This window comes from Novosphingobium sp. FG90 (assembly GCF_057808725.1).
The window spans coordinates 1-42,608 of record NZ_JBMDIO010000039.1 but is presented as its reverse complement, the minus strand read 5'-3'; the positions used below and the strand labels follow the sequence as shown (position 1 = coordinate 42,608).

General features: G+C 61.5%; 36 protein-coding genes and 3 pseudogenes. 22 read left to right on the top strand and 17 right to left on the bottom strand.

All coding sequences use genetic code 11. The features are described from left to right. The first annotated feature begins 113 nt into the window (after positions 1-113). From ACODRZ_RS22965 to ACODRZ_RS22955, 3 genes are all read left to right on the top strand, one after another. Positions 114-2,501 (top strand): pyruvate formate lyase family protein, encoded by a 2,388-nt coding sequence (locus ACODRZ_RS22965; RefSeq protein ID WP_488972794.1) that lies wholly within the window; start codon positions 114-116, stop codon positions 2,499-2,501. Further along, the gene (locus tag ACODRZ_RS22960) at positions 2,491-3,465 is read left to right on the top strand and encodes a glycyl-radical enzyme activating protein (RefSeq protein ID WP_156859321.1); all 975 of its coding nucleotides are present in this window, start codon (positions 2,491-2,493) and stop codon (positions 3,463-3,465) included. The genes ACODRZ_RS22965 and ACODRZ_RS22960 overlap by 11 nt, the downstream gene beginning before the upstream one ends. Before the next feature lie 154 nt (positions 3,466-3,619). Further along, a protein-coding gene (locus ACODRZ_RS22955) for an IS3 family transposase (RefSeq protein ID WP_488963133.1) occupies positions 3,620-4,983 on the top strand; the annotation gives its coding sequence in 2 pieces (ribosomal slippage) (positions 3,620-3,968 and positions 3,968-4,983; 1,365 coding nt in all). 344 nt (positions 4,984-5,327) lie between these two features. Here the strand turns inward: ACODRZ_RS22955 and ACODRZ_RS22950 are convergent. The 3 genes from ACODRZ_RS22950 to ACODRZ_RS22940 form a co-directional block, all read right to left on the bottom strand. Next, entirely contained in the window at positions 5,328-5,654 is a 327-nt protein-coding gene (locus tag ACODRZ_RS22950; RefSeq protein ID WP_223178489.1) for a Rap1a/Tai family immunity protein, read from the bottom strand. A gap of 75 nt (positions 5,655-5,729) precedes the next feature. Continuing rightward, positions 5,730-6,134, bottom strand: coding sequence for a PepSY domain-containing protein (locus tag ACODRZ_RS22945; RefSeq protein WP_235682153.1), 405 nt, complete (start codon positions 6,132-6,134; stop codon positions 5,730-5,732). Then, a complete protein-coding gene (locus ACODRZ_RS22940) occupies positions 6,131-7,021 on the bottom strand; it encodes a DUF1259 domain-containing protein (protein ID WP_008603797.1) in 891 nt (296 codons plus the stop codon). The genes ACODRZ_RS22945 and ACODRZ_RS22940 overlap by 4 nt, the downstream gene beginning before the upstream one ends. A gap of 168 nt (positions 7,022-7,189) precedes the next feature. Between ACODRZ_RS22940 and ACODRZ_RS22935 the strand changes: the two genes are divergently transcribed. The 4 genes from ACODRZ_RS22935 (at position 7,190) to ACODRZ_RS22920 (ending at position 10,995) form a co-directional block, all read left to right on the top strand. Then, positions 7,190-8,140, top strand: a complete 951-nt coding sequence (locus ACODRZ_RS22935) for a chromate resistance protein ChrB domain-containing protein (RefSeq protein WP_025160483.1) — start codon at positions 7,190-7,192, stop codon at positions 8,138-8,140. Between the two features lie 2 nt (positions 8,141-8,142). Further along, positions 8,143-9,540, top strand: coding sequence for a chromate efflux transporter (chrA, locus tag ACODRZ_RS22930; protein ID WP_008603799.1), 1,398 nt, complete (start codon positions 8,143-8,145; stop codon positions 9,538-9,540). Positions 9,541-9,614: 74 nt separating this feature from the next. Beyond that, complete coding sequence (locus tag ACODRZ_RS22925) at positions 9,615-10,283, top strand: superoxide dismutase (RefSeq protein WP_017184236.1); 669 nt, start codon at positions 9,615-9,617, stop codon at positions 10,281-10,283. An 88-nt stretch (positions 10,284-10,371) separates the two neighbouring features. Next, a complete protein-coding gene (locus ACODRZ_RS22920; RefSeq protein WP_160165733.1) occupies positions 10,372-10,995 on the top strand; it encodes a Cj0069 family protein in 624 nt (207 codons plus the stop codon). Here ACODRZ_RS22920 and ACODRZ_RS22915 read toward each other — a convergent pair. Then, a pseudogene (locus ACODRZ_RS22915) lies at positions 10,942-11,723 on the bottom strand (IS5 family transposase). The gene ACODRZ_RS22920 and the pseudogene ACODRZ_RS22915 sit on opposite strands and share 54 nt — an antisense overlap. 93 nt (positions 11,724-11,816) lie before the next feature. On the opposite strand from ACODRZ_RS22915, the gene ACODRZ_RS22910 reads away from it, so the two are divergent. Next, on the top strand, positions 11,817-12,302 hold the full coding sequence (locus ACODRZ_RS22910) for a Cj0069 family protein (protein WP_145206876.1): 486 nt from the start codon (positions 11,817-11,819) through the stop codon (positions 12,300-12,302). Positions 12,303-12,386: 84 nt separating this feature from the next. Here ACODRZ_RS22910 and ACODRZ_RS22905 read toward each other — a convergent pair whose 3' ends face one another. After that, positions 12,387-12,947 (bottom strand): recombinase family protein, encoded by a 561-nt coding sequence (locus ACODRZ_RS22905; protein ID WP_017184234.1) that lies wholly within the window; start codon positions 12,945-12,947, stop codon positions 12,387-12,389. A 173-nt stretch (positions 12,948-13,120) separates the two neighbouring features. Here ACODRZ_RS22905 and ACODRZ_RS22900 point away from each other — a divergent pair. The 5 genes and pseudogenes from ACODRZ_RS22900 to ACODRZ_RS22880 form a co-directional block, all read left to right on the top strand. Beyond that, positions 13,121-15,638 (top strand): annotated as a pseudogene (locus ACODRZ_RS22900) (Tn3 family transposase); the annotation flags it as partial. Between the two features lie 115 nt (positions 15,639-15,753). Beyond that, positions 15,754-16,035, top strand: coding sequence for a DUF4158 domain-containing protein (locus tag ACODRZ_RS22895; RefSeq protein WP_488972793.1), 282 nt, complete (start codon positions 15,754-15,756; stop codon positions 16,033-16,035). A gap of 76 nt (positions 16,036-16,111) precedes the next feature. Next, positions 16,112-17,467: an IS1380-like element ISKpn23 family transposase gene (locus ACODRZ_RS22890; RefSeq protein WP_003168745.1), complete on the top strand. Its 1,356-nt coding sequence runs from the start codon at positions 16,112-16,114 to the stop codon at positions 17,465-17,467. A 462-nt stretch (positions 17,468-17,929) separates the two neighbouring features. Then, complete coding sequence (locus ACODRZ_RS22885) at positions 17,930-18,139, top strand: hypothetical protein (protein WP_058539811.1); 210 nt, start codon at positions 17,930-17,932, stop codon at positions 18,137-18,139. 30 nt (positions 18,140-18,169) lie between these two features. Then, positions 18,170-18,829: a hypothetical protein gene (locus tag ACODRZ_RS22880; protein ID WP_058539810.1), complete on the top strand. Its 660-nt coding sequence runs from the start codon at positions 18,170-18,172 to the stop codon at positions 18,827-18,829. A gap of 10 nt (positions 18,830-18,839) precedes the next feature. Here ACODRZ_RS22880 and ACODRZ_RS22875 read toward each other — a convergent pair whose 3' ends face one another. Continuing rightward, positions 18,840-19,001: a hypothetical protein gene (locus tag ACODRZ_RS22875; protein ID WP_488972792.1), complete on the bottom strand. Its 162-nt coding sequence runs from the start codon at positions 18,999-19,001 to the stop codon at positions 18,840-18,842. 137 nt (positions 19,002-19,138) lie between these two features. Here ACODRZ_RS22875 and ACODRZ_RS22870 point away from each other — a divergent pair, with 137 nt between their 5' ends. The 3 genes and pseudogenes from ACODRZ_RS22870 to ACODRZ_RS22860 form a co-directional block, all read left to right on the top strand. Beyond that, a complete protein-coding gene (locus ACODRZ_RS22870; RefSeq protein ID WP_488972791.1) occupies positions 19,139-21,751 on the top strand; it encodes a Tn3 family transposase in 2,613 nt (870 codons plus the stop codon). Positions 21,752-21,893: 142 nt separating this feature from the next. Beyond that, complete coding sequence (locus ACODRZ_RS22865) at positions 21,894-22,760, top strand: recombinase family protein (protein ID WP_006953933.1); 867 nt, start codon at positions 21,894-21,896, stop codon at positions 22,758-22,760. 1 nt (position 22,761) lies between these two features. Further along, positions 22,762-23,292: pseudogene (locus ACODRZ_RS22860) on the top strand (Tn3 family transposase); the annotation flags it as partial. On the opposite strand, the gene ACODRZ_RS22855 reads toward ACODRZ_RS22860, so the two are convergent. From ACODRZ_RS22855 to ACODRZ_RS22825, 7 genes are all read right to left on the bottom strand, one after another. Continuing rightward, a complete protein-coding gene (locus ACODRZ_RS22855) occupies positions 23,276-24,916 on the bottom strand; it encodes a DUF4158 domain-containing protein (protein WP_488972790.1) in 1,641 nt (546 codons plus the stop codon). The pseudogene ACODRZ_RS22860 and the gene ACODRZ_RS22855 overlap by 17 nt on opposite strands. 121 nt (positions 24,917-25,037) lie before the next feature. Continuing rightward, positions 25,038-25,274: a hypothetical protein gene (locus ACODRZ_RS22850; protein WP_488972789.1), complete on the bottom strand. Its 237-nt coding sequence runs from the start codon at positions 25,272-25,274 to the stop codon at positions 25,038-25,040. A gap of 882 nt (positions 25,275-26,156) precedes the next feature. Then, on the bottom strand, positions 26,157-27,068 hold the full coding sequence (locus ACODRZ_RS22845; RefSeq protein WP_015063480.1) for a replication initiation protein: 912 nt from the start codon (positions 27,066-27,068) through the stop codon (positions 26,157-26,159). 920 nt (positions 27,069-27,988) lie between these two features. Next, a complete protein-coding gene (locus ACODRZ_RS22840) occupies positions 27,989-29,656 on the bottom strand; it encodes a type IV secretory system conjugative DNA transfer family protein (RefSeq protein ID WP_020817742.1) in 1,668 nt (555 codons plus the stop codon). A 1-nt stretch (position 29,657) separates the two neighbouring features. Beyond that, complete coding sequence (locus ACODRZ_RS22835; RefSeq protein WP_139139475.1) at positions 29,658-30,572, bottom strand: HEPN domain-containing protein; 915 nt, start codon at positions 30,570-30,572, stop codon at positions 29,658-29,660. Next, on the bottom strand, positions 30,572-30,799 hold the full coding sequence (locus ACODRZ_RS22830; protein WP_020817744.1) for a conjugal transfer protein TraD: 228 nt from the start codon (positions 30,797-30,799) through the stop codon (positions 30,572-30,574). The genes ACODRZ_RS22835 and ACODRZ_RS22830 overlap by 1 nt, the downstream gene beginning before the upstream one ends. A gap of 37 nt (positions 30,800-30,836) precedes the next feature. After that, positions 30,837-31,142 carry a conjugal transfer protein TraD gene (locus tag ACODRZ_RS22825; protein ID WP_020817745.1) on the bottom strand — a complete coding sequence of 102 codons (306 nt, stop codon included), beginning with the start codon at positions 31,140-31,142 and terminating at the stop codon, positions 30,837-30,839. A 173-nt stretch (positions 31,143-31,315) separates the two neighbouring features. On the opposite strand from ACODRZ_RS22825, the gene traA reads away from it, so the two are divergent. Beyond that, positions 31,316-34,369, top strand: a complete 3,054-nt coding sequence (gene traA, locus ACODRZ_RS22820; protein ID WP_020817746.1) for a Ti-type conjugative transfer relaxase TraA — start codon at positions 31,316-31,318, stop codon at positions 34,367-34,369. A gap of 13 nt (positions 34,370-34,382) precedes the next feature. After that, a complete protein-coding gene (locus ACODRZ_RS22815) occupies positions 34,383-35,084 on the top strand; it encodes a DUF6118 family protein (RefSeq protein ID WP_020817747.1) in 702 nt (233 codons plus the stop codon). A gap of 72 nt (positions 35,085-35,156) precedes the next feature. Here the strand turns inward: ACODRZ_RS22815 and ACODRZ_RS22810 are convergent, their stop codons facing one another. Genes ACODRZ_RS22810 through ACODRZ_RS22795 form a run of 4 tightly spaced genes read right to left on the bottom strand, consistent with a single transcriptional unit; the run spans position 35,157 to position 39,874 of the window. Then, positions 35,157-35,816, bottom strand: a complete 660-nt coding sequence (locus tag ACODRZ_RS22810; protein ID WP_020817748.1) for a TetR/AcrR family transcriptional regulator — start codon at positions 35,814-35,816, stop codon at positions 35,157-35,159. A 9-nt stretch (positions 35,817-35,825) separates the two neighbouring features. Next, the gene (locus ACODRZ_RS22805) at positions 35,826-37,295 is read right to left on the bottom strand and encodes a DHA2 family efflux MFS transporter permease subunit (RefSeq protein ID WP_488963142.1); all 1,470 of its coding nucleotides are present in this window, start codon (positions 37,293-37,295) and stop codon (positions 35,826-35,828) included. Positions 37,296-37,350: 55 nt separating this feature from the next. Further along, positions 37,351-38,460 (bottom strand): HlyD family secretion protein, encoded by a 1,110-nt coding sequence (locus ACODRZ_RS22800; RefSeq protein ID WP_021224645.1) that lies wholly within the window; start codon positions 38,458-38,460, stop codon positions 37,351-37,353. A 13-nt stretch (positions 38,461-38,473) separates the two neighbouring features. Further along, positions 38,474-39,874, bottom strand: a complete 1,401-nt coding sequence (locus ACODRZ_RS22795; RefSeq protein WP_020817751.1) for an efflux transporter outer membrane subunit — start codon at positions 39,872-39,874, stop codon at positions 38,474-38,476. 107 nt (positions 39,875-39,981) lie between these two features. Here ACODRZ_RS22795 and ACODRZ_RS22790 point away from each other — a divergent pair, with 107 nt between their 5' ends. The 4 genes from ACODRZ_RS22790 (at position 39,982) to ACODRZ_RS22775 (ending at position 42,550) form a co-directional block, all read left to right on the top strand. Continuing rightward, positions 39,982-40,647, top strand: a complete 666-nt coding sequence (locus tag ACODRZ_RS22790; protein WP_488963141.1) for a TetR/AcrR family transcriptional regulator — start codon at positions 39,982-39,984, stop codon at positions 40,645-40,647. Continuing rightward, complete coding sequence (gene sdhC / locus ACODRZ_RS22785) at positions 40,640-41,029, top strand: succinate dehydrogenase, cytochrome b556 subunit (protein WP_029986468.1); 390 nt, start codon at positions 40,640-40,642, stop codon at positions 41,027-41,029. Before ACODRZ_RS22790 ends, sdhC begins: the two co-directional genes overlap by 8 nt. Positions 41,030-41,242: 213 nt before the next feature. Continuing rightward, positions 41,243-42,274 carry a TetR/AcrR family transcriptional regulator C-terminal domain-containing protein gene (locus ACODRZ_RS22780; RefSeq protein ID WP_020817754.1) on the top strand — a complete coding sequence of 344 codons (1,032 nt, stop codon included), beginning with the start codon at positions 41,243-41,245 and terminating at the stop codon, positions 42,272-42,274. Positions 42,275-42,331: 57 nt separating this feature from the next. Beyond that, the gene (locus ACODRZ_RS22775) at positions 42,332-42,550 is read left to right on the top strand and encodes a hypothetical protein (protein ID WP_020817755.1); all 219 of its coding nucleotides are present in this window, start codon (positions 42,332-42,334) and stop codon (positions 42,548-42,550) included. Positions 42,551-42,608 lie beyond the last annotated feature (58 nt).

The window sequence follows — 42,608 nt, the reverse complement described above, 5'->3', positions numbered from 1 at the left end:
CACGATGGCCTGGTTTTACGCCGCCCCATGGCCGACTTTTGCTCCGCCGTTGACACGTAGCTTCAAAAACAATATTAAACTTTTGAGTCAAGCGCTGAGACGCGAGGTGAAATATGAATGCAATTACTAATGTCGTTGGTCAGTCACTGGAAGATGGTGCTCGAGTCGCTCGCCTGAAGAAAGCTGTCGACGAGGCTACCTACGGTGGCTGCATCGAGCGCGCAGTGCTTTGGTCAGAGTATTACATGGATGAGGCCAACGATGGGAAATCTACGGCCGTTCAGATAGCTGAAGCGACACGCCACGTCCTGGCCAACAAAACGGTGAAAATCTATCCTGACGAGCTGATTGTTGGCAACTTCACCGCCAAACGGGTCGCCGGCATCTGTTATCCGGAGTTGGGCGGTCTGGGCATAATGATTGGTGTCGACAAACTACCCACCCGCAAGGTCAATCCTCTCGAGATCAGCGAAGACGAGCAGGCAAAACTCCAGTCATATATTCCGTTCTGGATGGACAAGAATATGGTTTATCTTGCCTTTGACGGGCAGGAAGAGCAGATGCGCTTTGTTAAGGAGCAGATTGAAGCACTGCAGTACCAATTGTATGAGGCTGGTGGTATTGCTCACCTGGCACCCGGCTACGAGAAAGTGATCAAACTGGGTGCCGAGGGCATCATCGCCGAGGTGGAGGCCTTCGAGGCACAAACCAACGATCCCTCCAAGCTGGACTTCTACCAGTCTGTGAAAATCTCAATGAATGCGCTGGCAGAGTTTGGTGACCGCTATGCGACCGAGGCGCGTAGGCTGGCAGAGGCTGAAGCGGACCCTCAGCGGAAACTTGATCTAGAGCGGATTGCGGAGGTCTGCGCTCGCGTACCACGTTATGGCGCAACCAGTTTCTATGAAGCGGTCCAATCAATGACCCTCACCCACATCGCCATTTTCCAGGAGACAATAGGTGAAACCACCTGTCCGGGCCGCGTGGACCAATTCCTGAATTCCTACTATGAAGAGGATTTGGCGGCTGGACGTATTTCAAGACAAGAGGCGAAAGATATTCTGGGAGCTTTCTGCGTAAAGCTATGCGAAACCATCCCCATGTACTCCGACGAGCTGACCAGCACGCTCGGTGGATTGACCAGCTGGGAGGTAGTGACCATCGGTGGTCAGGACTCCGAGGGCAACGATGCGACCAATGAACTGAGTTTCATTTTGTTGGAGCTCGCCGATGAGTTGCGCATGCGCCAGCCCAACTTCCACGTCCGTCTCCACGAGAACACACCCAAGGCATTCTACGATGAGGTCATCCGGGTGAACTTCGGCCCGGGTTCGGCGCCCGCCATGTATAACGACGAGACCATCATCGAGTCCATGATGAATGTCGGTTATTCCCTGGAGGATGCCAGGGACTATGTCGCCATCGGCTGTGTTGAGCCCACGGCGCCGGGCAAGACCCTGGGTTCCACCGACGCCGGGATGTACAACATGGCCCTGGCCCTGGAAATGGCGCTCAACGAGGGGTGCCAGTTTGGTTCTGACCGACAGATCGGTGTCAAGACACCCCCGGTCTCCAGCATGAAGAGCATGGATGACGTATTGGACGCCTACAAGGTGCAGGTGAAGCATCAGCTGGGCAAGCTGCACGCGGATTTGCAGAAGTGTGAACAGTTCCACGCCAAGTACCACCCCACCCCGATCACCAGCGCTACGCTGGAAGGCTGTCTCGAGCAGGGTGTTTGCTCTACACAGGGTGGCGCGAAGTACAATTTCTCCGGTATCCAGGGCACCGGCATGGCGGTCGTGGCCGATTCCCTGGGGGCCATTGAGAGTGCTGTGTTCGAGGACAAGTGGCTCACCCTTGAGGAGCTGGTCGCTCACCTGAAAGACAATCTCTCGGATGAGGTTGTGCGGACCAGGCTGAAAGGCATCGATAAATTTGGCAACGATATTCCCAAGGCGGATGCCTGGATGAAGTGGGTCGGGGATCACTACTCCGATTCCATTCACGCCCTGGGCAAGAATACCCGCGGTGGCCAGTACCTGGCGGGCGTGTACTCCAACACTTCCCACACCCACTTCGGCGGGCTGATCAATGCCACACCAAATGGCCGTCGTGCCGGCGAGACCTTCGCCTCGGGTTTTGCGCCGGAAAACGGTGCAGACAAGCGTGGCTCCACCGCCTTGATCAATTCGATGAACCGGATCGATTTCAAGAAGTTTGCCAATGGCATCAACTTCAATATCAAGCTGGATGCCTCCAGTTACGACTGTGACGATGGTAAGAGTGCACTGGGTAGCATGTACAAGGTGTACTTCAAACGGCACGGTATGCAGGTGCAGGCCAATATGCTGGATCCGAAAATCCTGATTGAGGCACGGGACAACCCGGAGTTGCACCCCAACCTGCTGATTCGGGTATCGGGCTACTCGGCGTACTTCAACGATCTGTCACCTGAAATGCAGGATGAGGTGATATCCCGGAGCAGTAATGCGGCCTGATGCAAGCCTGATTGATGCGATAGCAGTTACCGAGCCAAGGAAGGCTTCGCTGTACTTCGACATCAAGAGAAACACCCTGGACGACGGGCCGGGTATTCGCAGCGTGGTGTTCTTCAAGGGCTGCCCGCTGTCTTGTACCTGGTGCCAGAATCCGGAAAGCATCAACACCGGTTACGAACTCTCCTATGATGCAGAGAAGTGCATCAGCTGTCACGACTGTGCTGACGCCTGCCCCGAGCAGGCGATCGACCTGAGTTCGCCCGACAAGATCATCCGCGACAAATGCACCCAGTGCTTCAAGTGCGTTGATGTCTGCCCGTCAGGTGCACTGGAGCGCTGTGGCAATGACATCGACATGGATCAGCTGGTGGAGAAGGTGCTTGAGGACGAGGCCTTCTTCGAGGCCTCCGGCGGCGGTGTCACTGTCTCCGGCGGCGAGGCACTGATGCAGATGGATTCGGTCGGCGAACTGTTTTCGCGGCTGAAGCAGCGGAATGTCCACACGCTGATCCAGACAGCGGGCCTATTCAATTACAAGGTATTTGAAAATCTGGTATTGCCCTACACCGACACCATCTACTTTGATCTCAAGTTGATGGACAGCGATGCGCACAAGCAGTACTGCGGCGTTCCCAACCATTCTATTCATGAGAACTTCAGGAAGGTCCAGGCCCTGGCACGGGATTCGGTGATCGAGGTTCTGCCGCGGGTCCCGTTGGTGCCCTTTATCACCGACACAGATGAAAACCTCAGTGCCATTGCTGACTTTATGCTCGAGAACGGCGTAAAGAACATGCAGATCTTGCCGTACAACCCGATTTGGCTCGACAAGCTGCCACGCTTCGGCAGTGTCCAGCGTCTGGACTTCGGTGAAGGGACAGGCAAGTTCATGCCGGACGCGGAGCTTGACCGCTGTACGGAGATTTTTGAGTCCAGAGGTATTCACGTCCATTGTCACAGGTGATGTATCAGCTCAGACAGCCGGCGCCTTCCTGATTTCGCTTTACCTATAACCCATAATCAATCTGTCCATTGTCCGCCGTCAGCGCCCATGGCACAGATTTGAGGTTGTGATTTAAGGAGGATCTGGGCTTCGTCGTAGTGACGAAGGAACGAAGATGAAGCCCAGATCCTCCAATGCAAAATCGCCAGCCAAGGCCCCTGCAGAGCAGGTGGTGAAGGACATCCGGCGTCAGACCCGTCGCCACTTCTCGGCCGAGGACAAGATCCGCATCGTGCTGGATGGCCTGCGCGGGGAAGACAGCATCGCCGAGCTGTGCCGCAAGGAAGGGATCGCTCAGAGCCTGTACTACACCTGGTCGAAGGAGTTCATGGAAGCGGGCAAGCGCCGCCTGGCGGGCGACACTGCCCGTGCCGCGACCACCGGCGAGGTGCAGGACCTGCGCCGCGAAGCCCGTGCGCTGAAGGAATGCGTGGCCGATCTGACGCTGGAAAACCGGTTGCTCAAAAAAAGCATGATAGCGGATGGGGGCGACGACGAATGAGGTATCCCGCATCCGAGAAGCTCGAGATCATCAGGATCGTCGAGCAGTCACACCTGCCTGCCAAGCGCACGCTGGACCAGCTCGGCATCCCCAGCCGGACATTCTATCGCTGGTATGACCGTTACCTTGAAGGCGGGCCGGAGGCGTTGGAAGATCGGCCATCGGCGCCGAGCCGGGTGTGGAACCGCATCCCGGCTAATATCCACGACCAGATCATCGAGCTGGCGCTGGAACAATCCGAGCTGAGCCCCCGGGAGCTGGCCGTGCACTTCACCGACGAGAAGCGCTACTTCGTGTCGGAAGCCACGGTTTACCGGCTGCTCAAGGCCCACGACCTGATCACCAGCCCGGCCTATGTCGTGATCAAGGCGGCCGACCAGTTCCACACCAAGACCACCCGCCCGAACGAGATGTGGCAGACTGACTTCACCTACTTCAAGATCATCGGGTGGGGCTGGATGTACCTGTCGACCGTGCTCGACGACTTCTCGCGCTACATCATCGCCTGGAAGCTGTGCACCAACATGCGAGCCGAGGATGTGACCGACACACTGGACCTCGCCCTCAAGGCCTCGGGCTGCGACAGCGCCACGGTGCTGCACAAGCCCCGGCTGCTCAGCGATAACGGCCCCAGCTACATTGCTGGCGAACTGGCGGAATACATCGAGGCCCGGAAGATGAGCCATGTCCGCGGCGCTCCGTGTCATCCCCAAACCCAGGGCAAGATCGAGCGCTGGCACCAGACACTGAAAAACCGCATCCTGCTGGAGAACTACTTCCTGCCCGGCGACTTGGAGGCCCAGATCGAGGCCTTCGTCGAGCACTACAACCACCAGCGTTACCACGAGAGCCTGAACAACGTGACGCCCGCCGACGCCTACTGCGGCAGGGCGCCAGCCATCATCAAACAGCGCGAAAGGATCAAGCGACAAACCATCGAACATCGGCGCTTGCAGCACCGCAAGCTCGCCGCCTAACATCTATCCCCAGACGAGGCCCGCACTCCGCTAATCTACGCCGCGATCTGCGCCAAATGTTCTGACGACGGACACCTGGTATCTGAACGCTCCAAATAGTGGCTGACTTCGTGCAACCGAAGGGTCAGCTCATCCGCCATGCGTGGAATCAGACGTTTCGGATCGGCGTCACCTCAAGGTTTGTGCGCCAGACAACGATTTGGCAGACATAATGCGAACATCGGCTAATTAGCGAGCTTGAGGCGCGACATGGGATCGTTGAGCTGGCGGAATTCACCGCCAGGCGGACGCTCCGCCTGCCCTCAAAGGCAGCCGCCGGGCAGGCTACGCCGCGGGGTACGATGCTACTGACATGGCCAAGCCTTCGCTAACGAGCGTTCAGCTCCGGCCACCATATGAACACTCATAAAATAGCTATTCTGCTCCGCCCAGCGTAAATATGCCGCGCGCAGCGCCGATCGGTCATAGCGTGGAGCGCGGCATTCCGCTTTTCGCGCGACGATCATCATGTCGAGCACGCCTTGGAGGTAAGCGCCGCATCGCGGCTCATTCGCTTGACAGCTTACGAACAACGCCGAGCCCGTCGCCGACGCGGGTTCGGTTTGGCCGATCGCACTATCAGGCAGGGCGGCCAAAGCGGCGCATAACAATATCCATCGCCTTGGCCGCATTTTCGTCTCCTATTCCGCAGTATCATTTCGGAAGGGGCGCACGGCCCTCGACGGCCGGCGCCCCGTGCTGATCCATCATTCGCGGCCGAGCACCTGGCCTTCGGGCGTGACGAACAGTTCGATCGTCTTTCCGTCGCTGTTCTTGCCCTTGATTTCATAGAGCGTGCTTCCGTCCGCCTTTCGGGTGACTTGCTCCGCTTTGCTTATTGACGCGAGTTGCGCGCGTGCCGCGTTCATCGCGGCCTCGGGCACCTGAGCAAGCGGGATGTCTCGTTCGCTGTGCTTGCCGATTATCCGGTTTTCGTTCGCCTCGTGGTTTTGCGCGATCGCCACGCCCGCGATCGCCAGCGCGGCCGCGCCCACGCCTGCGACAACAGTGAGAGTTCGTTTGCTACCCATGTTCCATTCCACTTCCTGCATAAGGGCCGTGGGGTCGGGCGGGCGGCGGTTACGGCCCAATGAGCCGTCGTCCGAGTTCAACTCCTCTGATTGTTCATCCTGTCGAGCGCCGCGCGCAGCCCACGGGCGAGCTTGGCTGCGTCGTCGTTGGCCCAGAAGTGCATGAAGAACAGCCGCGGCTCGTCGTTTAGCATATGATTATGCAGCGCCGTGACCTCGATCCCGTTCGTCCGCAGCACGCGCAGGACCGGATCGACCTCGTTTGCGACAAGTACGAAATCGCCGGTGATGGCGGCTCGGCCGTCCCCGGTTGGCTGAAAGTTGATCGCGGTCGCCGTGCCCATCGTCGGCGGAGTCTCCATATCGCCGTCCATCAGCCGCTCGGCGCGCGGAAAGCTGTATTGGAGGATGCCACCGGCCGTCTTGCCCTCACCGCCCATCAACCGGTTGAGCGCGGCCACATCGAGGTCGAGCCGCGATGCGGCTGCGCTGGCCGAAGGCGATTGCGGCGCGGCGAGCGGGGTCCGACTGGCTGATAGCGCTTGCCGGAGCGCGGCCGCGAGCTTCACCGGGTCGCCGTGGCCGGCAATGTGCATGTACATGGTCGCAGGCGAAGAGCGGAGCAGGTGATTGTGGAGCGCGGTGATCGTAAAACCGCTTGCGAGCAGGCGGCTCAAAACGGGGTTCACCTCGTCGTGAGTCAGCACGAGATCGCCCATCACCATCGCCTCGTCGCCCATCGGCTGAAACGCCGCCCAAGAGCCGAGCGCGAGGGAGGGCTTGATCGTCACCCCATCCAGCGTGACGCTCAGGTCCGAACGCGGGAAGCTGTAGCGGTGAACGCCCCCCGGCTGTTCGGCCCCCGCTCGTCCTATCGCCCGGTCGACAGCCGACCAGTCCGGCGCTGCCCATGCCGGGCTTGCCAGCAGGAGGCTGGCGAATCCCAAGGCGATGGTCTTTTTCAGCATAATTGATCCTTCATCAGCGCACTCGACACGGAAAGCCTCACGTCATGCGAGCGCGCCGCCGGCGAGCCGCGACATTGCGCTCCGGTTTCTTTCTTCGGGATAAGCAGTCCTATGCTCATGAGGCTTGTGATGCAACCCTTACACTTGTAGGCTAGTGACGATACAACTATGACAAACACACAAGCTTCCCCTTGGTTGCTCCTGATCCCGCAGCTTCCGGCTAAGCCTGCCTATTTGCGGGTGAAGGTCTGGCGGCGTTTGCAGGCGATCGGGGCCGCGCCGCTCAAGAACGCCGTCCATGCGCTCCCCAATCGCGAGGACACGCGCGCGCTGTTCGAAGAACTGCATCGCGAGATCACCGAAAATGGCGGCGAGGCGCTGATCCTCGAAGCGCGCCTTGTCGGCGGCATGGGCGATGCGGAGCTGCGCGGAGTGTTCGACGCTGCGCGTGACGCCGACTATGAGGAGTTGGCACGCGAGGCGCGCGCGCTGTGTGAGGGCGAGTATGTCGCGGCGGCGGATGTGGGCCGCCTGCGCAAACGCCTGAACGAGGTCGCCGCGATCGACTTTTTCGGTGCGCATGGTCGGCAGGCGGCACAGGCCGCCATCACCGAGGCGGACCGCCGCTCTCACCAACATCCCGATGTGAGCGGCCCCGGTGCGCCCGAGCTGACCCCGGCGGAGCTAAAGCGCCGCGTTTGGGTGACGCGCCGCCATGTCCATGTCGATCGCATCGCGTCCGCCTGGCTCATTCGCCGCTTCATCGACCCCGAGGCGAGCTTCAAGTTCGTCGAGGGCAAAGGATATGTGCCGGAGCCTGACGAACTGAGGTTCGACATGGCGGACGCTGAGTTCACCCACGAAGGCGACCGCTGCTCCTTCGAGACCTTGGTGTTCCTCACCGGTCTCGAGACCGACCCCGCGCTGCGGGCGCTCGGCGAAATTGTTCACGACCTTGATATTGCCGATGCTCGGTTCGAGCGCCCGGAAACTCCGGGAGTGAGCGCGCTTATCGCCGGCATCTGTGCCGGCACCGACGACGACGAGGAGCGGATCGCGCGCGGATCGACCGCGCTCGACGGATTCTATGCTCACTTCACCCGGCGAAAAGAGGACTAAAGATGGAGGCCAGCGCACGCGCTGAAATCGCAGTCGAGACGCTGCACGAGCACGGCATCAGCTTTGGCGAGGCGGTGCGCGTCTGGATCAGGGTCGCGCTGCTCAGCTTCGGCGGACCGGCGGGCCAGATAGCGGTGATGCATCGCATCCTGGTCGAGGAGAAGCGCTGGATCGGCGAGGAGCGGTTCCTCCACGCGCTCAACTATTGCATGCTGCTGCCCGGCCCTGAAGCGCAACAGCTAGCTGTCTATATTGGCTGGTTGCTCCATAAGACCAAGGGCGGCCTGGTCGCGGGCGCGCTATTCGTGCTGCCCGGCTTCCTCGCGATTTTAGGGCTCAGCTATGTCTATGTGCTGCTCGGCGAAGTGGCGCTGGTCGAGGGATTGTTCTTCGGATTGAAGGCCGCCGTGCTGGCGGTGGTGCTACAGGCGGTGGTCCGGGTGGGTTCGCGTGCCTTGAAGAACAACGTCATGCGCGGTTTTGCCGCGCTGGCGTTCGTCGCGATCTTCGTGCTCGACGTGCCCTTCCCGCTGATCGTGCTTGCCGCCGCGCTGATCGGCTTCTTCGGTGGCCGCGCTGGTTACGCCGCATTCAAGGGCGGCGGCGGACATGGTCCCGCCGGCGCTGAGATAATCCACGACCGCGACACCGCTCTTGGCGAGGGCCTTCCCGACCATGCCCGGCCGAACCTCTCTTGGTCGCTGCGCATCTCCGGCGTCCTGCTGCTGCTCTGGCTCGGGCCGGTCGCAGCGCTGCTGTTCGCGTTCGGCCCCGACGACGTGTTCAGCCGCATCGCCACCTTCTTCAGCCAGATGGCGGTGGTGACCTTCGGCGGCGCCTATGCGGTGCTCGCCTATGTCGCGCAGGAGGCAGTCGAGACCTATGGCTGGCTCCAGCCCGGCGAGATGCTCGACGGGCTCGGCATGGCCGAGACCACGCCCGGGCCGCTGATCATGGTGACGCAGTTCGTCGGCTTCCTCGCGGCCTTCCGCGAAGCGACCGGGCTGCCGCCGCTCGTCGCCGCGACCTTCGGCGCAATCCTCACCACCTGGGTTACCTTCCTGCCATGCTTCCTGTGGATCTTCGCCGGCGCGCCATTCATCGAGCGGCTGCGCGGCAACCGCGCATTGTCGGCCGCGCTTTCGGCGATCACCGCCGCAGTGGTCGGCGTGATCCTCAATCTGGCGGTCTGGTTTGGTATCCACACTCTGTTCGAGCAAGTCCGCGAAGTGCCGTTCGCAGCCGGCACCATCGATCTCCCAGTCCTAACGTCCGTCAACTGGCCGGCGCTGGCGCTCGCGGTGGGTGCGATACTCGCCATGTTCCGGTTCAAGGCCGGCATGCTGCCGGTGCTCGGCGTCTGCTCGGTCCTCGGGGCCGCATATGTAATGATCATCTGAAGGAGTGACGCGTGACGATCGACCATCTTTCCCGACGCAGTGCAATCGCAACTCTTGGCATCGGAGCCGCCGCCATGACTATCAACGAAGCCTCTGCGCAGACGCCGGCCGCAGCGCCGGCGGCTGTCCCCGCCTTTGCCGGAAATCATCAGGTCAAGCCGCTCAGGTTCAATCCCGCCAGGCTTCACGGCCTCTCCGAAAGGCTGATCACATCGCACCACGAGAACAATTATGCGGGCTCGGTCAAGGCCCTGAATATGATCGAGACACGACTTGCCGCCGCGCTCGCTGACACGGACCTGCCGCCGGTGGTCTATGGCGGATTGAAGCGCGAGGAGCTGCACCGCACCGGCTCGGTCGTGCTCCATGAGGTCTATTTCGACGGGCTCGGCGGCAACGGCCAGGCAGCCGGTTCCATCCGCGACGCGCTGGGCGCGGCGTTCGGCTCGTTCGACCGCTGGGAAGCCGACTTCCGCCGTACCGGGATGAGCCTTGCCGGCGGATCGGGCTGGTGCGTGCTCGTCTACAATCTCCACACGCGCTCGCTGCACAACCATTGGGCGTGGGATCATATGCACGGTGCGATTGCCGGCGTGCCGCTGCTCGCGCTCGATATGTACGAGCACAGTTTCCACATGGATTACGGCACCGCCGCCGCCAAATATGTCGACGCCTTCTTCCGCAACATCGACTGGGAAGTGGTCGACCGGCGCTATGCCGCGGCTTTGCGCGGCGGCGGCTGAACCCGACCGCCGTGGCTTAACACCCACTGCTGCGCGACACCTGAGTTCGCGACCACAAAGGGGACAGGTCCGATGGGGAGATGCAACAATGACATCCGGCCCGAACATCGCTCTTCTTTGGCGTGGGAAAGCAGCCGAGTGGACGCATCGCTTTCATGAAGCCCGGCAGTGGCCGATAATGCAGGCCTTGCGGGCGCTCGGGGCGACCGCAAGGCCTGTACTGTACAGGGACGAGGCGGTTCGCGAGATTCGGGACGAGCTGCTGTCGTGCGACGCAGTGCTGGTCTGGGTGAATCCGTTGGACATTTCAGGCGACCGCTCGCAGCTCGATCCAATGCTGCGCGAAGTCGCGGGGTGCGGCGTTGTCGTCAGCGCGCATCCTGACGTGATCGCCAAAATCGGCGTCAAGGAAGTGCTCTACACAACGCGATCCATGGAATGGGGCAGCGATGTCGATCGATACGTGGACGCTGAAGGCCTTCGCGCTCGTTTCCCCGAACATCTTGCCGCAGGCCCGCGCGTGCTGAAGCCGAACTACGGCAACGGCGGCAGGAATGTATGGCGTGTCCAACTAGACGAAGCGGGAAACGCTCCGGCTTTGAAAACGTCGGTGAAAGTTCAAGAGGCCCGCCAAGGAAGCAAATCGGAGCGCATCAGCCTAGGCCCTGTTGACATAGTGGGTGAGCCACAGCTTTGCGGAAGCGAGGCATAGGAAGCCGAGGAAGGACGTTGCGGTTTTGTCGTAGCGCGTGGCGATCCGGCGGGATTGCTTGAGGCGGTTGAACAGCCGCTCGACCTGGTTGCGGTCCCGATAGCGCCGGAAGTCGCAAGCCGCCGGCTTACGGCGGTTCGCCTTGGGCGGGATGATCGGCAGGATGCCGCGCCACAGCAGCTCTTCGCGGACGGCGTCGCCATCATAGCCCTTGTCGGCGAGCAAGGCGTCAGGCTTGGGCACGGGCATGTCGAGCAGCGCTGGCACGGCACGGTAATCCGAGACCTCGCCCCCGGTCAGGACGAAGCCAAGAGGGCGTCCCTGACCGTCACAGCGGGCGTGGATCTTGCTCGTAAAGCCGCCGCGGCTTCGACCAAAGCCCTCCTTGCAGGTCCCCCTTTAGCGCCCGCTGCCTGAGAATGGCCGCGGACGGTCGTGCTGTCGATCATGTGCTGCCAGTCGTCGGTAAGCCCCAGATCGACCAACGTCGTCAGCATCGCGTCCCAGACGCCTTGCTCGGCCCAGCGCCGGAACCGGACGTAGACCGAGTTCCACTTGCCATAGCGCTCGTGCATGTCGCGCCACGGGCAGCCTACCCGCAGAACGTGCAGCATTCCGTTCAGGAACCGCCGGTTGTCATGCGACGGCCGCGCCTTGCGGCCGCGCTCCGGTGGAAGCAGCGCCCCGATGACCGCCCATTCCTCGTCCGACACGTCGCCTCGACCCAAAGCCACCTCCAAAAAGGAAGCCTTGAATCAGAGATCACACCCGCTGGGAATCCACTATGTCAACAGGGCCTAGCCGAGTGCTTGGAAAGGTGGGTGCCGTTTCTAAACGACGGCGGCGTGCTGATCGATCAGGCTTATCAGCCGCAGTCGTCCGAGGGCATGGTCCGCTGCTACGTGTGCGGGCACCGAGTGGTTGGCTTTGGGCACAACCTGATCACTGCGCTGATGACGCCAACGGCCATTGATACAACGTCGTCAACCCCACAGCCGATGGGCCGCGCCATGTTCGGACCGGAGGTGACGCGCTTCGCAGCCTTACGGAAAGCGATGGAGGATCGCTGGATTCCAGAGATGCAAAGGTTGCTGTCGATCGTCGACCACGATCTTCCGCTTCTTTGGGACGCCGACTTCCTATTTCGCCCTGGTGAAGCCATCAGCGATGGCTCCTATGCGCTTTGCGAGATCAATGCTAGTTCGGTTGCACCATTTCCGCCAAGCGCCGTCCAGCCAGTCGCCGCAGCGGCAATCGGTCGCGCTCTTGCCATTCGTTTGACGAAGGAGACCTCCAATCCTCATTGATATGATTCAAGCAATTCAAGAGACGTGACATTGGTCGTATCAATCAGACAAGCCTAAGGGTGAGCGAGGCTGGGTGAAACCGGCTCAGGTGGCAGCGCGGAGATACTGGTAGAGGGTTTCGCGACTGATCCCCAGGTCACGGGCGATGACGGCCTTGCGCTCGCCGTCATCAACACGGCGGTGCAGCTCGGCGACCATTTCGTCGGAGAGGGAACGTTTCCGCCCGCGATAAGCACCGCGTTGTCTGGCGACCGCAATGCCTTCGCGCTGCCGCTCCCGGATCAGGGCGCGCTCGAATTCGGCGAACGCACCCATGACCGAGAGCATCAGGTTGGCCATCGGGGAATCCTCGCCCGAGAAGGCCAGGCTTTCCTTCACGAACTCGATCCGGACGCCTCTTTTGGTGAGGGACTGAACCAGTTTGCGCAGATCGTCGAGATTACGCGCCAATCGATCCATGCTGTGGACCACGACGGTGTCACCCTCGCGGGCGAAGGCGAGCATGGCATCGAGTTCGGGGCGGTTGATGTCCTTGCCCGATGCCTTGTCGGTGAAAATCCGGTCGAGCGACTGCCCGTCCAACTGGCGATCGACATTCTGATCGAATGTGCTCACCCGGACGTAACCGATCCTCTGGCCTTTCATCGCCGCCTCCGGTCAAAATGTCAGGTTGAATTCTATGACACGGCGGAACATGCGTCAATAAATGCTTGCCATAACCCTATCCTGACAGAAACCGCCGCTGCATCCTGACGTCCGGTTAGGCTATACTCCAGATTGACGCTAGCCTGTCGCTCTCGACTCGGGATGGAGGCAGGATGGCGCGGCGGCGATTATTGACCGGAGAAGAAAGGCGTCGCCTGTTCGATATCCCCCATGACGAAACCGCGATCGTCGGCCACTATACCCTTGCCGCCGAGGATCTCGAACTGGTCGGTCGCCGCTATCGCCCTGCCAACCGCCTCGGTCTGGCAACGCAGATCGCGCTTATGCGGCATCCCGGCTTCGGTTTGCAGCCCGACGTCGACGTCCCCGATGCGGTCCTTCACTATCTCGCCGCCCAGCTCTTCGTCGATGTTGATGCGTTCGCCGACTATGGCCAGCGCGCGCAAACACGTAACGATCATGCCGACATTGCGGCACGGCATCTGGGGCTACACCCTTTTCGGCGAGGGGATATACCGCTCGCGCTCGATCTCGCCGCAAGAGCTGCGGAGCGGACCGATCGGGGCGAACCTATTGTCCGCGCATTGATGGAGGGGCTGAAGCAGGAACGCTTCATTCTTCCATCGGCAGACACGCTCGAACGTGCGGGCCTCGCCGGCAGGGCACGCGCCCGCAAAGCCGCGGCGGCGCTCATTGTCGAAAGCCTGGGTCATGCCGAACTGGCGCGGATCGATGATCTGATCGTCAACAACAGCGACTTCGGCATGACGCCGCTGGCCTGGCTGCGCAATTTCGAGGAAGCGCCCACCACGGCGAACATCAACGGGCTGCTGGAACGGCTACGCTATGTGCGCGGAATCGGCATCGACCCGGCGATCGGCGCGAAAATCCCCGACTTCCGGTTCGCGCAGTTCATGCGCGAAGGTGGCGTTGCGCCGGCGTTCCTGCTCTCCGATTATAGCCTTAACAGGCGCCGCGCGACGCTGATCGCGGCGGTCATCGACCTCGATGCCAGGCTCGCCGATGGTGCGATCCAGATGTTCGACAGGCTTGTCGGAAGCCTGTTCACACGGGCGCGGCGCGGGCGGGAAAGGCGCTATCAGGACAGCATCCGCTCGGTCGGCGAACTTATGCGGCTGTTCGGCGCGACGATCGCCGCGCTGGGAGAGGCGGTCGAACATGGCGGTAATCCGCTCGAACTGATCGACGAAGCGGTAGGCTGGCACAGACTGGTCGCAGCCAAATCGCAGGTCGATGCGCTGGCCGAGCTGGCGGGCGAAGATGCGCTTGTCGCGGCGACTGGTCGCTATGCGACGCTGCGGCGGTTCAGCCCGGCTTTCCTCGATACATTCACGTTCAAGGCATCGGGGAGCGGATCGCAACTGGTCAAGGCCATCGAGGTCATCCGCGATACCAATGCCCGCAAGGCCCGCAGCCTGCCCGAGGGCGTTCCGCTCCCATTCGCCAACCGGCAGTGGAAGCGCCTCATCACCGAAGGTGGCCAGGTCGATCGCCGGCGATACGAGACGGCCATCATGGCCACGCTGCGCGATCGGTTGCGCGCCGGCGACATATGGGTCGAAGGAACCCGCAATTATCGCCGCTTCGACACCTATTTGCTGAGTCGACGCGATGCCGATAAGGTGGCCGACAGCCTGCCATTCCAGACCGATGCGGCCGCCTATCTGGAGGAGCGGGCAAGGACGCTCGACTGGCGGCTGCGCCGTTTCGCCAAGCAACTCAAGGCGAACAGGCTCGCGGGCGTGGCGCTCGAACGCGACCGGCTCAAGCTGCAACCCATGCCGGCGATCACTCCACCCGAGGCGGAGGCTCTCGATCGCAGGCTCGACGCCTTGCTTCCGCGCGTGCGGATCACCGAACTCCTGGTCGAGGTGGCCGAGCGCACCGGGTTCCTGAGCGCATTTCGCGATCTTCGGTCCGGCAAGGAGCATGACAACCCGCACGCGATCCTCGCCGCCATTCTCGCTGATGGATCGAATCTGGGTCTAGAGCGCATGGCCAACGCCAGCGACGGGGTGAGCTACGCCCAGCTTGCCTGGACCCACAACTGGTATTTGTCGCCCGAAAACTATCAGGCCGCGTTGGGGATGATCGTTGCCGCGCACCATGATCTTCCTTTCACGCGCCATTGGGGAGCCGGCACTAGTTCATCCTCCGATGGGCAGTTCTTCCGCTCGGGCCGCAACCGATCGGCGGCGGCCGACATCAATGCGAAATATGGCAGCGAGCCGGGCCTGAAGATCTACTCCCACCTGTCCGATCATTTTGCCTCGTTCGGATCGCGGATCATGTCGGCCACCGCCGGCGAGGCCCCCTACGTGCTGGATGGCCTGATGCTCGGCGCCGGCGCGCTACCGCTGCATGAGCATTACACTGATACCGGCGGCGCGACGGACCATGTCTTTGCCCTTTGCCATCTTCTCGGCTTCCGGTTCGTGCCCCGTCTGCGCGACATCGCCGACCGGAAACTCGGCTCGATCGCCGCGCCTTCGACCTACAAAGGCATCGAAAGCCTCATGGGCCGCACGATCAAGACGGCGGCGATCGAAGCCGATTGGGATGACATCGTCAGGATCGTCGCCTCCATTAAGGAAGGAGCCGTTGCGCCCTCCGCGATCCTGCGCAAGCTGGCCGCCTACAAGGCCCAGTCGGCCCCAAGCTGCGATTTTGGCCAAGTCGGAGAACGTTTTGGGAACGTGGCATTCGGTATTGACGATGGAAATCATAGAAGAGGACAGTTCGCTCCATCATAGGGAGTGGGTTGATGGATCGGAGTATTCCGGGCGGGGATTTGATCGGACGATGGAGCCTGAGCTTTGCCGATATTGATTTTGTAAATTCGAAGCCGGCCCTGACGCGCCTTGGCCTCGCCGCGCAGCTGAAATTCTTCGCTTCCCTGGGGTTTTTCGCGATCGATCCCGGCTCAATCCCTACCGATGGCCTCTCGTATCTGGCCGAGCAACTCGGTGTCGAGGCTGGCGAGATAGCCGGTTATGACTTTTCCAGTCGGACAGCACGACGGCATTGTCCCACATTCCCCAAGTAAATCGCTGATTTTGCTGTCAGGATCTCAATATTTCCGATATAAATCATGGTGTTGATGGCCGTGAGGGGCGCGTTTGATGGATCACCCAGAGGGTGCGGGTTCGAAGCGGGCAGATCGGGTCGAGTTCGACCGCCGGGTGCATGTGGAGTTCCGAGGTGCGCAGCTCAGTTCCGACGGCGGCCTGCTGGTGATGCGCGAGCTGGATGACGCGCTCGGGCTGTCCGATCTGGCGGCAAAAGCATTGCGCGACACCCGGCGCGGCAAGAACACGGTCCACCGGCTTGACGGGTTGTTCCGGCAATCGGTGTTCGGGCGACTGGCCGGATACGAGGATGTGAACGACGCCGACCGCCTGGCCCTCGATCCGGTGATGCGCCAGGTCGTGGGTGGAAGGGCTGTCGATGCGCAAGCGGCCTCGGCCTCGCAGATGGGACGGTTCGAGACCGAGACACTGGCACAGCCCGAGAACCGTGCCGCGCTGGCCGACCTGAATGGCCAATGGATCGACCGGTTCCATGACCGTAACGGGCTGAAGTACATCGTTCTGGACATGGACAGTTCGGTCAGCCCCACCCATGGCGATCAGGAGGGCGCGGCCTGGAACGGGCATTTCGACTGCACCTGCTATCACCCGAACTTTTTGTTCAACCAGTTCGGCATGCTGGAGCGCTGCGCCTTGCGCCATGGCAACGTCCACAGCGCCGATGGCTGGCGGGACGTTCTCGACCCCGTCATCGCCCGCTACGCGGAGCGCGACCTTTGCGGCCGGTTCTTCCGGGCTGACGCCGCCTACGCGATCCCCGCGATCTATGAGCGGCTGGAAGAAGCCCGATTCTTCTACGCCATCCGGCTGCCTGCGAACAACGTCCTGCGCGAGAAGATCGCGCATCGGCTGACGCGCCCTGTCGGGCGACCTTCGCTGACCAAGGTCAAGCGCTTCTACGAAGACTTCGAGTATCAGGCGGCATCCTGGGACAAGGAACGCCGGGTGATCGCCAAGATCGAATGGCATCCGGGCGAACTGTTCCCGCGTGTCGGCTTCATCGTCACCAACCTGCCGATGGAGCCCGACTGGGTGGTGCGGTTCTATAACCAGCGCGGCACCGCCGAGCAGCACATCAAGGAAGGTAAATATGCCTTCCACTGGACGCGGCTGTCATGCCGGAAGTTCCGCGACAATGAGGTGCGACTGCAACTGCATGCGCTGGCCTACAACCTGGCCATCTTCTTGCGCTGCATCGAGTTGCCCGAGACGATGGCCGACTGGTCGTTGACCAGCCTGCAACTGAAGCTGATCAAGATCGGGGCACGTGTCGTCCGCCATGCCCGCGCCATCACCTTCCAGCTGGCCGAGGTGGCCGTCACCGGTCCGATGGTCCGCGCCATCCTCGCCGCCATCCGCCGATTGCGAGCGCCTCCGCTATGCGCATGACCGCCATCCACGCCCAAACTGAACGAAAACGGCAGGATGGGTCTGTCCGCTGCGCTGAAAAACACCGCCACCAGGGCACAACACGGCGGCTTCGCGGGCCGATCTGCCCTGTCTCAGCGCCTTGCGCGCCCGACGACGCCGCTCGGGACGGAAAATGATTGTCCTGCGGTCGGATTCAGGCGAAGCTCACGTCAGACGGCATGCCACTTGGGGAATGTATGGTCATAAGATTTGCGGCGGTCCGCCTCGCAGAGGAGCGCCATACCGACTCAAGGGTTTTGATGCTGAGCGCGACCCAACGCAGCGCAGTCTAACGCTTTCACGCGACAGGCTTGCCTCGACGCCAATGCAACCGGCAATGCGCCCAATCGAACAACCGGCAAACCCTTGATAGTTAGTGATACAGTCTTGACATACGGTCCACAGCAATGCGACCGATCACAGGGTCGAAACGAGCACCGAATGGCAAACTACGACGACGCTCTGAAAGTAATGGACGCGGTCGCAAAGTACCGTGAGGACGAGAGCTTGCCTAACGACCCGCACGAAATCGACCGCCTGTGCGAACGCTTGTTCTCGAACGATGGATTTGACGAAATCGCCATCGCATGGAAGCGTATTTCGAAATACGAGCGTGAGGTACACGGAGGCGATTGGCCAAAGGCCGATTGATGAGAATTGCCGTCATGCTACTATTGCCGCATGGCGAAACGGATTGAGCTCTACCAGGAAGCTGCCAAGCGGATGGCGATCAGCCCTGACGCGTGCATGGAGCAAATTCGGCGCTGCAGCATCAGTTCCAAGTTCGGATATGAGGGCACTGACCCAGCTTCGCTTGCCGCGATCGTGGGAATGGACGCAGACTGGGGTGCCGCCGCATTTGCGGAACTGCGGAGCACCGGTTTCATTAAGACGGACTGGGCCCGTTTCAAATGGTACCAGCCCAGCGGCAAGCAACTCGATGATAAGATAGCCGAACTAGCGGCAATCGAAGCCGCGGCAATCATCAGGCTGTCGTCCATGGACTGCGCGCCGGCACTACCTGTTATCCGCGCCTTGGCTGAGAACTTCCTCGAAGAAGCGGATGGCGGGGACACGATTGGGACGAGCCTTGCTCATAACAGGATGATGCTGGCGATCGTCAGCGCCACCGGCGAGCTTCGCCTCATGGAAGATTACGTCAAACACGCCAGTTTGGCGGTCGCCTATGCAGTTGCGGCTCGACTTGAGGCTGCCGACCTCGAGGGCATGAAACGTTCAGCTAATGTCATTGTGGACCTCATCGGGACGCCCGAACCGCGGGACTGTGCAGCCGAAGCTGTCGCCATGCGGCTCCACCCGAGAGAGCCCGTGATCGCGTAGGAGGCCTCACTCAGCAAAGCGGCAGGGCTACCTGACCGACCTCTTCCAAAGGCTCTATAATCGGCGTGAATGTGCGGGAGCTGCCCGCATAGGTTGGATACCCGGCTATGTTGTCCTCGATCGTCTGAAACCCATCCTGGCGGTCGTTGACCGGATAGATGCCCTCGCCCATCTTTTCGATGAGCGTCTGGAGCGAAGGGGCGATGCCATCGAAGAAGATCCGGCTAGCTGCGCGAACGCCCGCAAGGTCGCCTGACCTGGCAGATCCAAGATTGTGCGGAGATCCTGATCCATCTTGGATATCACCGCATGAAGCGGGTGGATCGCGCGCAATTGACGGAATGGATTGCTGGCGAGCTGTGCCCGGGCGGCCAGTCGATCAATGCCATGCTTGAGCATGTTTTCCTGTGGTGCCGGGACCGGCGTATTTATGGGCCGTCGCGCAAGGAGCTTGAACGTGTCGTTCGCTCACAACGGCAAGATTATCTGGACACCTGGCTGATCGGAACCAGTGATCGGCTTTCGTCAGATGCGGTGGCGTTATTGGAAGCCTCGCTTGCCGATCCGGACAGCTCGACCGGATTCAACAGGATGAAGGGTGACGCCGGACAGGCAACGCTCGACAACATTCTCGACGTGACCGAGAAACTCGCCTTTATCCAGAGACTTGATCTTCCCCATGATCTCCTGACGGCTACGGGCAAGCCATGGGTCGATCAGATTGTTCGCCGCGTTGCCGGTGAAAAGGCCTCGGAGATGCGCCGGCATGCGCCGGCGCGACAGCTCGGCCTTTATGCGATTTATCTAATGTCGCGGGAGGCGCAACTCACTGACGCGATGATCGACCTGCTGATCGAAACCGTTCACAAGATCGGAACGCGCTCGAAACGCAAGGTGGTGGGCGATATCGCGAAAGACATCGAGCGGGTCTATGGAAAGGAGCGCCTGCTGGTCGAGATCGCCAGCGCCTCGATCAATGAACCATCGGGGCGCATCTGCGATGTCATTTTCCCGATCGCCGGTAAGGCCAAGCTGGCGGCGATCGTCAAGGAGAGCCATGCGAAGGGCGCTCTGGACCGGCGCATCTACAAGGTGATGCGTGGTTCCTGGGCCAATCATTACCGGCGCATGCTGCCAAGCCTGCTTTCCGTACTTGAGTTCCGGTCGAACAACGCGGTGTGGCGGCCGGTCCTGGCGGCCCTCGACTGGATCAGGAGCAAGGTGGATGGCGGATGCCGCTTCGTGCCATTGCAGGATGTTCCGATCGATGAGGTGATTCCAGCGCGATGGCGCAGTTCCGTCATTGATGACGATGGGCGGGTAAACCGGATCAGCTATGAGCTTTGCGTCCTGACGCAACTGCGCGACCGCATCCGCTCCAAAGAAATCTGGGTGGTCGGGGCGGATCGCTATCGCAATCCCGATGACGATCTTCCCAAGGACTTCGAGATCAGGCGAGATGCGTACTATTCCGGCCTCAGCCTGACGCCAGATGCGCAGGCGTTTTGCGCCTCGATCCGGGAGGAGCTTGAACGGGAACTGTTGCTCCTCAATGCCAATATTCCACAAAACGACAAGGTCCGGCTCCTGTGGCGCGGCGACAACCGGATATCGATTACACCGTTCAAGCCCTTGCCCGAACCGAAGGGTCTCGCTTCGATCAAAAGCGAGATCGGTCAGCGCTGGCCGATGACCGGACTGCTGGACGTGTTGAAAGAGGCTGCTCTGGACACGGGATTGATGGATGCTTTCGAAACGTCGGCCTCGCGGGTTACCCTGTCGAAAGCAGCCTTGGCTCAGCGTCTTTTGCTGTGTCTCTATGGCTTGGGCACGAACGCCGGGCTCAAGCGGGTCGCTGGCGCAACACCCGATGTCAGTTACGAGGAATTGCTGCATGTCCATCGCCGTTTCATCCACGCGCCAGCGCTGAGGGAGGCGTGCGCGCGGGTAGCAAACGCGACACTGGCAATCCGCAATGCCGCAGTATGGGGAGATGCGGGCACGGCATGCGCGTCCGATTCAACGAAGTTCGGCGCGTGGGACCGCAACCTGATGACGGAATGGCACGCCCGCTATGGCGGCCGTGGCGTCATGATCTACTGGCATGTGGAGAAGCGCGCGACCTGCGTTTATTCCCAGCTCAAGCGGTGCTCTTCCTCGGAGGTCGCCTCCATGATCGAAGGCGTGCTACGCCATTGCACCGACATGGAAATCCAGCGCCAGTACGTCGATAGCCACGGCCAGAGCGCAGTCGGCTTTGCGTTCTGCCGACTCCTTGGATTTGAGCTTGCCCCGCGGCTGAAAGCAGTGGCACGCCAGAAACTGGCCCTTCCCCAAGCCGGCATGCGCACGCGGCTTTCCAATTTACTGCCGATCCTCTCCAGCCCGATCGACTGGGACGAGATCGAGCAACAATATGACGAAATGGTCAAATATGCCGCTGCCATGCAATCGCGCACCGCCGATCCGGAAGCGATCCTGCTCCGGTTTGCCAGAGCCGAAGTGATGCACCCGACCTACAAGGCGCTGAGTGAACTCGGCCGCGCGGTCAAAACAATCTTCCTATGCCGGTATTTGCGTCAGGAGGCATTCCGCCGCGAGATCCACGAAGGGCTGAATGTGGTTGAGAACTGGAACGGCGCTAATGGTTTCGTGTTCTTCGGCAAGGGCGGCGAGATCGCCACCAACCGCATCCATGAGCAGGAAATCTCCGTTCTGGCGCTACACCTCCTGCAAGCGTCGCTGGTGTATGTGAACACCCGCATGCTTCAGACCGTACTGGTTGAGCCGAAGTGGGCGGGGCGGATGACGCCGGAAGATTATCGTGGTCTCACGCCGTTGATCTACAGTCATGTGAACCCTTATGGCCGCTTCGACCTCGACCTGAACGACCGGATTGATTTTGGACGGCTTGCAGCGTGAGGCGGCTGATCGGCCTATAACATTTGGGTACACCCCAGAGTGATAGGGCCGAGTGACACCATTCGTCTGTCACAAAAGGGTGGGTTTGCGCTCAATGTGACGATACACTGCAAGAGCCACCCTAATGTGACGGATTTTGCACTTGGCTCGTATCGGATATGCCCGCGTCAGCACCACGGACCAGGATCTGGATATCCAGATTGGCCGCCTCAAGAATGCAGGTTGCGAAATTATCCGTTCCGAGACCGGATCGGGGGCCTCGCGGAGCGGGCGCACGGAACTGGAAACGATCATGCAGTTTATGCACACCGGCGACGAGCTGGTCGTGCTGCGGCTCGACCGGCTCGGCCGCTCCACGCGCGATGTCCTGAACCTGGTGCATGAGCTTGATGAAAAGGGAGCTTCGCTGCGCATCCTTGAGCCAGAGGTGACGACGGCGGGCGACATGGGGCGAATGGTCATCACCATACTCGGCATGGTCGCCGATATGGAGCTGAAGTTCATCAAGGATCGTCAGCGCGCCGGGATCGAAGCGGCGCGCGCCGAAGGCGTTTACAAAGGCCGGAAGAAGAACGTCGATGACGATGAAATCCGCCGTCGCCTTGCCGCCGGCGCCAGCAAGGCCCGCGTTGCCCGCGACCTGAAGGTCTCACGAATGACCGTCTATCGGGCGCTCGACATTATTCCGTCACAGACCAAACTGCCGGAAAAGCCGCCCACTGCCAGCATCGCCCTGCATCTGATTATCGAGAACTTCAACAAGCGTGGAAGAGGTAGAAAACCCGCTCGGGAGCGGATTGAGGCGATGCTGGAACGCGACTACGCCATGGTAAAAAACGGCAATTGTGATTACAAACTGACCGTCGCCTATGACCCCGATCCGGATGGCATTTCCCTTGATGAGGAAATCCAAAGCCTCCTCTCCGAGATGTTCAACATCGCAGAGAGCTACAATTGCTCCATGGAAGCCGATATCTACGAGGTCGGTGGTCAGCAACGGTCCTGGTAGAATCAATCAAGCGTTCAGTGTTCGTTCTTCAACCTGGCCAAAATCGCAGCTTCGGGCCGACTGGGCCTACAAGCGCCAGAACAGGCTGGATTTTGCGCTGGCCGAACTCGGCCGCATCGAGCGGACGCTATTTGCGCTCGACTGGCTTGAACAGCCCGACTTGCGTCGCGCCTGCCAGGCCGGCCTCAATAAAGGCGAAGCACGTCATACCCTTGCCGCCGCGATCTACACCAACCGACAGGGGCGGTTCACCGATCGCTCGATCGAGAATCAGGAATATCGGGCATCGGGCCTCAATCTGCTGATCGCGGCGATTTCTTACTGGAACACCGTCTATATGGACAGGGCCGCCCAGCATCTCCAATCATCCGGCGGCACCTTCGATGATGCGCTGCTTGCCCATCTCTCGCCGATGGGCTGGGTGCATATCAGTTTGACCGGCGACTATCTGTGGCAAAGGGCAAACCGGCTCTCCCCTGGCGAGTTCCGCACCCTCAACGATCCCATGGCCCGCCTCAAACTCGTGGCATAGCCAGTGTTCTCATTATGTCCGCCAAATCGTTGTCTGGCGCACAAACCTTGAGGTGACGCCGATCCTCGCTGATATTGGGTTGCTGAGTGCCCTCCACCAAGGACCCCTTCTGGTTTTTCCAGATCTCTGGCTTCACGAGATCATCCTCTAACGCCCGATATCGAATGACTTCCGGCAGCGTCAACTGGCCGTTTAAGCGGTTGGGTATCTGCAGATACAAAAACCATTCATACTTGGATTTGTCTATACTGCCATCGGGTTTCGACAGCAATGGCCGTGTGGCTTTCGGTAGTAAACGCTGATCAATGCTGACATCGCCGAGCCTATTACCGGCGACCAAATCCAACCGAGCTTGGGCCAGGGCCCCGGCTAACCGCCGCGTTTTGTCGGTACCGTCAAAACGCAGACAGCAAAAGAGCGAACGCAACAGTCCGGCTCGCAATGTGGACTCCGTATCCAGGTGCTGCCAAAATGCCTCCTCCGCCGACTGTTTCTGATTACTCAGGTATCGGCAGACTGAGTTCAGGTCGCTGACATTGAGAAACTGGAACGCCCGTTGCTGTACAGCTTGAAACGACGTATCAGGATCGATGCTGTCATCAACGAACAGGTGTAAGATATCAGCAGCTTTGCTCACATTGCGAGCTGCCTTTTGCCAATCCCGATAGACCCGTTCTTGGGCCATTTGATGCGCACGTTGTTTCACTTGCCGGAGGTGATGTATGAACCCTTCCGCAATACGTTCCAGGCCCTGCTGGTGCCGCGACTGCAGATAGCACAGCAAGTACAGGCGCTGGTTAGCAAGCGATTGACGTTTAAGTTTGGCTCCGTAGTAGTCAACCCGTTCGGCATAGTGTTGCTGGTTTTTCTGAGAGAGAGAAAGTGACTCGAGTACAGTCGTCACATCCGTCATCCACGGCTGAATATGGTGATACACGGCTATTTCTTTTTGCAACTCGGTGCCGGTAAAATTGCGGGCGCTCTGGCGTAGTTGCTGGAATGTAAACTGGCCTTCACCGGAAACCAGTGTGAGCAACATAGTTGATAGACCTTGGCTGCAAGCGGCGTCGATCTGGTCATGCAATCGTTTCTGGTGCTGGCCAATAACCTGACTGACGATCTTCTGCAGCGTACTATAGGCGGGAATTGCGATTTTCTGGCGAGCCAAATATTCGATTGCAGCGTCAAAGACTGCTCGGGGCTCCACCCAGCTTTCAGCACAGGTACACAAGTGCTCGACAAGCTGTGGCTGATGTCTTTTATCGTTCCAGTTGCTGACGCCGACGATCGATAGAACACGCGCATAGATACGGGATTTTTGGTCAGGTTTCAGGCTAAAACGCCTGAAGGTAAGGTCCCTATAGTGAAATCGGGCTATGAATACCAAGTCGTCCTGCATTGATTTGTACCTTGGGTTAAGCAGGACCGGTTTGCATTTGAAGTAGCCCAGCAAAGCAATCGCCACACAACGATATTTGCGTTGCCTTATTCTCGATATCTCCGCTAGTTCTTTGTCATTCAGCATAAAGTAGAATCGCTGGTATGACTCATTGAAGGATGGGACGCCATATAGATCCTCGACCTCGGCAGCAGTGAGGATTGATAGCCGCTTGTTTCTGCTCATTCTTTGACCTAAAGGTCGAAGAAGATACCGAATTTCTCAGCGCATTAGAAACTAATAGCCCCCTGCAGCCCACGGATGGCGGGGCCTCCGGCGGTTTTTGCAATATTTGGAGGCAAAATCCCTAGGACCCCAATAGCGCATCGAGGATCTCGATAAGACGACAGAACACCTCACCTGCCTGCATAGACATCACGGTACTGTCGGGGGCCGCAGTGACCCACTCCGCAATCTGCGCCGCTGATCGATCCAGCTCGGTCGCCAAATCGGAGATCAACGAAATCGGCAGGCCCGCCAGCACGGCGACGTGCAGGTAGTAGTGGCCTTTCGACAAACCCAGTTTTTCGCGGAGTCTTCCCATAACTGCCTCCAGGATAATTGGCCATTTGATAATGTCATCTTGGCCCCGAGTTTGTGCATGATGGTTTCGAACCATCCGCACCGTAGTTTCGAGAGAGACCGAATGAACATTACTTGAAGGCTACTCGGCAGTGCGAGAGGGCTTTGGCAGTGACGCTTTGATCGGTGTTATTATTGAAACCTGCCCAAGAGCTTCCTCTCCCGGGTACGTGTACCGGTGATGAAACTTGGTTTGAGGCGGTCTCGTTGAGGCCGCCTTTGTCGCTTCTGGGAGAGCCCCCAGTGCTAAGCAGCCATATGCGTCGAAGCGCAAAGCATCGACCGAAACTGTTCGGGGCCCTCTACGTCGGCATTTTCTCCAATCCCATGATCTCGTGCTGACCACCGACTGCGAGAATTATCTGCAATTATCTCGACATAGATAATTGATCAATTATTAACCGCCCGTCACAAAAAAGTTGTGAGTCGTGCCGACGCTCTCTTGCGAGTTCAACCAAACGGCTGATCCATCCTTTTTCTGGATGGCTGGAAGCGACCTTTACTTGAGCAGCGCTTCTTTGAGCTATTCCTTTGGATACAGCAAGTTACAGGGCAAATGTCCTAATTTTTGCCTTATCTCGGAATGCCCCTGACCCGGTTGCGTTCTGAAAAACCCCATAGGAAACATGCGGATAGGAGAGAAGTGAGTGAATTTTCCCTTTATCTCGGCATGACCCCAATTGCGCCCGCGTGACGCCAAAGACGGCCTGTGAAGGCGCCGCACCGACGAAAATCAGCAGATCAGCCCCCGAAACCGAGGCTCATACTTCCCTCTTGAGCCTTCAAGCCGCCATCATGCCGAAATCAGACGGTTCTTCGAGGTGTCCAGTTTTGGGGTAGGGCCTCACCTTTGGGCCGCTGGCGCGCTGAAATCCACCAGCACCGGCATTTCGGGTATGTCTCCGCGCAGCTTCGCCCGCCGCACAATGCTATGCTGGTCGATCAGGTTTTGCGCGTCGCGACGGCCGCTCATGGTCTTGGGAAGCCACATCATCGAAACCCGCTCGACCTTGCGGCCCTTCTTGATCGGGGTGAACTCGACCCAGAAGGGGCAGAGCTTGTTGATTTCCTCTTGAGCGACCTTGAGGCAGTATTTGTTGAAATCGGCGAAGCGTTCCAACTTGCCTTCCGGCACGTTGAGCAGGCCGCGCAGCTCCGCGATAGTGAACTCCTCGCTTTGCTTGTATTCGAGGCCGATACGGCGCTCGATCATTTCATAGAGGCAGAGCGCGTATTTCGACTCGAAACAATACATCACTTGCGTCTTGAGGCGGGCATAGACCTCGCTGTTACGCAAAATCTCAATCAGTTCTTCGGGGATGCGGTAATGCAGGAACCCGTCTTTTTCGAGGCTTTCATCGCTGGGGCCGAGAAGCTGGACGCGGCGCTTAAAGCTCTTGCCGCCCTTGCGGATCGTGACGATCGCGATGGTGCCCATCAGGCGCAGCAGCGAGCTTTCTATGCGCTCATTGCCCTGGTGCGTGCCTTTGAGCGCGCTTTTCGGGATGCGGTGGATGACCGGCTCGCCGATCCGCTCCCAGGCGTTGGCGATCAGCAGGTTATAGATTCGCCGATCGGCGAGGGTGAGGGGGGACAGCTCGACAATATCGACCAGCTCGCCGGGTTTGACAATTTCTCCATAATTGGCGGGATCAAAGGGATTGCCGCGTCCCTTTTGCGCGAGGGTCAGAGCGGTGTCGCCGTCCAGGGCAACCTTTGCCTTTCCGCCATTTACAGGTGAGGTTGCATGATTCATGCGCTCACCTTAGCAATTAAAGTGAGCTAGGCAATTCTTAAAGCTCGCCGTTCGACCATAGGGAGGGGATACCCCAAAACTCACCGATGAAAATGCCCATACCCCAACACTCACCGGACTCGACCCCAACACTCACCTTTACCGACCCCAAAGCTCACCGAAGGCTACCCGAAAACTCACGCGACTCGACCCCAACACTCACTTTTCGAGGCCATTTCTCTAGGTTTTCTGCGGGTTTGAGGCACCCTGAATCTTGAATCTAAGAAGAATCTTTGAATCAGAACGCGAACGGTGAGCTTTGGGGTAGGTTCGTCTGTGGATAACTCGCCACGCTATCCCGCGCCGCTGCTGAAGAAGAAGAAAAGCGCCGCCTCTTGGGGGCTTCGCCCCCGCCGGCTCGCGGCCTTCGGCCGCCCCGGATGGCTAAAGCCATCCTCCCACCCGGCATCCCCCATGATGAGCCGGCTTCGCCGGCACGCTTTTAATTATAAAGGGAGATTAGTCGCACCGTAGCGCCCAACCTTCCAGCACCGCGCCCAGCTCCACTGTCGCAATTGGCTTTCCAGAAAAGCCAGGCGGATAGGGCAGCGATCTATTCGAGAGGGCAGGGCAGGCGGAAACGTCGCTACTGGTGCGATTTCCGGGCCGCTGGACGGCATTTCGGGCGTTCGATAGGTCGGGGAGAGTCGAACGTGCTAAGCCGCTCTATGGGCGTCCCAGGGCAGGATTTTTCTGAAAGTAGATCCTTGTCGCCTCGCCGCGCCGACCCGCGAAAAGTGAGCCGATACCCCAAAACTCACCTTTCGCGCGGCAGCGGTAGATTTTCAACGCTTTCGGACGATTTCACGGATGCCGATATATGGCGGAACGCCATCGGTTAGATATACAAATGATATTATGATGCTTGCGCTTGAAGCCGTTTAAACGGGCTGCACCGGATCGAACCGTCCCGCGAACTCGCGATCGACATAATAGGCGAGCTTGGTGGCGACGATCGGGCGCTGGCCGGCGAGGAACAGGAGCTGCAAATCGGGCCGCAGGGTGCGGACTTCATCGGGGGTCAGCAGCGGGCGGCCGACATGTTGCACGCCGAACGAGATTCCGGTTTCGTCGGCATCGAGAGCGCGGCTCATCGTCTCGAACATCACCGTTTCCTGGCCGAGCAGATCGGAGACGAGCTTGGCGCTGTCATGGTCGTTGACGCCGAATATCTGTAACGCCCCGGCATTGGAGAAGAAGGTGCCGGCGCGCTCGCGGTAGAGCGTGCGGAGCTGGTGAATATCTTGGCAAATCGGCCAGAGCTGGACGCCGTAGCCGGCCATCAGGCCCATAGCGCGTTCGACCGGATCGAGGCGGCCGAGCGCGGCAAATTCATCGAGCAGGAACAGGACGGGGCGGGCAGGGACCGCGCCGCGCGACAGATCGGTGAGGGCTTGCGCGATCATCAGGCGCAGCCAGCGGGCATAGGCGGCGATGCGATCGGGCGGCAGGACGAGGAAGATTGTCGCCGGCGACGCCTTCATGTCGGCGAACGCGAAATCCGAGCGGCCGAGAACCCGGCCCATGCGTGGGGAATCGAGGAAATGGGTATGGCGCTGCGCGGCCGACAGCACGCCGGAGGCTTCCTTGTCGGACTTGCCGAGATGGCGATTGGCGGCGCGCGCGACCAGGCCGCCGCAGCCTTGCATGTCGGAGAGCAGGGCGGCGAAGGCTTGCGGGGCGAGCGTCAGATGATCGCGCAGCGTGGCGAGGGTGCGGGTCGCGGGCGGCTCGCTGGCGACGATATGGAGGATCAGGCCGGCGATCAGCGCCTTGGCTTCGTCGTTCCAATGCGCCTCGCCCGCTTCGCCGGGAGCGTCATAGACCAGCGCGTCGGCGAGCGTCATGGCGTCGTCGGCGAGATCGAGACCGGCGGGGTCGATCCGATCCAGCGGATTGAAGGCGGCCGAGGGCAGGCCGGTGATGCCGAACGGATCGAGGATATGGACCGGACCGAACCTGGCGCGCTCGCGCGCGGTGACGATGGCGTTCTCGCCCTTGGGGTCGATGCACACGACCGGGCCGGGATAGTCGATCAGGTTGGGAATGATCGTGCCCACCCCCTTGCCGGTGCGCGTCGGCGCGATCGTCAGCAGATGGGCGGGGCCGGGATAGCGCAGCAGCTTGCGGGTTTTCATGTCGCGGCCGATCAGCAGGCCGGTATCGGCGCGGGCGAGGGCGCGCGTCTCGTTCGCCGTGGCGAAGCGGGCCGAGCCGTGCGTGTCGTCGCCGTCAAGGCCACCATAGCGCAGGATTAGCGGTTGAAAGAGGGCGCGCAGGACGATGAGGATGACGACTAGGCCCGTCAGCATCATCAATGCCTGGTAGATCAGGGAATCGCGGGGCAGGCCGAGCAGCTTTTCCGCGATGAGCGGCATCCCCAGCCCCAGCACCAGGGCGACGATCAGGAACAGGGCCGCGACGCGCAGCAGATGGCGAATGAGGGCGATCGGGCTAAGGGTCAGCGCCGTGATCGCCCATATTGGATTGCGGCGCGACAGGCGGGCGACGTTGCGGAGCGCGCGGCCGAGCTGGCGGAACCATTCCATGTCAGGCCGTTCCTTTTCCGTTGCCGGCGAGGTGTTCCGCGCAGATCGCGGCTGCGATCGCGTGGAGATGCTTCACGCGGTAGATGATCCACGCCAGTTCGTCGGGGGTGATTTCATAGGCCGGGGAATAGCGTGCCTCGACATAGGCGCGCTGGAGCTGCGCGAAGGCGCGGCGAGCGGCGCGGGTGTCGCGCGGCCAGGCTTCGATCAGCCGGGGGTCTAGGTTTTCGGCGAGCGAGCGCAGGACGGTCAGGCGGTGCGACTTGGGGCTGTAGAGCGTCAGGACGAGCAGGAGGCCATGATAGGCGCGCTCGACGGCCTGGTGGAGCATGAAGGCGGCATGGTTGGTCTTGCCGTCGCGGATCGCATATTCGGCGAGCGTCAGGCAGTAAGCGGCATCGGGGAGCCACTTGTCATAGTGCGCCATGGCTTCGGCGTGGCGTTCCTCCGCGTAGAGCTGGCGGGGCGCAGCGAGGCGCTGTCCCGGCGCTTCGTAGAGGGCGATGCCGTCGCGGGCTATGTCGGCGAAGAAGGGACGGCCGCGCGCGAGCTGGTCGTTCACGTCCATCAGCGAATGAACGATGAAATTGACGGGGGTGGCGAGGTGCCTGGTGACGGTCAGCTCGCGCACCAGATGATCGTCAGCGGCCGCCCACCATGTTTGCAGATCGGTGAAGGTGTCGGAGTTGACGACGATGAGCAGGTCATAGTCGGAAATATAGCCGCTGGCGCGATCCTCGACCCAATCGCCGCGCGCATAGGAGCCGAACAGGATCAGCTTGAGGATGCGGCCGCCCTTGCGCTTGTCGGAGAGCTTGGTTTTGACAGCATCCTCAAATTCATCGAACAGGACGCGGGCGACCCGTTCCAGCTCGCGGCGCTTGACGGCGGGAAGATGATCGAGGCCGTCGCGCATCATGTCGGACCCGCCCCGGCGTTCGCCTCCGCGTCAAACGCTCGCTTGCCGCGCCGCTTCCAGAGCGCCAGCATATTGCTGGCGTCGTCACCCTGGACACGCGCGGCGAGGTCGAGCATCGCACCGTAAAGGGTGGCGCGGTCGTCGTCGGTCAGATCGACAAGGCCGGCTTTCTGGACGAGGCCGCCCAGCTCTATGAGATGGCGGGTGCGTTCGCGGCGGGCCACGACCCATCCCCTCGTATCGGTGCGGCGCTGCGCGGCTTCAACGCGGCGTCTCGCCTGCGCCAGTCTCGTGTCCGCCTTGAGTGTTGCCGCCAGCGCGTCGGGAAGCCTTGCGCCCGCGTCCCTGAAAGAAGGCCGCGCCCTTCACGCGCCACGCCTCCCTTTCGTCCGCGTTGGCGCTTTCGGTAGCAGCGAGTAGCGCGCCCGCCAGCGTGTCGGGGTCGAGTGCGTCGGCCCCGGTGGACGTGACTAGCTCGCCGAGCTGCTGAACCTTCTTCGCCTTGAGCGCGCGCGCCTTGTCGTTCAGCGCCCGCAGCTCCGCGTCATAGTCGCGCACCTTCCGCATATCCTCTCCCTCGCGCCCAGGATCAGGGACGCAGCGTAGCACGATCGCGCGCGCGAGGAACGCCCCCGGCAGAAAAAATGCGGCGAAGTCAATCACGCGAACGTCAGAGAGTGTGAGTGCGCGCTTATACGTCGTTGCCGACGTGCGCTAAGAAAGGCAATATAGCGGCCGTCATGGCGATCTACCATTTCTCGGCCAAGGTCATCAGTCGCGCCAACGGATCGAGCGCCGTTGCCAGCGCGGCCTATCGCGCGGCGGAACGGCTGCACGATGACCGACTCGGGCGCGACCATGATTTCTCGAACAAGGCCGGAGTCGTCCATTCGGAAATCATGCTGCCCGAAGGTGCGCCGGAGCGTTTAAACGATCGCGCGACCTTGTGGAACGAGGTCGAGGCGGGAGAGAAACGCAAGGACGCCCAGCTTGCCCGCGAGATCGAGTTTTCGATTCCGCGCGAGTTGAACCAGGCGCAGGGTGTCGCGCTCGCCTGCGAGTTTGTCGAAAAGCAGTTCGTCGAACGCGGCATGGTCGCAGACATGAACGTGCATTGGGACAGGGGGAAGGACGGCCAGCCCAAACCGCACGCGCATGTCATGTTGTCGATGCGCGAGGTTGGCCCCGAGGGCTTCGGCCAGAAGGTGCGCGAGTGGAACTCGACGCAGCTTTTGCAGGAGTGGCGCGAGGCGTGGGCGGACCATGTGAATGAGCGCCTAGCCGAGCTGGATATTGATGCTCGCATAGATCACCGGACCCTGGCGGCGCAGGGCATCGACCTTGAGCCGCAGCACAAGATCGGGCCGGCGGCGTCGCGTATGCCCGAACAGGGGCTTGAGGCCGAACGGGTCGAGGACCATGCCCGGATCGCGCGCGAGAATGGCGAGAAGATCATCGCCAGTCCCGAAATCGCGCTCGACGCCATCACCCGGCAGCAGGCGACGTTCACGCGCCGCGACCTGGCGCAGTTCGCGTTCCGGCACAGCGACGGCAAGGATCAGTTCGACCAGGTGATGAGCGCGGTGCGATCCTCGCCCGAGCTGGTGGCGCTGGGGCGGGACGGGAAGGGCGAGGATCGGTTCACGTCGCGCGACATGATCGCGGCCGAGCAGCGGTTGGAACGCGCCGCCGAAGGGCTGGCGATCGACCGGGGGCATGGCGTCGCCGATGCCCATGTGACCCGCGCGCTGGCGTCGGCCGAGGGCAGGGGGCTGGACCTGTCGGCCGAGCAGCGCGGGGCGTTGGCGCATATCACCGGCGACAAGGGCCTGGCGTCGGTCGTCGGCTATGCCGGCAGCGGCAAGTCGGCGATGCTGGGGGTGGCGCGCGAGGCGTGGGAGGCACAGGGCTACACGGTGCGGGGCGCGGCGCTGTCGGGCATCGCGGCCGAGAATCTGGAAGGCGGGTCCGCCATCGCGTCGCGGACGATCGCCAGCCTTGAATATCAATGGGAGCAGGGCCGCGAGCTGCTAGGCCCCCGCGACGTGCTGGTGATCGACGAGGCCGGCATGATCGGCACGCGCCAGATGGAGCGCGTGCTGTCCCATGCCGAGCAGGCCGGGGCGAAGGTCGTTCTTGTCGGCGACCCCGAGCAGTTGCAGGCGATCGAGGCCGGCGCGGCGTTCCGGGCCGTGACCGAGCGCCACGGTTGGGCCGAGATCACCGAGATACGCCGGCAGCGCGAGGACTGGCAGCGCGACGCGACCAGGGCGCTGGCGACGGGCAGGGCGGGCGAGGCGATCCATGCCTATGAGGCGCATGGAATGGTGCAGGCGGCCGAGACGCGCAGCCAAGCCCGCGCCGACCTTGTGGACCGCTGGGATGCCGAGCGCATCGCCGCGCCGGATCAGTCGCGGATCATCCTCACCCATACCAATGCCGAGGTGCGCGATTTGAACCTAGCCGCGCGCGATCGGCTGCGCGACGGTGGCGAGCTGGGGCCGGACGTGCGCGTGTCGGCCGAGCGGGGCGCGCGGGCGTTCGCGAACGGCGACCGCATCATGTTCCTGAAAAACGAGCGCGGGCTAGGGGTGAAGAACGGCACGCTGGGGAAGGTCGAGCAGGTCAGCCCCGAGCGCATGGCCGTTCGCCTTGATGACGGCCGCAGCGTCGCGTTCGACCTGAAAGATTATGCCCATGTCGATCACGGCTATGCCGCCACCATCCATAAATCGCAGGGCGTGACGGTCGATCGGGCGCATGTGCTGGCGACCCCCGGCATGGACCGTCATTCCGCCTATGTGGCGCTGTCGCGGCACCGCGACGGGGTGCAGCTCCATTATGGCCGCGACGACTTCGCCGATTATCGCCGGCTTGTCCGCACGCTGTCGCGCGAGCGGGCGAAGGATATGGCGTCGGATTATGGCCGTGCCCCTGATAGTCGTGATCGCGACGCCGAAGCGCGGGCCTTCGCCGATCGGCGGGGCCTCTCGGGCGAGATCCGCTTGCCGGATGCGCCCCGCGAGGCAGGGCGAGATCCGCGCGCGGAGATCTCGCCAACAGAGCGAGGATCTTCCGCAGCGCCCGAACGGGGCATGTTCGCGGGTTTCACGCCGCGCCCGATCGAGCGCACGCCCGCGGCCGAACAGACGCCGCGGCGCGGCATGTTCGACGGCTTGAAGCTGTCGGCCGAGCCGGCGAAGCCTGCCCCGGCGCGTGCCGATCGCGGCGAGGACCGCGCTTTCACGCGCGCGGTCGAGCGCGCCTCGCGTTCGGCCGAGGCGGTGTTGCAGGCGCGCGCATCAGGCGGGCCGGTGCTGGAACATCAGAAAGTCGCGCTCGAACGCGCGACGGAGGCGCTGGACCAGATCAGGCCCGGAGCCTCGCGCGATATGGCGTCGGCGTTCCAGCGCGACCCCGCCTTGCTGCGCGAGGCGGCGGCGGGGCGCAGCGGCCCGATGGTCGAGGCGATGCGGCATGAGGCCCGCGTGCGCGCCGATCCTGCCCTGCGCGCCGATCGCTTCGTGGAACGCTGGCAGGCGCTTCGCCAGGACCGCGACCGGCTTTATCGCGCCGGCGACATGACGGGGCGCGAGAAGGCGGGCAAGGAAATGGCGGGCATGGCGAAAAGCCTTGAGCGCGATCCCCAGGTGGAATCGATCCTGCGCGGCCGTGTCCGCGAGCTGGGGCTTGAGATCGGCATGAACCGCAGCCGCGACATGGGGCGGGGCGATTTGGGCCGCCAGTTGACGCAGGATTTGGGGATAGGCCGTGATCGTGGATTGAGCCGGTAAGGAGAAAAGAACGATGGATGAGGATAGCCAGGAGCGCGACGACCCGGCGCTGGCGTTCGAGCGGTTGCGCGGCGAGGTGTCGTTGTTGCGCCATGCGGTCGAGGCGCTGACCACGGCGCGCGAGTCCATCGACATTCCCGATTACGAGCCGACGCTAGAGCGCACCGAAAAGGTGCTGGGTATCCTGGTGCAGCAGATCGACGGCGTGCGGAAAAGCCCCGCCATGACGCTCACCCCGGAGAATATGGGGGGCCGTTTAAACGCTTCCGTTGCCGAGGCGACCCGCGAATTGCAGCATCAGGTCCAATCCACGAAATCGGCCTTGTCGTCCGCGACCTTCGACTTGCAAAAAATGGTCGCGTCTGCGCGGCGCGGCGATGTGCAAAATCGCTGGCTCGCTATCGCCGGGGGCGGTGGCCTGGTGCTGGGGCTGTTGCTCTATGCGCTGCTCGCCGGCCCGATCGCCCGGATGATGCCGGCGAGCTGGCTTTGGCCCGAGAGCATGGCGACGCGGGCGCTTGGCGAAAAGTCGGCATGGGATGCGGGGCAACGGTTGATGCAGACGGCCGCGCCGGAGAGCTGGGGCTTGATCGTCGCGGCCGCCCCGCTCGCCGATGGCAACCGCGAAGCGGTGCAGGCGTGCCGCGAGCAGGCCGAGAAGGCGAAGAAGCCGGTGCGCTGCACGATCGAAGTGAGGCCCGCGACCGCGCAATAGGTGGAGTTTTCAAGCCTGTCGCCGCCGCACCTGCCCCCGTCATGCGGGATTCACGCCCCGTTCCGCAATGGCTCACCTTGCTCTCCGGGGGCGGGAGCCATAGCCATGCAAGAACATGTCCACGGCCTCGGCCGCTTCTCTGGCGATCGCGTCGGCCGAGCTGTCCAGTTCCAGCCCGCACACCCGCCGCACCAGCAACCGGCACATGCATATCTCCAGAAGCTGTTCCGCCGCCCGCAAACTGGACGGCGCGCGCGAGCGGGGCAAGAGTCGGCCTGCGCGGAGCTGTCCTTCCAGAAGCTCGGACAGCATCAGATGATGCGCCAGTAGCACCCGCCGATAATAAGCGCGGCCCAACTCTGGAAAGCGTTGGCCCTCCGCGACGATGAGGCGGAAAATCGTCTCGGCCACCGGCGTCAGCATGGCCGACATGAACGCCGTGCAATAGTCGATCAGCCGTTGCCGCGCGTCGCCCTGCGAAGGGGCGACGCTGCGCGGCTCGATTTCGTCCAGCCAGGCGGAGAGGGCGGCCGCGAACAAATCCTCCTTTGATTGGAAATAGGCCCAAAGCGTGGCTTTGGACCCGCCAATCTCGGCCGCGATGGCGGACATGGAAGCACCGCCGAACCCATGTTCAGCAAAGTGCCGCTGCGCGATCGTCACGATCGCGCAGCGGCGCTCTTCGCGTTTGATCCCGCGCCGGGGTGCCTCGCCATCAAGATTGCGCGGCACGGAACCGCCTCAATGGCTGACTTGTTGGAGCGGTCCTTTGGGTCGTTTCGCGAGCCAGATTACCCCTGCGAACACCAGAATAAGGATCGTCGCCATCGCATAGAAATCGTTGGTGGCGAGCATCACGGCCTGCATGTCCACCATTCGGGAGAAGGCGGCGAGGCCGGAACCGGGCTGCAATCCGGGCAGAGACGCAGGAGCCATTGTCGGGTCAATGATCGCGACCAGCTCGGCGCGATTTCCTTTCGTCGCATTCTCCCAATAGGTCGAAGTCAGCGACGAGCCCACCGCCATCGCCATGATGCGGATGAAGTTTTGCAACCCCGAACCGTTGGCGATCTTTTCGGGGGGAAGCTCCGACACGCCCAGCGACGTGAGCGTGACCAGACAGGCCGGCACACCAGCGCCAAGCACGAACATGGGGATCGCGACCGACATGAAATCAGCCTGCGCGTTCAGCAGCGCGCGCATGAAGAAGGAGATGGCGAGAACCACCATACCATAGGTGACGATCAGGCGCGGGTCGATCTTGCCCATGAGCCGCCCGACGATCGGGGCCGTCACGACCGCCAAAATCCCCATGGGCGCGGTCGCAAAGCCCGCCCAGGTCGCGGTGTAGCCCATCATCTGTTGCAGCCAGAGCGGGGTCAGCACGATATTTCCGAAGAACAGCCCGAACATTAGCCCCAGCGATAGCGTGGAGATGAGCCAGGTCCGGTTTTTGAACACCGAAAGGTCGATCACCGGATCATCGTCGGTCAGCTCCCACAGGATCAGCGCGCCGAGCGCGATCGCCGCGACGATCGCCATCCAGACGATGAAGGAGGATGAGAACCAGTCCAGTTCGCGCCCCTTGTCGATCATGGTCTGGAACGCGCTCACGAACACGACGAGGAGAAGGAGGCCCACTATGTCGATCCGGCTGCGCGAGATCGGCGTTTCGCGGTTGTGCAGCAGCCACCAGGCGACGCCGCTAACGGCAAGCCCGAAGAAGATGTTGATGTAGAAAATCCAGCCCCAATGATAATTGTCGGAGATGTAGCCTCCGAGGATAGGGCCGAAGATCGGGGCCACCACGGTCGTCATGCCCCATATCGCCAAAGCGATGTTGCTCTTGTCCTTGGGAAAGACCGAAATCAGCAGGGTGGCCGTTAGCGGGATGATCGGGCCACCCGCGAAACCTTGCAGGATGCGGGACAGCACCAGGAAGCCGAGCGAGCCGGACAGCCCGCAAAGGATCGAGCAAATCACGAAGGCGATGACGCAGGCCGTGAACAGCCGCACTTCCCCGAACCGGCGCGAGAGCCAGCCCGTCAGGGGAACGGTGATGGCTTCGGCGACCGCATAGGCCGTGATGATCCACGTCCCCTCTGTCGTTGAGACACCAAGATCGCCCGAAATCGTCGGCATCGCCACATTGGCGATCGTCGTATCGAGCACCACCACGAAATTGCCGAACGACAGCGCGGCCGCCGCCATGGCGAGTTTCGCGCCTGTCAGCGGCGGATAACCCTCAGCACTATGTGCGGACATTTCAGCGTGCCCCGGAAAGATCGACCGTTGCGTGCATCGACAAGCCGACGCGCAGCGGATGCTCTTTCAGTTCCTTCGGATCGAGCCGGATGCGAACGGGAAGGCGCTGGACGACCTTGATCCAGTTGCCGGTCGCGTTCTGCGCGGGGATCGCGGCAAAGGCCGAGCCGGAACCGCCTGCGAACCCTTCCACGCGGCCATGATACACCACGTCCGAGCCGTAGAGGTCCGAGGTGAGATGCACCGGCTGACCGGGCTTGACGCCGCGAAGCTGGCCTTCCTTGAAGTTGGCATCGACATACATATCCTGCACGGGAACAACGACCATCACCGGCACGCCTGGCTGCACCCGCTGGCCGACCGCGACATGGCGCTGATCCACGACGCCATCGACCGGCGCGCGGATGACGGCGCGTGAGAGGTCGACCTTTGCCTGATCCAGACGCGCCTTCGCGGCAAGAACTTCCGGGTTGGTTTCGACGGTCGTGTCCTCGACAAGCACCTGATTGGCGCGCCGCGCGCCAGCGGCGGCCGCGACACGCGCCTTGGCCTGGTTGACGGCGGCTTGCGCCACCCGAACCGCCGTTTGCGAGTCCGACAATTCCTGCTGCGAGATCGCGCCGGGCGCGGCGAGACGCTGGCGACGCCGCTCATCGAGCAACGCCTTGTCGAGATCGGCCTGCGCGCGAAGCAGATCGGCCGCGCCCACGCCCTCCTGGCCTGCGAGATTCACGTCATTTTCCTGAACCTGCCGGACCTGCCGACGCGCGCGGCCGAGCGCCGCTTCGGCCTGCGCGACCGCAAGGCGCAGATCGGTGTCGTCCAGCTCCACCAGCACGTCGCCGGCGCGCACCGCCTGGGTGTTGACGACAGCCACCCGCTTGACCGGGCCGCCGACAAGCGGCGTGACCTGCGACACCTCGACATTCGTGTAGGCGTTCTCGGTCGATTCCGTGTCGCCGGCGATGAAGGTCGCCCATATCCACCAGCACAGGGCGATCAGGACGATTGCGCCGCCGAAGATGAGGAACAGCCGCTTTCGCTTCCCGCTCTTGGACGGGGGCGGGGTGTCCTGCATATCGTGGTCTTGCTCAAGGGTGGCGTCGGTCATCGGTTATTCCCAGTCAAGAGTTGGTATCGCTGGCCGGGACAGCCGCCTTGAAGCCGCCGCCCAGGGCTTTCGCCAAGGCAATGTCGAGGATGAAGCCCCGCAGGCGCAGGGCGGCCGCTTGCTCGCGCGCGGCCAGAAGGGCGTCCTCGCTGATGAGGACCGATTGGTAGTCGGAGAGGCCCCCTTCATAGCGCATCTTGGCGAGGCCATAAGCCGCGTCCTGGCGCGCGACCGCCGCATCTGTCCGATCCACGCGCTCATGGAGCGCCCGCAGCGACGTTGCCGCGTCAGCGGCTTGATGGAGTGCCTGGAGTAGTGTTTCGTTGTAGGTCGCGACCGCCGCGTCATAGTCGCCCCGCGCACCGCGATAGCGTGCGCTTAATCGCCCGCCCTGGAAGATCGGCAGGCTGATCGCAGGCCCGAAGGAACCGATCACCGATTCCGACTTGAAAAGATTGTCGAGGCCGAACGAGGCAAGACCGATGAGGCCGCTGATATTGACGTTCGGATAGAAGCCGGCGCGGGCGACGCCTATGCGCTCGGCGGCGGATTCCACCCGCCATCTTGCGGAAACGACTTGCGGATTACGTCCGACGAGTTCGGCCGGAATGTTTGCCGGCAGGGCGTCGGGGCGTCGGGTGCGAAGTGTAGGGGCTTCGATCGACAGGCCGCGATCCGGCCCCGCGCCCACCAGCGCCGCGAGCGCATTGCGGCTAAGCCCGATCGCCTCGTTTATCGCCGCGAGTTGGGCTTCGGCGCTCTCGACGCCGCCTTGTGCCTGTTCCAGCGACGTGCGCGGCTCAAGGCCGGCATCGAAACGCCGTGACACCAGATCGAGCGTTGCCCGCCGTATCCGCACCGCATCGGTGGCGACGTCCTGACGGACCAGCAATTGCGCGAAATCGACATAGGTGGTGGACACGGCCGCCGCGAGGGCGAGGCGGGCCGTCGCGTCATCGGCTTCGGCCGCCTTTTTCTCCGAGACAGTGGCGCGCAGCGCCTTCCTGTTCTTGCCCCAAAGATCAAGGTCGTAGTTGAGGCTTCCGAGGCCCGCCACCAGCATGTGCCAGTCGCCATCGGTAGGCAGACCGATGCTTTGTGTAATGCGCGATTCGCGCCCGGTAACGGTAGCGCCGACGCTAGGCAGGAGGGCCGCCCGCGCCAGCTCGACCTGCGCGCCCGCCATACGGATTCGTGCGGCCGCTTGCTCGATGGTCGGTGAATCCCGCAGCGCCTCACTGACCAGCGCATCGAGTTGCGCGTCGTCGAAGGACCGCCACCAATCATCGTTCGGCCAATCCTGCGACGAACCCGCGAGCGAGCGCGTCGATGAGAATGAGCCGGGCAGGGCCGGGTCGGGGCGGGGACCAAGATTAGGGATGCTCGCACATCCGCTCAGTCCGGCCACCAGCATAAGTGTCGCTATTCGCCGCATCGTCCACCGTTGGTAATTCAGATTACCGCTTGACCGGTAAGGTAACGGACATTACCAGTCAAGAGGTAAGGCGAATGGAGTTGCAAATGGCCACAGCCACCCACGCGCGCCGTCCGTCGAAGAACGCCAGGCGGGCCGCCATCCTCGAAGCGGCAGCGCAGGTCTTTTTCGAGCAGGGCTATGCCGCCACCAGCATCGACGCGATCATCAAGCGTCTCGGCGGCTCGAAGCGAACGATCTACAACGAGTTTGGCAGCAAGGAGGGGCTGTTCACCGCCCTGGTTTCTGAAAACGCGGGCACGGCACTTTCCGCCCTTGCGGTTGATGGTCTGGAGGGCCGGAGTCTTAGCGAGGTTCTACTTGAATTTGGCCGGCGCTTACTCGCTATCTACATGTCTCCCGGTTTGATCGGCGTCTATCGTTCGATCATGCCCGAAGCTGGCCGCTTTCCAGAGCTGGCGCGCGAATTTTTCGAGAAGGGGCCGGGTCGCGCTTCCGATCGGCTCGCCGAGGTTCTGGAAGAAGCCCGCGATCGCGGCGAAATCGAACTCGAAGATTGTCGGGGTGCGGCAGACCACTTCGTCGGCATGTTTCGCGACAATCTCCATCTGCAAGTTGTTCTTGGCCTCCGACCGCCGCCATCGCCCCCCGAGGCCGAAGCAGCCGTGACCTCCGCCGTCGGGATTTTCCTCCACGGAATCTACGGCGTGGACCGGGAAGGGAGAGCGAAGGGGCAGATGAGCAATGGCTAATACGAAACAGCGACCGCTATCGCCGCACGCGACGATTTATCGACCACCGATCGCAATGATGACGTCGATCATGCATCGTTTCTCCGCCATTGCGATATCGCTGGTCGGGATGCCCTTGCTGCTTTGGTGGTTGTGGTCGATTTCCGAAGGCGCCGACGCATATGAGCGCTTTACCGCCTTCGCGACGAGCTGGTTCGGCACATACATCCTGTTCGGGTTGTCCTGGTGCGTGTTCCAGCATCTAGCATCGGGCATCCGCCACTTCGTCATGGATATTGGAGCTGGGTATCGCCTCAAGACGGCGCGCTTGGGAGCGATCGGCACCTTTGTATTTTCATCGACCATGACCTTGGGATTCTGGACAATATTGGAAATGAAATAGCATCGGGACGTTATGTTATGAGTTCCCCTAAGAAGCATGAAATTCAAAGTCTCATAGAGATGCTATCCATTAGCAACAGCATGGGAGCGACTATACAGCTTGTCTTGGTAGTCGCAGCGCTTTGTGCGGTTTTCAGCACATTATTCTGGTGGATACGATGATCGCGATTGTCGCGTCACGTTGTCCCCTAAAGACCTGACGGGGCCTCGCGCGATGGTGGCCAACGACAACGAGCCGATACCGCACACGGAGTGCCGGGAAGGGCGCGTCGAGACGCATGAGGCGTCGCTGTCGGAAAGTCTGTCGCGTCTCGAATTGACTATCATCGCGCTTGCCGAGGCCGACAGTCCGGCGAGCCTTTTCGAGCCTTCCCGCCTGCACAGATGGTATCGCGTTCTTGTTGCCACGCGGTTGCCCAACCGGCTCGCGAATCCGCGACTTGAGGCGCTGCGGCGTTTCGCGATTCTGGCTCGCTACGGCCTCGCTGATGACCCTGGCGAACGTATGAGAATTGCAAGGGCGGGGTTCAACATGGAGCAGATCGAGCTGATCGCGGGCCGGGTCGCGGCCTTTCGCAACCGGCCACATGGCATCTTCTCGACCATAGCGGCTTGGCGTTTCCGCGTATTGGTGCGTCTGCTTTCTACGAAGCAGGCTCCCGACGAAGATGATGTGGCGTCTGCAAACCCGGATATGGGCAAGCCAGTAAATCCAGATGAACAATCGAACGGCGATGAAGGAGCGACAGCGCGCCTAGGTGCGGGTCCGAACACCGATTTCAGCGGTCGTTGGGTCGTTTCTCTTAGGAGCGGCGGCGATGACCATGATCTTCGCGCTATCCTCACCGAATTTGGCCAGCGGCTTCTCACGGCGATCACTTCGCCAACGCTTCTTCCGATCTACAAGGCAGCGGTTGGCGACCCCGGAATTTCGCCGGATTCTATCAAACAATTTTTCGATGATGGTCCCCGCGCCGTGACCGATGGCCTCGCCCATATGCTTCGGAGCGCCGCGACGAGGGAGGAAATCTTTGTCAATGACTGCGCGATCGCCGCGCAGCAGTTCGTGGGAATGGTGCGCGCCAATATCCAATTGGAGGTGGCTCTAGGACTCCGCCCCGCCCCGCCACCAGATGAAATACGGCATGTCGTCGACCAAGCCGTCGAGATTTTCCTTCGCGGTATCCAATGCAAATGCCCGCCGCCGCGCCCGCAGGCAGCAACGGTCCAGCGTGGGCGGCGATGACCGATCGGATGTGGCTGATTCCCCCCAATCCCCAAAACCAGAGAAAGGGAAACTTTGATGTCAAACCTTGTGGAAGTCATGATCGGGACGGAGCGCAGCTCGGCTACGGCGCTTGGTGATTATCATTTCACGAAGCATCCCGCGATCGGCGAGAGAGTGGACATTGATGCGAAATCCCTGATCGTGGTCGATGCTTGGCACCGGCCCAGCACAACATTCGCCGGCTCTAAATTTACCGTTGTGCTGAACGAACACGCCGAACCTGCAAACAGATAGGCGACCACCATCGACCCCCCCCGTCGATGCGATAGGTTGCCGCGGGGGGGGGGGGGGG

What these genes read in the sequence shown, in the direction of transcription:
- ACODRZ_RS22965 (WP_488972794.1), top strand. Translation starts at nt 114, where the DNA reads ATGAATGCAATTACTAATGTCGTTGGTCAGTCACTGGAAGATGGTGCT.
- ACODRZ_RS22960 (WP_156859321.1), top strand. Translation starts at nt 2,491, where the DNA reads ATGCGGCCTGATGCAAGCCTGATTGATGCGATAGCAGTTACCGAGCCA.
- ACODRZ_RS22950 (WP_223178489.1), bottom strand. Translation starts at nt 5,654, where the DNA reads ATGCGGCCAAGGCGATGGATATTGTTATGCGCCGCTTTGGCCGCCCTG.
- ACODRZ_RS22940 (WP_008603797.1), bottom strand. Translation starts at nt 7,021, where the DNA reads ATGCTGAAAAAGACCATCGCCTTGGGATTCGCCAGCCTCCTGCTGGCA.
- ACODRZ_RS22935 (WP_025160483.1), top strand. Translation starts at nt 7,190, where the DNA reads ATGACAAACACACAAGCTTCCCCTTGGTTGCTCCTGATCCCGCAGCTT.
- chrA (WP_008603799.1), top strand. Translation starts at nt 8,143, where the DNA reads ATGGAGGCCAGCGCACGCGCTGAAATCGCAGTCGAGACGCTGCACGAG.
- ACODRZ_RS22925 (WP_017184236.1), top strand. Translation starts at nt 9,615, where the DNA reads ATGACTATCAACGAAGCCTCTGCGCAGACGCCGGCCGCAGCGCCGGCG.
- ACODRZ_RS22920 (WP_160165733.1), top strand. Translation starts at nt 10,372, where the DNA reads ATGACATCCGGCCCGAACATCGCTCTTCTTTGGCGTGGGAAAGCAGCC.
- ACODRZ_RS22905 (WP_017184234.1), bottom strand. Translation starts at nt 12,947, where the DNA reads ATGAAAGGCCAGAGGATCGGTTACGTCCGGGTGAGCACATTCGATCAG.
- ACODRZ_RS22895 (WP_488972793.1), top strand. Translation starts at nt 15,754, where the DNA reads ATGGATCGGAGTATTCCGGGCGGGGATTTGATCGGACGATGGAGCCTG.
- ACODRZ_RS22890 (WP_003168745.1), top strand. Translation starts at nt 16,112, where the DNA reads ATGGATCACCCAGAGGGTGCGGGTTCGAAGCGGGCAGATCGGGTCGAG.
- ACODRZ_RS22885 (WP_058539811.1), top strand. Translation starts at nt 17,930, where the DNA reads ATGGCAAACTACGACGACGCTCTGAAAGTAATGGACGCGGTCGCAAAG.
- ACODRZ_RS22880 (WP_058539810.1), top strand. Translation starts at nt 18,170, where the DNA reads ATGGCGAAACGGATTGAGCTCTACCAGGAAGCTGCCAAGCGGATGGCG.
- ACODRZ_RS22875 (WP_488972792.1), bottom strand. Translation starts at nt 19,001, where the DNA reads ATGGGCGAGGGCATCTATCCGGTCAACGACCGCCAGGATGGGTTTCAG.
- ACODRZ_RS22870 (WP_488972791.1), top strand. Translation starts at nt 19,139, where the DNA reads ATGAAGCGGGTGGATCGCGCGCAATTGACGGAATGGATTGCTGGCGAG.
- ACODRZ_RS22855 (WP_488972790.1), bottom strand. Translation starts at nt 24,916, where the DNA reads ATGAGCAGAAACAAGCGGCTATCAATCCTCACTGCTGCCGAGGTCGAG.
- ACODRZ_RS22850 (WP_488972789.1), bottom strand. Translation starts at nt 25,274, where the DNA reads ATGGGAAGACTCCGCGAAAAACTGGGTTTGTCGAAAGGCCACTACTAC.
- ACODRZ_RS22845 (WP_015063480.1), bottom strand. Translation starts at nt 27,068, where the DNA reads ATGAATCATGCAACCTCACCTGTAAATGGCGGAAAGGCAAAGGTTGCC.
- ACODRZ_RS22840 (WP_020817742.1), bottom strand. Translation starts at nt 29,656, where the DNA reads ATGGAATGGTTCCGCCAGCTCGGCCGCGCGCTCCGCAACGTCGCCCGC.
- ACODRZ_RS22835 (WP_139139475.1), bottom strand. Translation starts at nt 30,572, where the DNA reads ATGCGCGACGGCCTCGATCATCTTCCCGCCGTCAAGCGCCGCGAGCTG.
- ACODRZ_RS22825 (WP_020817745.1), bottom strand. Translation starts at nt 31,142, where the DNA reads ATGCGGAAGGTGCGCGACTATGACGCGGAGCTGCGGGCGCTGAACGAC.
- traA (WP_020817746.1), top strand. Translation starts at nt 31,316, where the DNA reads ATGGCGATCTACCATTTCTCGGCCAAGGTCATCAGTCGCGCCAACGGA.
- ACODRZ_RS22815 (WP_020817747.1), top strand. Translation starts at nt 34,383, where the DNA reads ATGGATGAGGATAGCCAGGAGCGCGACGACCCGGCGCTGGCGTTCGAG.
- ACODRZ_RS22805 (WP_488963142.1), bottom strand. Translation starts at nt 37,295, where the DNA reads ATGGCGGCGGCCGCGCTGTCGTTCGGCAATTTCGTGGTGGTGCTCGAT.
- ACODRZ_RS22800 (WP_021224645.1), bottom strand. Translation starts at nt 38,460, where the DNA reads ATGACCGACGCCACCCTTGAGCAAGACCACGATATGCAGGACACCCCG.
- ACODRZ_RS22795 (WP_020817751.1), bottom strand. Translation starts at nt 39,874, where the DNA reads ATGCTGGTGGCCGGACTGAGCGGATGTGCGAGCATCCCTAATCTTGGT.
- ACODRZ_RS22790 (WP_488963141.1), top strand. Translation starts at nt 39,982, where the DNA reads ATGGCCACAGCCACCCACGCGCGCCGTCCGTCGAAGAACGCCAGGCGG.
- sdhC (WP_029986468.1), top strand. Translation starts at nt 40,640, where the DNA reads ATGGCTAATACGAAACAGCGACCGCTATCGCCGCACGCGACGATTTAT.
- ACODRZ_RS22780 (WP_020817754.1), top strand. Translation starts at nt 41,243, where the DNA reads ATGGTGGCCAACGACAACGAGCCGATACCGCACACGGAGTGCCGGGAA.
- ACODRZ_RS22775 (WP_020817755.1), top strand. Translation starts at nt 42,332, where the DNA reads ATGTCAAACCTTGTGGAAGTCATGATCGGGACGGAGCGCAGCTCGGCT.